Raw genomic sequence first — 57671 nt, forward strand, 5'->3', positions numbered from 1 at the left:
GTTACTCGGTTTTTACTTAGCCCACTAGGTTACAAACCTCGCACCACGATTAAATAAGCACCTAGATTGAACAAATTTTAATCTTGAAAGGTCAACAGGCCTCAATAGAGTGTATTTTAATTGCCTTTACATATAACCAAGCTTGAAAAAACTGCATTATTAGTGTGCTTTATTCTTAGTGCTATTGCATTTTTGGCTCCTCAACTACTTACTGATCATTTGCAACCGCTCATAAATAGCGCCTTAAGCTTTTTAGGGGCGCCGTTTTTTTTGTTAGTCAATTTTTTACTACTTGCCGTCATTGTTATTGCCATAAGCCCGCTTGGTAGGCGAAAAGTAGGCGGGGACGCTGCCCGTGTCGAATTTGGCTTGTTTGGTTGGCTGTCTATGCTTTTTGCGGCAGGAATGGGATCGGGGCTCATTTTTTGGGGTGTAGCAGAACCTGCACTTCACTCAGTTAATCCTGTACTAAAACAAAGTTTATATGAAAACACTCAAACGAGTGGCTTGGCGCTTACACTTGTAAATTGGGGAGCACATGCATGGGCGCTATATGCGGTGTTTGGCTTAGTTTTAGGAGGGCTTAGTACTAAAAGTGGTGAGGCTGGCGATATAGCCGCGCCCGTTCTTAATGTAACCAAAGGGGTTATAAATAGCGGTTGGCAATTTAAGTTGAGCTTTAGTATTAAACTTATAGCCATATTCGCAATATTTTTTGGCGTCGTGGGGACTATTGCAAACTCAACGTTATTGCTTCGTAAAGGGTTGGAATTAAAGCTAGGCATTGAGTCAGTATTGCTTTCGGGTTTAATTATAATTAGTTTAATTGTGGTTTTGTATACGGTTTCTGCAAAGCTAGGCCTGAAAAAGGGGGTGCAAGCGCTGAGTAAGTTTAATGTGCTCTTAGCTTTTGGCATGATTATATGGTTAATGTTTTATGTGCCAATAAAACCAATTATTGATATAGCGATAGGGGGGACTTGGGATTACATTCAGCTCATTACTACTGGTACTTGGCAATTAGAAAGCGTACTTAAAAACCCTGAATGGGCTAATGGTTGGACTTATAATTACTATTTTTGGTGGCTAGCATGGGGGCCATTCGTGGGTGTGTTTTTAGCTAAAATAAGCCAAGGTAGACCTGTGTGGCAATACATTATAGGTGTAGTGTTTGTGCCTACCTTAGTAACCATAATATGGTTTAGTGTTTTTTCGGGGTCGGCTATATCGTGGGATCAAACGCATAGTGCAGGTATTTTAGCGGCTATTAAAGCCGATTACACCCAAGGGTTATTTGTATTTTTTGAACAACTAGGGTGGCAAGGAAGTATTTTAATTTGGTCAAGCTTGCTGCTTTTGCTCATTTTTGTAGCTACATCGGCAGACTCAGCAATACTAATAATAAAGGAGTTAAGTTCTTCCAATAAAAATGCGCATACTAATAACACCGTAAATTTATATGGTTGGTCATTTGCTTTAGGCTTATGTGCTTTTATATTACTTGTTCAAAATAATGAGCCACTCAATAGAAGTGTTGCCATTATTGGTGCGCTTCCCTTTTTGGTTATTTTTATCTTGCAGCTGGTGGGTTTTATTAAAGAGTTTATAAGTGAATTTAAGCACTAGCGCTTACATATTTTTACAATGCTATTTATAAAATTGTATATAATTTAGGTAATTTTATTGCAAGGGTTAATAATGCGTATTTTATTAATTATTCTATTTTCAAATCTATTAATTGGATGCACTGCTGCGGGTATTATTTTAGATGGGGCAGCACGTTCTCAACCTGGCCCAGTAAACGCAGGGCCTGTCGTAAAAGACGAAGAGGGTTTTAGCTTTACTAAGCTTGGTGCTCAAGTTGATATGGCTATAGTTAAATTTGTAAAAGGTGAGGGCAATAACAATACGGTACAAGTTTGCAGGCAAGTTAGTAAAGTATTGAAAGAGTGTGTAGAAGTAGAGAAATTTGATCTACACACTAATGAGGTTACGCAGTTAAAAACTGACTATGAAATGATAAGTGTTGGTCAATAAAGCTGCTTATAAAAAAGTAACTATGATCATAGCCTGCTTGCATTTCAATACTAAGCGGATAGCCTTTATTTTTAGCAACAGCCGCTAAGTTTTGTGGCTTAAGTTGCTCCTCTAAAAACCCATCGGCATCGCCCTGTGTTACAAGCATAGGGAGAAAATCAGCCTGCTGCGCTTTTTTCATCAACTCGCACGAATCGTATTGACCCCAAAGCGCTTTGTCGGTGCCTAAGTAACCCGTAAATGCTTTCACGCCCCACGGGCAGTCAATTGGATTAACAATAGGGCTAAAGGCCGATGCGCTAATATACGCTTTAGGGTTTTTAAGTGCGACCATTAAAGCACCGTGGCCGCCCATAGAGTGACCACTAATAGCTTTAGTGCTTGTTACCGGGAAGTGTTGCTCAATAAGCATAGGTAGTTCATCAACTACATAGTCATACATATTAAAATGTGTATTGAACGGTGCTTGCGTTGCGTTTACGTAAAAACCCGCGCCTTGGCCAAAGTCGTAGTTATCGTCATCAGGAACATTATCACCACGTGGGCTTGTATCAGGCGCTACAATAGCAATACCCAGCTCAGCTGCTTTTTTAAATGCGCCGGCTTTTTGCATAAAGTTTTCGTCTGTACAGGTTAAACCCGATAGCCAATAAAGCACTGGCACTTTATTAGTTTCGCTTGCGCCTGGGGGTAAAAATACCGAAAAACGCATTGTGCAATGGGTACTGGTTGCAGTGTGGGTATATTGTTTGTGCCAACCACCTGCTACTTTTGTACTTGAGATATTTTCTAACATAAAAATCCTTAAAAGCCGCAAACAATTAAGTAATACGGCTTTTTAATCCATAAGTTACCAATAGCGTATTAGTAGTGAATTACTGTACGAATACTTTTACCTTCGTGCATTAAATCAAACGCATCGTTAATTTCTTCAAGGCTCATTGTATGGGTAATAAAGTCGTTAAGCGCAAATTCGCCAGCCATGTAACGCTCAACGATTTCAGGTAATTGCGAACGGCCTTTAACGCCACCAAATGCGCTACCACGCCATACACGCCCTGTTACAAGCTGGAAAGGTCGGGTTGAAATTTCTTGGCCAGCACCGGCCACACCAATAATAACCGACTCACCCCAACCTTTATGACAACACTCAAGTGCTGAGCGCATTACATCAACGTTACCAATACACTCAAACGAATAATCAACGCCGCCATCGGTCATATCAACAATTACTTCTTGAATTGGTTTGTCGAAATCTTTTGGATTAATTAAATCGGTTGCGCCAAGTTTTGTTGCAAGGTCAAATTTGCTGGTATTGATATCAACACCAATAATGCGACCAGCGCCTGCCATTTTTGCACCAATAATGGCCGATAAACCAATGCCACCTAAGCCAAAAATAGCCACGGTATCGCCTGGTTTTACGTTTGCAGTGTTTGTTACCGCGCCCATGCCTGTAGTTACACCACAGCCTAATAAACAAATCTCTTCGAGCGACGCTTCTTTATTTACTTTTGCAAGTGAAATTTCTGGCAGTACGGTGTACTCAGAAAAAGTAGACGTGCCCATGTAGTGATAAATTGGTTGGCCGTCTTTAAAAAAGCGTGTAGTGCCATCTGGCATTAGGCCTTTACCTTGTGTTTCGCGCACTGCTGAACACAGGTTAGTTTTGCCTGAGGTACACATTTTACATTCACCACATTCAGCAGTGTATAAAGGAATAACGTGATCGCCTACTTCAACACTGGTTACGCCTTCGCCCACTGCATACACAACGCCTGCACCTTCGTGGCCTAAAATTGCAGGGAAGATACCTTCCGGGTCTTCACCTGATAAAGTAAATGCATCAGTGTGACAAACACCTGTTGCAGTAATTTTTACCATTACTTCGCCTTTTTTGGGCATCATCACATCAACTTCTTCAACGCTTAACGGTTGGTTTGGACCCCATGCAATAGCTGCTTTTGATTTTATAAATTCAGACATATGCTTATCCTTTGTAGTGGTTTTAAATAACAATTGTAGACCCAAAGTGTTTGGGTGATGGCTCTATTGTATTTGTTTCTCAAATAATGATAATCTCTGATTTATTAAAACACTTTTACAGTATGGTAATAATGGCACGTTGGGATGGCATAGACGAGTTTATAGCCGTGGGTGAAGAGGGCAGTTTTACAGCAGCGGCTAATGTACTGGGGTTGTCGGTTGCTCATATAAGTCGCCATGTAACGGCGTTGGAGCAGCGTTTAAATACCCAACTACTCACCCGTACCACCCGAAAAGTGGTATTAACCAAAGAGGGTGAAGCCTTTTTACATCAAACTAAGCAGTTACAACATGCTATGGACGATGCAACGCAAAGCTTAGCTACGCAGCAAACAACGCCAAAAGGGAAAATTAAATTAACAGCACCAGTTATGTATGGTGAAACTTTTATTATGCCTATTGTGCACAATTTTATGGACGCTCACCCTGAGGTTGAAGTTATTGCTACACTTTCTAACGAGCAAGAGAACCTACTCGAAGGCGGGTTTGATTTAGCCATTCGGTTAGGGCATTTAAAAGATTCAAGCCACAGAGCACGGCGTTTAAGTGCTAGGCGCTTTATAATGTGTGCCTCCCCCGATTATTTATCCCGAGTAGGTGAGCCTCATACCCTAGGTGAGCTAACACAACATCAATGTTTAATTGGTAACAGTAGTTACTGGCGAGTAAACGAAAACGGCCGTGATAAACACATTAAAATTGCAGGGCGCTTGCGCTGCAATAGTGGATGGGCGTTAGTTGATGGCGCAAAAAAAGGCTTAGGAATAGTCCAGCTACCTAATTATTACATTGAAAATGAGCTACGAACGGGTGAGCTTGTGCCCGTATTAACCCCTTATCAGCCGGAACAAGAAGGTGTGTGGGGAATTTACCCGCCGCGTCAGTTTGTTGCCACTAACGTAAGAGTATTACTCGATTATTTAGTGGCTGGACTTGAATAAAGCGCGCTTAAAATATAGCCAAGTGTAAGATTTATAAATTATTTCTTACATTTATGGTCATATTCAATTCATCTTAGTTCGTGCTAATATAGCCGCACACTTTTAGCATAAATGTTTTAAATAATATGTTTCAACCGGTTAGCTTATTTATAGGGCTCAGATATAGCCGCTCCTCTAAAGGAAATGCGTTTATATCGTTTATTTCATTTTTTTCTATTGCCGGGATAGCCATAGGGCTTATGGCCTTATTCACTGTAAGCAGTGTAATGAATGGCTTTGAAAACAGTTTAAAAACTAATATGTTAGGGCTCATTCCTCACGTAGAAATACAAGCTAATAAACACACCAGCGCGCAAATGAATGCGTTAAAAGCTGATTTAGAGCGCTCAGATTACGTAGATCACGTAAGCCTATACCGCCATGGCGAAGCCATTTTGCAAACCAATAAAGACTTACACGGCGTATTACTGCAAGGCTTGTATGGCGATAACGGCTCGTTATATAAAATTACCGATAAAGTTGTTCAGGGCAATTGGCAAAACGTTTTAAATGATAGCTACAGCATAGCTATTAGCCGCTATTTAAGCCGTAAACTTGGTGTTGGTATGGGAGAAAAATTGCGCGTAATTATGCCTAATGCCTCTACATACACGCCACTTGGGCGCGTACCTAGTCAGCGGTTATTTAAAATAGCCGCAATATACGAAACCGGCTCAGAAATAGATATGGGCCTTGCATTTACCAGCGGTGCATCTTTACAGCGGGTATTAAAGCTTAACAAAAATACCGCGCCTAACTTAAGTGTGTCGTTGCATGAACCCTTTGAATTAGCGCAATTTACAAAGGACAGCCAACTTATTTTACGTGATTATCAAGTAAGTGACTGGCGCAGTAGCCAAGGCACGCTATTTGCCGCGGTTGCCATGGAAAAACGTATTATGTCTATGTTGTTAGGACTGATTGTATTAGTGGCTGTATTTAATATTGTCTCAGCATTGACAATGATGGTGAGTGAAAAACAAGGGGAAGTGGCAATATTACAAACCTTAGGTTTAACGCCTTCACAAGTACAAAAAGTGTTTATGGTGCAAGGCTTGTATAACGGCGTTATTGGCACCGCGATAGGTTCACTTTTAGGTGTATTGTTTAGCTTATATATTAATGAGCTACTCGCTGCTGTAGGGCTAAACCTACTCGCAGGTGTAGAGCTTCCGGTAAAGTTTGATGTGTTAAGCCTCGTTATTATTGCGCTTAGCAGTATTACAATGAGCTTTTTAGCCACTTTATATCCTGCGCGCAAAGCCGCAAAAGTAAAACCAGCAGAGGTATTGCGTTATGAATGATTTAGTTATTAGCTGTCAAAACTTAAGTAAAGTTTATCAAGATGGCCAAAACCAAGTAGAAGTATTAAAAGGGGTAGACCTATCACTTAACCAAGGAGATATGCTGGCTATAGTGGGCAGCTCGGGCTCAGGGAAAAGTACCTTACTGCATATTTTAGGCACCCTTGATACGGCTACATCGGGTAGCGCTAAAATAAAAAATCAAGACGTTGCTAAATTATCGCGAACAGATCAAGCGGCGTTTAGAAATAAAAACTTGGGCTTTATTTATCAGTTTCACCATTTATTAATGGAATTTAGTGCAGTTGAAAACGTGGCTATGCCGCTGTTAATTAAAGGGCTCAACGCTAACGAAGCGAAAGAGCAAGCGCTTGAAATGCTCGATAAAGTAGGTTTAGCGCATCGTAGTGAGCATAAACCATCGGCACTGTCAGGTGGAGAGCGCCAACGTGTTGCTATTGCCCGAGCGCTGGTGACTAAACCCGCATTAGTGTTAGCTGACGAGCCTACTGGTAACCTTGATAAGCAAAATGCAATTAAAATTTACGATTTAATTAATGAGCTTAATAAAAGCTTAAATACTAGTTTTGTAGTGGTCACTCACGACTTAGAGCTTGCAGACAAGCTAGGTAAAATTGCGTATTTAGATGATGGGAAACTTGCCATTAAAGAGTCGCACCATGTTGCTTAGTTTATTTTTAAGTGAACGTTTTAGAGCGTATTCTGGCCATAAAGACGAAAAAAACGCATTTGTAAGCTTTATTGCCAAAGCCTCTACTGTTGGTATTTTATTAGGGGTGGCGGTGTTAATTGTTGCGCTTTCGGTTATTAATGGCTTTGAGCAGCAACTTGTGCATCGTTTATTAAGTGTGGTACCGCAAGTTGAATACGTAGCACCAAGCAGGCCAATTGCCAATTGGGCTGAAAAAGTTGAACGGTTAGAGCACCAGCCACATGTTACTGGTGCTGCGCCGTTTATAGCGGTAAATGGTATGGCGCAATTTAAAAGCCAGCTAAAAGCGGTAGAAGTACGCGGCGTTGAACCAAGCTATGAAGGAAATGTATCGGCCATAAACCAATTTACCCAAGGTACACTGGTTAGTCAGCTGCGCACGGATGATGTAATTTTAGGCCAGCAAATTGTTAAGCAGTTAGGCGCTAATATAGGCGACAATATTACTTTACTCATTCCTAAAATTAGTGAGCAAGGTAAGTCATTATTAGCCCCTAAACGCGTAACGTTAACACTTGCGGGCATTATAGAAATGGGTGGCCCAATAGATAGCACCGCTGCGTTTATTCATTTAAATAAAGCACAAAGCGTTTTAGGTTACGATAATAGCCAAGTAACTGGGCTTAGGTTAAGTGTTGATGACGTATTTGAGGCGCATCAAATTGCACTGCGAGTTGGTCAAACTATTAGTGATTATGTGTATGTGTCTAGTTGGTTTAGAACGCAAGGTAGCTTGTATCAAGATATACAAATGGTACGTACCATTGTTTATATAGTGGTATTTTTAATTATAGCGGTAGCCAGTTTTAATATTGTGTCATCCTTGGTAATGGAAGTTCGCGAAAAGCAAGGCAACATAGCTATTTTAAAAACCATGGGCGCTAAAGACAGTACTATTTTAGCTACATTTGTCATGCAAGGTTTAACGCAAGCTTTTGTTGGGGTACTACTTGGTACATTAGTCGGGGTTGTACTTGCGCTTAATATAAGTGAGCTGTTTACATGGGTGAGTCATTTATTCGGTGCTAACCCACTCGAAGGCGTTTATTTTATTGAGTTTTTACCCAGTAAATTAGTACTCAGTGATATAGGTATAACAGTGATAGTTACCTTTATTTTAGCTGTACTTGCTACTATTTACCCCGCGTGGCAAGCAACGCGAGTCGACCCTGCAAAAGTGTTGGGTAATTAACAACTTTTTATAGCGTAAATATCAATAGGGCAGCGTGTCTTAAGCTGCTAAACTGCGCGCTCATTTAACGTGGGCGCTCTAATTTAGCCTTGCTCTCTACTCAGGAAATTACTTTGACAAATAACGATATGTTACGCCGTGTTCGCTATACCTTTAATTTAACCGATACTGCCATGGTCGGTATTTTTGCCGCCGCAGAGGCAACAGTTACCATTGAGCAAGTTGTTGCATGGTTAACAAAAGAGGGCGAGCAAGGGTTTGTTAAAATGTCAGACACTGAGTTTGCTACGTTTTTAAATGGCTTTATTAATACTAAGCGTGGCAAGCGTGAAGGCCCACAGCCTGTGCCAGAGGCTAAGTTAACCAATAATATTATTTTTATGAAACTGCGTATTGCGCTAAACATGAAAGCAGAAGATGTTATAGCAACACTTGCACAGGTTGACTTTGAATTAAGTAAGCATGAGCTGAGTGCGTTTTCTCGCAAAGTAGAAAACAAACATTACCGTGTGTGTAATGACCAAATTTACGTTTGTTTTTAACAGGTGTTCAGCAGCAATACCGCCCAACAGAGTAAATAAATTATTTAACGCTAAAAGCTCAGCAATTGCTGAGCTTTTTTGTAGTTAATATTTGCGGCTAAGAAAAGGCCTTATCAGTAAGTAATTGCTGCATTTGCTCTCGCATTTTAAACTTTTGCAGTTTGCCTGTTACTGTCATTGGGTAACTCTCTACAAAGCGAATATAACGGGGCATTTTAAAATAGGCGAGTTTGTCTTTTAAAAAGGCACGTATTGCTTGCTCATCAAGAGTTGCATCTTCTTTTGGTTGGATCCACGCGCACACTTCTTCACCGTACTTTTCATCACTAATACCAAATATAGCGGCATCTTGAACACCTGGATAAGTGTAAAGAACCTCTTCAATTTCGCGTGGGTAAATGTTTTCGCCACCTCGAATAATCATGTCTTTAATACGGCCGACAATAGTAACAAATCCTTCGCTGTCCATTACCCCCAAATCACCAGAGTGCAACCAACCTTCATCATCTATAGTGGCTTGTGTTTTTTCTTCGTCATTCCAATAGCAGCGCATTATACCGGCGCCTTTACTACAAACCTCACCGGGTACACCTACTTTTTGAATGTTACCCAATTCGTCAATAATTTTAACTTCAGTGTGAGCAAGGGCGCGGCCAACGGTTGTTACTTGACGCTCTATAGATGAGTCGGTTTCGGTTATATTATTGATTGGGCTGCATTCTGTTTGCCCATACGCAATTAAAACCTGATGCATATTCATTTGTGTTTGTACTTTACGCATGACTTGCTCAGGGCACGTAGAACCTGCCATAACACCGGTGCGCAACGTGCTAAGGTTATAGTTAGTAAAATTAGGCAGCTCTAGCTGGCTAATAAACATAGTAGGTACACCGTGCAGCGCCGTGCAGCCTTCTTGCTGTACTACATCAAGCGTGGTTTTTGCATCAAATGCATCGCTAGGGTATATAGCTGCGGCGCCTTTAGTTACACACAAAAGACTGCCAAGCACCATACCAAAACAATGATACAGCGGCACAGGAATACATAGTTTATCTTGTGCTGTAAAATGCATAGCATCAGCGACAAAAAGTGCATTATTAAGTATGTTTTTATGCGTCAGTGTCGCACCTTTAGGGTTGCCCGTGGTGCCGGAGGTAAATTGAATATTTATGTCCTGTTCGGCACTTAAATTTGCAGCAATAGCGTTGAGCTCTAGCTTATGAGCTGGCGTGGCCATATTCATAATATCTGAAAAAGAAAACATACCAGGGCTTGTTTCATCACCAATCCGTATTACATTTTTAAGGCTAGGTAAAGCGTGAGATGACAGTTTCCCATTTTCACACTGCTTAAGTTCTGGCGCTAAACTATTTAACATATCTATATAGTTACTGCCCTTAAATTGCGAAGCGGTAATGAGTGTTGAGCACTCAACACTGTTTAATGCAAATTGAAGTTCGTTAGGCCGATAGGCTGGGTTGATGCACACCATAATGGCACCTATCTTGGCGCTCGCAAATTGGGTTAAACACCACTCAATGTTATTGGGTGACCATATTCCGACCCGATCTCCTGGCTTAATACCTATGGCTAATAGCCCCATAGCAAGTTGATTAACTTCTTTTTGAAACGCTCTGTACGTTAAGTGTACATTTTGATGGCTAACAACGACAGCAAGCGAATCAGGGTGTTTGTCGACAATAAAGTCAAAGTATTCGCCAATTGTTTTATCCGTAAGCGGCGTACTTTGCGCACCTTTAAAATAGCTTTTTGTGAGCGGTAATGTGTTTATTTGTTCTACTTCTTTTACCGAGCGCGATGGTGTAATCATGTGCTTCTCCGTATTAATGTATGTCAGTTACTTATACCAATTCGTGATGATGAGTAAGTATTTTTTTACGTAGCCTCTAATAGCTGCGTAGAAAATTAAAATAGTTAAGCGAATTGTTATGAGCTGTAGTTAAAATAAACACATATTGTCGACAAAGAAAGAGGGGGTAGACTAATGTACTAAGCGTTAAGAGAAGTTAAATGAAAATGTTTTATAGAAGGGCTATAAAAAGCTAGGTTTTATGCAGGCATAAAAAAACGCCACTAAAAGGCGTTTTTATAATTTGTTTTAGTCGCTTAAAGGCTTATAGCTCATCACTGCGGTAGGTTTTTTTCATAATGTATACATAGGCATTAACAAAAGCGTTTTCTTGGTACTTTTTAAGGCCCGTGTCTTCAAACGCAATAGGAATTGGGTTGCGTTTGAGCTGCTCTTTAATTTCGGTCGTTGAGAACACGCGAACATCTAACTCTTCGATTAATTGAATCGCTGTTTCCATTTTAAAGCCCTTTGCACTGCCTGCAAATTTACCTTTAGGTTGGCGCTCACGAATGGCAACAGAATCAATTTGATAATCTTGCATTAGTTTTGCAAAATCAAATTGAAATTTACGCATTATTTCAGTGTCGTTACCGTTACCTAAGGTAAAGCGTGTTTGGCGCACATCGCGAATATCAAATACGTCGTTATCTTTACTTAAAATACAAAGTAGTACATCGCTACCGGTAATTTCTACACCACATGTTCTCATTGCTGTTCTCTAATATAACTTAATTGTTAGGTATTATACCCAACATCTAATAAATTGCGAGAGCGAGGCTTTGCGTGTGAATTTTAATAATCAATAAACTCAAGTTGTCACATCCTTAATTTAAATTAGCGAGCGAAAAACAAAAAAATGACTATTTTAGGTAAAATTTCAAGTAATGAGCGTGCTTTAAACTTGTAATTGATACTCTATCACGCGACAATATCTTTTTTGTAGTTGAGCAGACTCAGCATCTACATTAGTCATTTGTGGCGAAAAATAGTCAATGCTTATTCGTAAAAGCGTTGTCGAGTCATTCTCATTTAATTTATTTAAAAATACACGTGATACATTGTAGGTGTCACCACTGTATGTAAGGATTTATAATGCCAGTTATTACTCTTCCTGACGGCAGTCAGCGTAGTTTTGAAAACCCTGTAAGTACTCTTGATGTAGCTAACGATATTGGCCCTGGTCTTGCTAAAGCAACCATTGCTGGACGCGTTAACGGCGAGCGTGTTGATGCGTGCGATATGATAAACGAAGATTCGCGCCTTGAGATCATCACCGCAAAAGACGACGACGGCTTAGAAATTATTCGTCACTCGTGTGCTCACTTAATCGGTCACGCAGTTAAGCAGCTTTTCCCTGACGCTAAAATGGCTATTGGTCCAACTATCGATAACGGTTTTTACTACGATATTGATATGGAACACTCTTTGTCTCAAGAAGACTTAGACGCCATTGAAAAGCGTATGTTACAACTTGCAAAAACAAACTACGACGTAGTGAAAAAAAATGTAAGCTGGCAAGAAGCACGCGATACGTTTGAAGCGCGTGGCGAAACGTACAAAATGGAAATTTTGGACGAAAACATCGCAAAAGATGACAGACCAGGATTATACCATCACGAAGAGTACGTAGACATGTGTCGTGGTCCACACGTACCAAACATGAAATTCTGCCAAAACTTCAAAATAATGAAAGTGGCTGGTGCATACTGGCGTGGCGACTCTGAAAACAAAATGCTACAGCGTATTTACGGCACAGCGTGGGGCGACAAAAAGCAACTCAAAGCGTATCTTAAACGTTTAGAAGAGGCTGAAAAACGCGATCACCGCCGTATTGGTAAAGCCCTTGATTTATGGCACTGGCAAGAAGAAGCGCCAGGTATGGTATTTTGGCATAACGATGGTTGGAGCATTTACCGCGAGCTTGAAGAGTTTGTTCGTGAAAAACTGCGTGAATACGGCTACGAAGAAGTTAAAGGTCCAATGATGATGGACCGCTCTTTGTGGGAAAAATCAGGTCACTGGGAAAAATACTCAGACGCCATGTTTACCACAGAGTCTGAAAAACGCGAATACGCTATAAAACCAATGAACTGCCCAGGTCACGTACAGATTTTTAACCAAGGTTTAAAATCGTACCGTGATTTACCACTGCGTATGGCTGAGTTTGGTTGTTGTCACCGTAACGAACCATCAGGTGCTTTACACGGCTTAATGCGTGTACGTGGCTTTACACAAGATGATGCTCACGTGTTCTGTACAGAAGAGCAAGTAATGGACGAAGTGTCAGCGTGTATTAAGATGGTTTATGATACCTATGAGACATTCGGTTTTGACAAAATTGTAGTGAAGCTTTCTACGCGCCCTGAAAAACGCATCGGCGACGATGAAATTTGGGACAAAGCAGAGGTTGCATTAGCCGATGCACTTAAAGCAAACGACATTGAATTTGATTACCTACCAGGTGAAGGTGCCTTTTACGGACCTAAAATTGAATTTACTTTGTACGATTGTTTAGACAGAGCGTGGCAATGTGGTACAGTGCAACTCGACTTTGCATTACCGGGTCGTTTAGGCGCTACTTATGTAGCTGAAAACAACGAGCGACGTACGCCAGTTATGATACACCGTGCTATTTTAGGCTCAATTGAGCGCTTTATCGGTATTTTAACTGAAGAATACGCTGGTTTATTCCCAACGTGGCTTGCGCCAAAGCAAGTGGTAATTATGAACATTACCGATAAACAAGCAGATTACGTGAACGAAATTGTACAAAAATTAAATAAACTTGGAATTAGAGCCGCTGCTGACTTGAGAAATGAGAAGATTGGCTTTAAAATCCGAGAACATACACTTAAGCGTATTCCTTACTTACTGGTTGTCGGCGATAAAGAAGTTGAACAACAGGAAGTAGCAGTACGTACCCGCACAGGTGAAGACCTAGGCAAATTTAATGTTGATGATTTTGTAGCTAAAATTAGCGAAGAAATTAAAAATCGACAGTAAAAATCGAGCGTGTAGGGCAATCACAAACAGCCAACTACACGCTTATATTATTGATATTCTTGGAGGAACGTACCATTAGAGGCGGCAAGAAAGGGCAACAAACAGCTCAAAAAAATCGTATTAACGAAGAAATTACAGCTCAAGAAGTTCGTTTAATCGACATCGAAGGCGAACAAGCTGGAATTCAGTCATTAAAAGACGCACAAGCTATGGCTGATGCAGCGGGTGTTGATCTTGTAGAGATTAGCCCAAACGCTGAGCCGCCTGTTTGTAAGGTTATGGACTACGGTAAGTTCATCTTTGAAAAAAGCAAAGAACTAAAAGAGCAGAAGAAGAAGCAAAAGCAAATCCAGATTAAAGAAATCAAATTCCGTCCTGGTACGGATGAAGGTGACTATCAGGTTAAGCTGCGCAACTTACGCAAGTTCTTAGAAGCTGGCGATAAAGCTAAGATCACTATCCGCTTCCGTGGCCGCGAAATGGCTCACCAAGAAATTGGTATCGAATTATTAAACCGTGTTAAGGCTGATTTAGAAGAACTTGCAGTAGTTGAGTCTTTCCCAAATCGTGTTGAAGGCCGTCAAATGGTTATGATGATGGCGCCTGTTGCTAAAAAGTAATTTTTAAGCGATAATGCGCACCGAATTTAGCCCAGGTACCCAAGTAATATGTAAATATTCACCTGTGCTAACCGGTTTTAAAGTAAAATTGCGGCATTTATGCTGGGTTTTCACCGGAATATGGCAGTAAGTTAGGCCTAAAAGTGGAGCTATAGAAATATATCTCACGCCTGCTTACTAATTTTTAAGCAATACATTTGGAGTTATTGCAATGGCTTATAAGCTAAAAAGTCACAGAGGCGCTGCTAAGCGTTTCAAGAAAACTGCTTCTGGCGGTTTCAAGCGTAAACAAGCGCATCTTCGTCACATTCTGACTAAGAAAACTTCTAAGCGTAAGTTACACCTACGTCCTAAGATGATGGTTCATAAAAATGACCATGGTCTAGTTTCACGTATGTTACCATTCGCTTAATAGGGGTTTTTAGAAATGGCAAGAGTTAAACGCGGCGTTGTCGCACGTGCACGTCACAAAAAAGTTTTAAAGCAAGCTAAAGGTTACTACGGAGCACGTTCACGTGTTTACCGCGTAGCTTTCCAGGCAGTTACTAAAGCGGGTCAATACGCTTACCGTGACCGTCGTGCTAAGAAACGTACTTTCCGTCAATTATGGATTGCACGTATCAATGCAGCTTCACGTCAAAATGGTCTGTCTTACAGCCGTTTTATCAATGGTCTTAAAAAGACTTCTGTAGAAATCGATCGTAAGATCCTTGCAGATATCGCTGTTTACGACCAAGTTGCATTTGCAGCGCTTGTTGAAAAAGCAAAAGAAGGCCTAGCGGCAGCTTAAGCTTTTTTAAATAAGTATTAAAGAGGAGCCTTAGGCTCCTTTTTTTGTGCCTACAATTTTAGACTCACCTAATAATATCTCCCACCAATAGTACTTTATTGTTTTGAGGGCTAAATGTGTCGCTATCTGCGTTAAAAAAGTCTCGTTTAGAACAATTAAATAGCAAAATTTTTTGTTTCGCTAGCAACACATATCTCCATCTTCAAAATAGATCACCTAATAAAGTGTACGGGTATCAGCGGGCTTTCTTTTTTGTTGAATCACCGCACTTTTATAATATCACTATGTTTACTTGGTATAATTTATTTTATTAAAGCGTTTGTTAGAGAAAACTATGTTTGCAAGTCTGTTATTTTTATCTGCAATTGCGGCAGATAACAGTCATTTACCGCCTCTTATTCCTTGGCAAGGTAATAGCGTTTCGTTATTACAGCAACAAGGCCCGTTAACCACTGATTTTGAGTTGTCTCAGGGTAAAGCTTCGCCAAATTATGCCGACACAATGGCGTTTGTAGATAGATTAGTTGCTGCAAACCCCACACAGTTTCAATCTCAAACAATAGGGTACAGTAATAGCAAACGAGCTATTAAAATGTTGGTTGCCAGTGAGCAAGGGTTCTTTGAAGCAGGGCAGATGGCTAACAGCACTAAGCCAACTATTCTTATCCAAGCCGGTATTCATGCAGGCGAGATAGATGGTAAAGACGCTATGTTTATGTTGCTGCGCGATATTGCAACAGGTAAGCGCCGTGATATTTTAAAAAAGGTAAACATACTTTTTATTCCTATCTTAAACGTAGATGGCCATGAGCGTAGCAGTGCATTTAATCGTATAAATCAGCGCGGCCCTGCAAAAATGGGCTTTAGAACCAATGCAAATAATCTAAACCTTAATCGCGATTTCACTAAGTTAGATACACCCGAGGTAAGAAGTGTTTTAAAGGTTATTAATGATTATAACCCCAACTTGTACATTGATGTGCATGTTACCGATGGCGCAGATTATCAATACGATGTTACCTATGGTTATAATCCCGTTTTTGCCAGTGAATCGCCCGCGATATCGGATGCTTTAGATCAGTATATAAAGCCGGTTATTAACGAAACATTACAAAAGCAAGGACATATACCTGGGCCATTAGTGTTTGTTATGGATAAACGCGACTTTAAAAAAGGCCTTGCAGGTTGGGTGGCTACACCGAGATTTTCAAACGGGTGGGGCGATTTAAAGTCATTACCAACAATTTTAGTTGAAAACCATTCTTTAAAACCTTATCAACAACGCGTATTAGGCACCTATGTATTTTTAGATGGGGCGATAAACGCGCTTTCTCAGTACAGCCATGAGCTTGCTAACGCCGTAAAAAAAGAGCAAGAATTTGTACCTGATAAACTAATTGTTAAACGATCTTATGCAAAACAAGCAGACACAATTAGTGAGTTTAAAGGGGTAGAGTACACTTCAAGTGTAAGTGCGCTTTCGGGGCAAACTGAAGTTAAATATTTGGGAAAAGCCTATACCTACACTGACTTACCGATTTATTGGCAAAAACAGGTTGAACGAGTTGTTGATGTACCACAAGCATTTTTTGTACCGCCCGTGTATAGCGATATAATAGAAAAGCTTAAGTTACATGGGGTGTCAGTAAATAAACTTAAAGGCGCGAATACACAACCATTAAAGCTTGCTAAGGTGTTGGATTATTCGTTTGATAAAGCCCCGTTTGAAGGGCGTTTTAGAGTCTCAGCAAGTTTTGATTATGTGCCTGCAATAAATGTAGATTTAGACGGTTGGTATCAAGTAAACACGCAACAAAAGGCAGGGGAATTAGCGGTTCATTTATTACACCCGGAAGCTCCTGATTCATTTTTTGCGTGGGGTGAGTTTAATACGATTTTTCAACGCACAGAGTACATGGAAAATTACGCGTTAATCCCATACGCACGGAAAATGCTTAAAGACAACCCAAAACTTGCCCTTGAGTTTGATAAAAAACTTAAAGATAAAGCATTTGCGCACGATGCCAATGCACGTTTGAACTGGTTATATTCACATACTCCATTTTATGATGAAGCGTATTTAAAATACCCAATTTTAATGTCGTATGAGCAAGTAGCCGTTATCCCCGATCAAAAAGATAAAGAAATTTAATATGCGCGTTATTACGATACCCGTGACTCCTTTTTCCCAAAATTGCAGAATAATCAGCTGTACAGAAACAAAGCAAGCAGTGGTAATTGACCCAGGTGGCGACACACAAAAAATTATAGCCACGCTTAATGAACACAAATTAGTATTGAGCGCTATTTGGCTTACGCATGGGCATTTAGACCATGTAGGTGCAGCTGATGAATTACGCGCACATTACAATGTACAAATTATTGGCCCGCAAAAAGATGAGTCATTTTGGTTTGAAAACCTGCCTATGCAAGCACAAATGTTTGGTTTTCCTGCTATTAAAGCTTTTTACCCTGATATTTGGCTTAATCATAATGATGTATTAACGCTTGGCAAACTTAGCTTTAGTGTTAAGCATTGCCCGGGGCACACACCTGGTCACATTGTGTTTTATGAACCTGATCAGCAATGCGTTATTGTTGGCGATGTTATTTTTAAAGGGGCTATAGGGCGTACAGATTTCCCTAAAGGCAACACAGAGCAGCTGATTGAGTCTATTAAAAGCCATATTTTAACGCTTGAAGATCACACGCGTATTTTAGCCGGCCATGGTGAAGATTCGACTGTAGGCCACGAAAAACGCACTAATCCATTTATAAGTGGCCAATTTGGTTAATTAAAATCCATGAAAATGTAAAATTATTGCAGACGGAATTTTAAATTGGCTGTATAATTTAACCAGTTTATTAGATAAATAAGAAATAAAATGTCTCTAAATCACGTAGATCGCCAAATTTTGGCACTTTTACAACAGGACGCAAGTCTTTCAACTGCTGAAATTGCAGACAAAGTAGGCTTATCTCAATCACCTTGTTGGCGACGAATTGCTAAGCTTGAACAAGATGGCTACATCAAAAGTAAAGTGGCGCTTTTAGATGAGAAAAAGCTTGGTTTTGACATGCTTGTATACGCACATGTGCGCTTATCAAACCATGGCAAGAAAAACTTAGCTGAGTTTGAAAAGCTAATTATGAGCTATGACGAAGTGACAGAATGTTACACAATGGCCGGTACTATGGACTTTATGCTGCGTATAATCTCACAAGGTATAGAAGGCTATGAGCACTTTGTACGTGACAATTTACTCAGCTTAGAATACGTTCAAGAGGTACACTCTAACGTAACCATGACATGTGTAAAACGCAGTACATCTCTTCCTCTATAAAATAAACGACACAAAGTTAAGCTATACTAACAAAGCTAATAACGCTGTGTGCGAATTGTTAAATGAGCGCTAATTTGGTAACATTTAGCGCTTTTTCGATCCTAACCAAATAACCCCCTGAGGAACTCAATGTTTAACTTACTCAGCAAAGCGCCTAGCTCTGCTAAAAACGATATTTTATCTGGCTTAACTGTAGCACTTGCTCTCGTTCCAGAAGCTGTTGCGTTTGCTTTTGTAGCAAATGTCGAACCTTTAGTTGGTCTCTATGCCGCGTTTATCGTTGGTTTAATTACGGCTATTTTTGGTGGCCGCCCAGGTATGATTTCGGGCGCTACCGGTGCATTAGCGGTTGTAATGGTAAGTTTGGTACTCGATCACGGTGTTGAGTACTTATTTGCCACAGTGCTCTTGATGGGGATACTGCAAATACTCGCGGGGGTATTTAAGCTTGGTAAATTTATACGCATGGTTCCGCATCCGGTTATGCTTGGCTTTGTAAATGGATTAGCGATAGTTATATTTTTAGCACAACTTGGCCAGTTTAAAGTACCCGATGGTGCAGGCGGCCAGCAATGGATGACGGGCGAAGCCCTTTACATCATGTTGGGTTTAGTGGCGTTAACTATGGCTATTATTCACTTTTTACCAAAACTAACTACTGCGGTGCCTTCTTCTTTAGTGGCTATTGTAACTGTAACCGCGTTAGTAATAGGCCTTGATTTAGACTCACGCACTGTACTTGATTTTCTAAAAGGGATGACAGGTAATGAATCGGCGACTATTGCCGGCGGCTTGCCAGAGTTTCATATACCAATGGTTCCATTTACCTTAGACACTTTTTATATCATTTTTCCGTATGCATTAATTTTAGCGGCTATTGGCTTAATTGAGTCGTTGTTAACGCTGAGCCTAATTGATGAAATTACCGAAACCCGTGGTCACTCAAATAAAGAGTGTATTGGCCAAGGTGCTGCCAATGTAACGTGTGGCTTTTTTGGCGCTATGGGGGGTTGTGCCATGATTGGGCAATCGATGATTAACATTAATTCGGGCGGACGCTCGCGCTTGTCGGGTATAAGTGCAGCATTAATGCTACTTGCTTTTATTATATTCGCATCTAGCTTAATAGAAATGATCCCATTGGCTGCGCTTGTCGGTGTTATGTTTATGGTTGTGCTTGGTACGTTTGAATGGGCAAGCTTTAAAATGATGAAGCGCGTACCACTGTCTGATGCCTTTGTGATTGTATTAGTATCTGGTGTGACCGTAGTAACCGATTTAGCCATTGCGGTGTGTGTTGGTGTTATTGTTTCTGCCTTAGTTTTTGCTTGGCAACATGCAAAACATATTTACACAACCAACTACATTGACGAGCAAGGTGCTAAAGTGTATGAGCTTCATGGCCCGTTATTTTTCGGCTCAGTGAAAAACTTCTCTGAGTTATTTGATGTTAAAAATGACCCTAAAGATGTAATTATTGAGTTTAAACACAGTCGCGTTGCCGATCACAGTGCTATAGAAGCCATAGACAGCCTAGCTGATAAATACACAAAAGCAGGTAAGCAGCTTCACTTACGCCACCTAAGTAAAGATTGTAAGCAGTTGTTACATAAAGCACGTGATTTAGTCGAGGTTAACGTAATTGAAGACCCAACTTATAAAGTAGCCTCAGATAAGCTTGCCTAGTTTACAAGCTAGCTTTGTACATACGAGCTGATTGAATCGGCATTTTAAAAGCGAAAGGTTAAAGCCTTTCGCTTTTTTATTGGCTTAACTTTGCGGTAAGCCTCTTAAAAATTAAGATAGTTGGTACTGCTAACACTTTGTAATAATCGATATAATAACCAAACCAGTGGTTAAATTAGCTAACGTAAATTTAACTTATTGGCTAACTTATACGGAGTTGTATTTTATTTTGAATTGGCAATCTTTAGTTGATAACAGGCAACGCTTTTTTTGGCTATTGCAAATTGCAGGCTGGATTGGTTATGCGCTTGTAAATTATATCGGCTCTAAAGTATTTGAAATGCGTGACATTTATGTGTTCGTTATATTATTAAATGCCTATGCAGGCTGTTTAATGACAGTCCCACTTCGTTATATTTACAGAAAAACTTGGAATGCATCACCGTGGATATTAATGGTGGTTGTATTTGGTGCCTCGTACATTACAGGTACGTTATGGGCAATTGTACAAAAATTTAATTTGTGGGAAATATACCGCCACGGTTACCGCCCAGAAGATTGGTTTTACTATTTACAGCATGGCTTAGACTCTGTTTACATAATTTTGTGTTGGAGTGGCTTATACTTTGGCATAAAGTATTATCAGCTATTACAAAGTGAGCGACAAAAAGCGCTTAAAGCCACTACAATGGCCCATGAAGCGCAATTAAAAATGCTCAGATATCAACTTAACCCGCATTTTTTATTTAATACGCTTAATGCTATTTCTACATTAGTTTTGGTAAAAGAAAATAAAGATGCTAACTTAATGGTGGCAAGGTTGAGTGATTTTTTGCGTTATACGCTAAATACTGATCCCATTAAAAAAGTGCCTTTAGAGCAAGAGCTACACGCATTAATGCTGTATTTAGAAATAGAGCGGGTCAGATTTGATGAACGCTTAAAAGTAAATGTAGATGTAAGCGAGCAAGCAAAAGAGGCCCTTGTGCCGAGCTTAATTTTGCAACCGATAATAGAAAACGCAATTAAATACGCTATTGCGCATATGTCACAAGGCGGTGTGATAGACATAAAAGCACAGGTTTTTGCCAACGAGCTACTACTTGAAGTAGGTGATAATGGCCCCGGTACCGAACTAATAAACGGACAACTTGTAAATGCACAAGGGGTAGGGGTAGCAAATACCAAAGACAGATTAAAAACGCTCTATGAAAATAATTATTCGTTTGTATTATCACATAATACGCCAAGTGGATTGAAAGTTAATCTGCGAGTACCGTTTGAGAAGGCTGTGAAGAAATGACTAAAATTAAAACCATCATTGTTGATGATGAACCATTAGCAAGAAAGGGCTTAGCAGTAAGACTTGAAGAATATACAGATATAGAAGTAGTTAAACTGTGTAGTTCTGGCTCTGATGCAATAGAAGCATGTAAAGAGCACCCAGTAGACTTAGTTTTTTTAGATATACAAATGCCAGGAATGAATGGCTTTGAAGTTGCCCGTGCCTTAAGCGAAAGCACTAAAGCGTTACCCGCAATTGTGTTTGTTACTGCGTTTGATCAATTTGCAGTAAAGGCCTTTGAAATACATGCTTTGGATTACATTTTAAAACCCGTTGACGATAACAGACTAAAACAGGCGGTAGAAAAAGTGCATAGTTACTTAAAAACACAGCAAGACAACGCCCATAAGAAAAAACTAGCGAGTTTTGTTGCCGGTATTACGGGTAATAATTGTGAAGAAATACTTAAAAAATTGGCCACCGGCGATACCCTAACCGACAAACGTTACCCAGAATCATTAGCTGTAAAAGAGCAGGGGGAAATTATTCGCGTGCCGGTTGCGACAATTCAGTGGGTTGATGCCGCGGGCGATTATATGTGTTTACATTGCCAAGACGGGCAAACACATATATTGCGCAAAACAATGAAAGAGCTTGAGCAAGAGCTCGATCCACATTTGTTTGTTCGCGTTCATCGCAGTGCCATTGTAAATACTAAACAAATAAGCAAGCTGGTGACACAAGTAAGTGGTGAGTATTTATTAGTGCTTGAAAACGGACAAGAGCTTAAAGTAAGCCGAAGCTACCGCGATAAAGTAAAAGCAGCGCTGGCCAGCTAGTTTACTATTTTACAGGCACAAAAAATGCGAGCTTAGCTCGCATTTTTTATATAAGGCAGAAACTATGCAACAGTTACAATTTTCATTGTGTTGGTTGCGCCCACAGTTTCCATTGAGTCACCGTGAGTAATAATGACTGTCTCACCTGATTTCAAAGAGCCTTGTGCTACAAGTGTATCAAGGGCAGCTTTTACCATGCCGTCTTTTTCAGTTTTAGTCGAGTCAAAAAACACAGGGTAAACACCACGATAAAGCGCTGTTTGACCTAGCGTACTAGCATGACGTGACAGCGAGTAAATAGGTAAACCAGAGCTGATACGCGACATAAGTTTAGCGGTGCTGCCTGACTCTGTTAAGGTAACAATTGCTTTAACCGAATCTAAATGGTTTGCAGCGTACATAGCCGAAAGCGCGATAGATTCTGCATTGTTAGAAAAACGGCTGTCTAAACGGTGCTTAGATACATGAGTCTCTTTTTGCGATTCAGCGCCTAAACAAACACGGGCCATTGTGGCTACTGTTTCTTCAGGGTAATCACCGGCAGCGGTTTCTGCTGAAAGCATAACTGCATCTGTGCCATCAAGTACGGCATTTGCTACATCCATAACCTCTGCGCGTGTTGGCATTGGGTTATCGATCATCGATTCCATCATTTGTGTTGCGGTTACAACAGTACGGTTTAATGAACGAGCACGACGTATAATGAGTTTTTGTTTACCCATCAGTGCAGCATCGCCAATTTCAACACCTAAGTCACCACGGGCAACCATAACAGCGTCTGATGCTAATACAATATCATCTACTGCTTCTTGTGTTTCTACGGCTTCAGCACGTTCAATTTTTGCAAGTAACTGTGCTTTAGAGCCAGCCGCTTCAGCTAAAGAGCGTACGTAACGCATATCATCGCCACTGCGTGGGAATGATACTGCAATGTAATCAACATCTATTTCAGCGGCTGTGATTAAATCTTCTTTGTCTTTTTCTGTAAATGCAGGGGCTGTTAAACCACCACCTAAACGGTTAATACCTTTATTATTTGATAAAACGCCACCTACAGTTACTGAGCAGTGCACTAAGTGACCGTCAACTTGTTCAACAGTAAGTTGAATAAGGCCATCATTTAACAGCAACAAATCCCCAGGGCTTACATCTTGTGGTAATTCTTTGTAATCAATACCGACTGCGTTAACATCGCCTTCACCTTTTTCCATTTTTGCATCTAAGGTGAACTTAGCGCCTACTTCAAGGTTTACTTTACCTTCTTTAAACGTTGAAACACGAATTTTAGGGCCTTGAAGGTCTGCAAGAATAGCTACATGTTTACCTAATTTTGTGGCTATCTCGCGTACAGCTTGTGCACGGTCTTTGTGATCTTGTGCAACACCATGTGAGAAGTTTAAACGTACTACATTAGCGCCAGCGCGAATAATTTTTTCTAAGTTGTTATCTCGATCTGTTGCAGGCCCAAGTGTAGCGACTATTTTTGTGCGTCTTAGCATCAAATTCTCCTGTGTGCTTAGATGTATAAGCAGGTTGACGGTTATTTTGTGACTTCAAAATACTTATAACTTATGTACAAACATTTTTAGTTATAGGCAAACTAGTTAGTATTGCCACTATTTTATACAAAACGAATATGTCATCATTATGACACCGGTGTCAAAATAGGTCAATGATCTTAAATTTAAAATGCGTAGAGTATTTGTAACCGCCAAGCCCTTATATTTGATACAATTGCAGTGCTTTTTATTAGCGTAATAAAAAAGCATGCTGTATTAGCTCAACGTTCGCATTTTATGGCGGTATGAGTATAATGCACGCGGTATTATTTTATGAATTACTGAGTTTACTAACCAAATAGTTGTTACCGAGGAGGACACTAAATGCAAGTTGCATTAGTCGGGTTAGGCGTTATGGGCAAAAACCTTGCCTTAAACATGATTGAAAAAGGCATAACATTAGTCGCATATGATAAAAATCCACATGCGGGTGAAGAGTTATTAAGTTGTGCTAAATCGCAAGGCATGGCCGATAAACTTCATATTGTTTCTGATTTAGGAGACATGGTAAGGCGTTTAGAAGCACCTCGCTCTATTTTATTATTAGTGCCTGCGGGCGAACTAGTTGATGCTGTATGTAATGAGCTTGTTGAAGCTGGCGTACAGTGTAACGATATGATTGTAGATTGTGGTAACAGTAACTACAAAGACGGCATTAACCGTAAACTTAAGTATCAAAACAAATTTGAATTTGCCACCATGGGTATTTCTGGCGGTGCCGAAGGCGCACGCCATGGTCCTGCAATGATGGCAAGTGGCTCAGAAGGCGGTTGGGAGCGAATTGAACCGTGGTTTGAAAAAGTAGCAGCTAGTTACAATGGCGAGTCGTGTTTTGCCCGCGTGGGTCAATCAGCCAGTGGTCACTTTGTAAAAATGGTTCATAACGGCATTGAGTATGCAATCATGCAGCTTATTGCAGAAGTGTATCAATTACTGCGTATTGGCACCGGTCGCTCACCTAAAGAAGTGGCTGAAATTTTTGATGACTGGTCTACCGGCCACTTAAACAGCTATTTACTTGCTATTTCTAGTCATATTTTGTCTCTTGAAAATACCAAACAAAAACCGCTGGTTGATTTAATTGATAACAAAGTAGGTGCAAAAGGCACAGGCCTTTGGACTGCACAAAATGCACTTGAATTAGGTATTGCTGTTCCCTCATTGGTTGCTGCGGTGCAAGCTCGTCACTTAACCAATGTATGTGACACTACCGCTGCGCAAGAGATGACGTATGCTGCTAAAGCGACCAACAAAGTTGATGTCGACCTTGAAGAGCTAAAAGATGCATTCACATTGGCGAGTTTATTAGCGTATCGCCAAGGTTTAGCATTAATAAAAGGGGCGTCTCGCACTCACCAGTGGAAAGTTGATTTGTCTAAAACTCTGCAAACATGGCGTGCTGGTTGTATTATTCGTGCTGATTATTTAGATAGCGTTGCTCAAGGTGTTGAATACATTGATACACTTGAAAACGAATCCAATGCGCTACGTAAAGTAACTGGGCAAGCAATCATGACCGGTTTAGCGTTCCCTGTACTTGCATCCACTCAAACGTATTTAGCAACATTAACTACACCAAGTAATGGGCACTTAGTGCAAGCTCAGCGTGATTACTTTGGTGAGCATGGTATTAAAACTCACTCAGGTGAAGTGTGTCACTTAACCGATTTAGTGAGCATAGACGCAAAAGTAAGATAATTACCGCGTTTATAAAATAATAAAGGCACGCTGTTCAGCGTGCCTTTTGCGTTTTGGTAACACAAATTAGCGGCTTAATTCACCGCGTAAATTGTCTTGCATTAAATGGCGAATCGTTTCAATTTCTAGGTTTTGGCTAAACAAATAATGCAGCTTTGTTAAACACGCCTCTAGTGTCATGTCGTAGCCACTTATTACACCAATATTTAATAGCGCGTTACCCGTAGCATAGCCGCCCATATTTACATGGCCTTTTAAACACTGCGTTAAATTAACAATAACCATGCCGCGTTTACTTGCCTCACTTAGTACGTCTAAAAAGTCAGGGTCTTGTGGAGCATTACCTACGCCAAAGCTAAGCAATACCAGTGCTTTTATATTGTCATTCACCAAACTTTTAACCACGTCTTTGCTAATGCCAGGGTATAAATAAAGGACCCCAATGGGTTGGGGTGTAATGGTGGTTACCTGTAGTTCGTTTTCTACATAAGGACTAAGTTGACCTTTAATTAGCTGAATATTTATACCAGATAACGCTAAAGGCTCTAGATTAGGCGATGCAAACGCATTAAAGCCATCAGCATGAGCTTTAGTGGCTCGGTTACCTCTAAATAATTGGTTATTAAAAAATAAGCTTACTTCAGCTATCGGGTAATTAGCCGCTAAAAACATGGCGTTTAATAAGTTTACTTGCCCATCAGAGCGTAATTGCGATAAAGGAATTTGCGAGCCTGTAACAATAACGGGTTTAGTTAAGTTTTCGAACATGAACGACAGGGCTGAGGCTGTATAAGCCATTGTGTCGGTGCCATGCAGTACCACAAAACCATCGTAATCGTGGTATTTGCTTTTAATGTCATCAGCTATAAGTTGCCAGTGCGCCGGTGACATATCTGAGGAATCGATTAATGGGCAGTATTCGTGAATATCAAAAAGAGGCATTTCTTCACGGTTAAATTCTGCGTTATTGACCACTGTTTCTGTTAAAAAACCCTCAGCAGGAATGTATCCTCGGCTCGATTTTTTCATCCCTATGGTGCCGCCAGTGTATGCGATATAAATGCGTTTACGTTTCATAAAAAAGCCCAGTAAAAAAACTGGGCTTAGTATAACGTTAAGTTGTTTTAAATACAGCTGCTTATGTAAATACGTGCACTTTTATTGTGCAACGCTACACACTAAACAACGTGCATATACACCTTGCGGATCGTTATAATCTTTAAGATCAGCTACTTCACTACTTAGACGCTTTATCACCGTATTAATGTTCGCTTGTGTGGCTAACACAGAGGTAGTATTTGTATTTAAACCAAGCATAGATTTAACCGATGCACTGCCAAAAATATCTTGCAGCATTTTTTCTTGTGGGCTTAGGTCTTGCTTAATCGTTTTCACTTCGTAGTGATTTAGTTTTGCAAGTGCTGCAGCGGCATCAATTGCATCTTGTTTATCGCCAAGCTTATCAACTAGGCCAAGCTCTTGTGCTTGTGAAGCTATCCATACACGCCCCTGTGCAATTTTATCAACTTGCTCTGGTGTCATATTGCGCGCATCAGCTACCACTTCTAAAAAGCGGCCATACGCTTCTTCGACACTCATTTGAATAACTTGCGCCATTTTTTCATTAAGAGGGCGAGTAATAGAAAATCCAGCCATTTCTGTTGTGGCAACACCATCTGAGTACACACCAATTTCAGATAACGTATCTTCAAAAGTCATGAAGGTGCCAAACACGCCTATAGAGCCGGTGATGGTGCTTGGAGCGGCCCAAATTTCGTTAGCTGCTGAGGCAATCCAATAACCACCAGATGCGGCGACTGAGCTCATTGATGCTATAACGGGTTTACCTGCGGCTTTAAGTGCTAATACTTCAGCGCGAATAACCTCAGAGGCAAACATGCTGCCGCCACCCGAATCAATACGTAAAACAACGGCTTTTACTTTATCATCAAGGCGTGCTTTACGAAGTAATGCTGCGGTAGAGTCACCGCCAATTTCACCTGCTTTGCGCTCACCGTCAACTATGGTGCCTTTTGCAACAACCACAGCTACTTTTTCTGTAATTGGGTTATCAAATTCAATAGGGGGCTTAACTAAGCTTAAGTACTCACGAAAAGACACTTGCTTAAATGTTTTACCGTCTTCTTGTGCGCCAACTAAATCAATGAGTTGTTGGCGAATCTGCTGAGTTGTTTTAAGCGAATCGACCCATTGATGGTCGAGGGCATATTTACCTGCATCGCCATTTGCAGCCTTCATTTTAGCAAGGTAAGCATCCATGGTTTCGTCAAAGTTAGATTCATCAAAAGGGCGCACTGCAGCAACATCTTGCTTATATTCGCTCCATAACGCTCCAAGCCAAACACGGTTAGCTTCTTTAGCTGCATCAGACATATCGTTACGAATAAACGGCTCTACTGCCGACTTAAATGTGCCAACACGGAATATATGCTGTGTTACTTTAAGTTTTTCGAGTGCTTCTTTAAAGTAAAGTGGATACATTCCATAGCCTTCAATGGCTACCGAACCATATGGATGCATTGCAATTTCATCGGCGTGAGAGGCAATATAATATTGCGATTGAGTGTAATAGTAGCCTGATGCAATCACTTTTTTACCCGCTTGCTTAAAGGCATCTAACGATTTAGTAATACGCTTTAACTTGTTTAAGTGAGCTTTAGGCATTTCCTGTAAATCAAGTAATATAACGCTGATGCGCTCATCTTGAGTGGCTTCATCAATTACTTTGACTACATCATCAAGCAAAATTTCGCTAGGTGCTTCTGAACTTGATGTTGCATCGTTAATGGCTGCTTCAACTGGGTCTATGTATGTTTTTTCTTCTACGATAGGCCCATTAAGATTAAGCCTAAGTACAGAGCCATCTTCTACAATTATTGTATCGTCATCATTTGAAAGTGACATAAAAAACACAACAACCAGTAATAAAAACAAAATGTTAAGTATTAAACGACGAGAAAAGTTGATTCCAGCCCAAATACCTTTAAATACCTTTGCTATCAAAATAGCTCCTTAATTTGGTACAGCTAATACATTAGTTCCATCTTAGCCTAGAATAAAAATAATTTTAACTGCTAAATCGTAACGAAGTGTTTATAAGGTTACATAAATATACGTTTTTAATAGTATTTTTAATTAAATGCAGGCACATATTGCTAATTACTTGCCATTAAAGCAGAATTAGCTAATGTATACAGGTTAGACCAGTTAACGGGGCACAGGATGTTAGAACAACAATTAGAATTTAAACACACACAATTACGAAACCGCTTAGTAATGGGCTCAATGCATACAGGCCTTGAAGAAGGGTGGCATAACCGAAAAAGATTAAGTGCCTTTTATGAGGCGCGCGCTAAAGGTGGCACGGCCATGATCATTACGGGCGGGTATAGCCCTAACTTGCGTGGCAAATTAACGCCTATTTCTTCATCATTTAATAGTTATTATGATGTATTTAAACACCGTGCATACACAGGCGCCGTTCACAAACATGGTGGAAAAATATGTTTGCAGCTTTTACACGCTGGTCGATACGCTTATCACCCGTTTAACCAAGCACCTAGTGCTATTCAAGCGCCTATAAATCCGTATAAGCCTAAACAAATGTCGTTAAGCTCAATTAAAAAAACGATAAAAGACTTTGCTCACTCTGCTTATATGGCAGAAAAAGCGGGTTACGATGGTGTGGAAATAATGGGCTCTGAAGGTTACTTAATTAACGAGTTTATGGCGCCACACACCAATAAGCGAGATGACGAGTTCGGCGGCAGCCTAGAAAATAGAATGCGATTAGCGCTTGAAATAGTGAAAGCCGTTAGAGCGAAAGTATCTGATACGTTTTTAATTATTTTTAGATTATCTGTTATGGATCTTATCCCGAATGGCTCAACCCCTGATGAGGTGACTATTCAGGCTAAAGCACTTGAGCAAGCTGGTGTTGATATTTTTAATACCGGCATTGGGTGGCATGAAGCACGCGTGCCGACAATTGCCAGTATGGTGCCACCAGGCGCATTTAAAGAAGCGTCAAAACGATTAAAGTCAGTGGTAAATGTACCTGTTATAGCTGTAAACCGTATCAATACACCGGATATAGCCAATCAAATTCTAAACGATGAAGAAGCCGATTTAATTTCAATGGCACGTCCTTTATTGGCCGATCCTGAATTTTTTAACAAATACCAAAATCAGCAAACTAAACAAATAAATATTTGTATTGGCTGTAACCAAGGCTGTTTAGATCACGTATTCAAAAATAAACGTGCAACCTGTTTAGTCAACCCACAAGCTGCTTTTGAACTGGATTACCCTCTAGATAAAGCTTCTAAAGCTAAAAATGTATTGGTGGTTGGTGCGGGTCCTGCTGGGCTTTCGGCAAGTTGTTATTTGGCTCAAAAAGGGCACACAGTAACGCTTATCGATCAAAAAACACAAATGGGTGGCCAATTCAATTTAGCCATGCAAATACCTGGTAAAGAAGACTTCAACCATACGCTAAGCTATTTTACCAATGAACTTGAAAGGCTTAACGTAAATGTTGAGCTTGGAAAAGCCTACGATGATTCAATGTTGCAAAAATACGATGACATCGTATTTGCTACAGGTGTTCGCCCCCGTGAAGCATCAATTAAGTGCAGTGATGATAAACGCGTATTTGCCTATGATGAAGTGATTCGCGGTGAAGTAGAGCTTGGTAAATCAATCGCCATTTTAGGCGCCGGCGGTATTGGCTTTGATATGGTTGCTTTTTTAAGCGAGCACAAATCGCAAACTATTCCTGAGTTTAAAAAACAGTGGGGTATTGAGTGCGAGGCACAGCCACATAAAGACGAGCGACAGTTATATATGCTAAAACGCAGTGCAGGGCGCTTTGGTAGCGGACTAGGTAAAACCACAGGTTGGATACATCGTCAGGTTGCTAAGCAGCATGGTGTTAAACAAATTGCTGATTGCCAATACCATAGTTTTGATAAAAACGGCCTTACAATTACTGTTGCAGGTGAAAAACAAGTATTACCTGTCGATACGGTTATTGCGTGTATAGGCCAGGTTTCTAATAGTGAAGTGCTTGAGCAACATCGCGAAAATGCAAAAGTACATGTTATTGGTGGCGCAAAATTAGCTGCAGCAATTGATGCCAAGCGTGCAATTTTTGAGGCGCTTCAAGTGGCCAGAGCTATTTAACAGTGTTAATAAAATGAAATAATTTACCGTGGTCTCGGGTCTGGTAAGTATAGAGTTCATAACTAAATATACTGACAAAGCAGGCCACACATGAGTAAATTATTTTTTTTGTATAATAAAATCATGGGTAATCTATCCTATGCCGACGGATTACCCGCATTACTTTTTCGTTTAATCTTAGCTCCTGTAATGATTATTGCGGGCTTTAATAAATTAGCCTTAAGTGGAGAAACCGACGGCTTTTTTAGCTATTTTCTTGCTGATGCAAGTGTTGTGCAATGGTTTGGAAATAGTGAATGGGGCTTAGGGTTACCCTTCCCTGATTTACTGGCTTTTTTGGCTGGGTGGAGTGAATTTTTAGGCGGTTGGTTTTTATTATTTGGCTTATTTACTCGCCTAGTAAGCATTCCGCTCATGTTTACAATGGTTGTGGCAGCAACAACTGTGCATTGGCATAATGGTTGGTTTGCTATAGCGCCATCAAACCCTACGACCAGCTCGGCTCAAGTACTTGATTGGTTAGCGATACCAGGGGCAAAAGAAAGCCTTGAAAACTCACTAGAAGTACAAGAGCGTATAAGTAAAATTAGGGACATAGTTGAAGAGCACGGATTTACAGATTACTTATATGAAAAAGGTAAACCTTCCATAATAAATAACGGTATCGAATTTTCTGCTATTTATTTTGCCATGTTACTTGGCTTGTTTTTTGTAGGTGGCGGTCGCTACGTCAGTGTTGATTATTGGCTAAGGCGCGCAGTAGTAAAACAGTAGCAAGCAAATTGGTTTAAAAAGGGCGTATAAATATTTTTTATACGCCCTTTTTGTTTGTAACGCGTGTTAAGTGTATAGCGCCTCTTTCGTATTTAAACAGGGGGATCTGAATATCATTTAGTACAGTAAGGGCGCTTTAATACGAAGGGGGTAAGTATGATTTTAATAAAATTGATAATTAAGCAGAGTTTATTTTTTAAAGGCATAAATGGTACTCTAACGTTTTGAATTATGAGAGTACGCTATGGATGCTATTGAGCTTTTACTAACCCGCCAATCTGACGCTAAATTAACTGCCCCAGGGCCAAATTCAGAGCAGCTCGATATTATAAAGCAAGCTGCATTACGGGTGCCTGATCACGGATGTATAGCACCTTGGGAGTTTATTGTAGTGCAGGGCGATGCTCGCCAAAAGCTTGGAGAAATATACTATCAAAGTGCCGTTGCTGAGCAGCAAGAAGAAAAAGTGATTAAACGCGCAAAAGAGCTTGTTCTGCGCGCACCAATGATCATCATTGCTATTGCAAAGTATCAAGCTCATCCAAAAGTGCCGCGTATTGAGCAAGTACAAAGCGCCGGTTGCAGTGTACTTGCAATGCAGCAAGCCGCTTTTGCACAAGGTTTGGGTGGTGTATGGCGAACAGGCTATTTTGCCCAAAGCACTGCTGTAAAAAATGCCCTCAATTTAGACGAACAAGATGAAATTGTAGGGTATTTGTATCTTGGTACTCCAGAGGTTGAGTGCAAAAAGCCAGCTAAACATAAACCAGAGGACTACTTCACCGATTTGTAATTAATATTGAACTAGTGCAGTTTTGCGCAGTCATATAGCATTAAGGTTGCTGCTGTTAAGCTCGCCCTTTTTGATTTAGCTGTGAGAAGCGCACGGAAGCAATATTAGGTTAACTTTTTCTTCTTCAGTTTGTTTTTTAATCGGTTGTTTTTTGCTAAAGTATGGAAAGTCTTAATAAAAATAACGATAAAGAAGACGAAAACGATGGGAAATTTATTTTTACAAGAAAAAGAGAATTGGCTGGCATGGTCAATTTGGGGAATCGTAGGTGCTTTTGTTACACTGTACGTTGCAATGAGTACTAATACTGCACATTTTATTGCAGGCTCTGCCATGGGAATGCTTGTTTTATTGACATGGTGGATGCAGCAGACTAAACGATTCGATTTTGGCCGGGCATTTAAAATTTGTTTTTATGTGTTGTTGCTAAGTGTATTGCCTGCGTTTTTATTTGTGGTTGTACCAAGTGATGATTTAAACCGTTTTGATTTAATATTTCAAAGCGTTACATTTTTAGCGCTTAGCTTATTACTGTGTTTGATTTGCTCGTGGATTGCACGTAGACCAAAGCAATACTACTAATAGACCAATGAGCAACCTAGGTTTTTAGTTGTTTTTGGTGTTTTTTTGAAGCAAATGCCTTTTTTAGCTAATTATTTATATTTAGCTCTTTACAAGTTGCTCAATACCCCCTATTATTCGCGCCGTACGGAGAGATGGCAGAGTGGTCGAATGCACCGGTCTTGAAAACCGGCATAGGTTTGTAGCCTATCTAGGGTTCAAATCCCTATCTCTCCACCATTATCTAAAAAAACCGCCTTATGGGCGGTTTTTTGCTTTGTGGAGTTTAATAAATGTTAAAAGAAGTAGACCTGACTACATCGCAACGCTTAGTAAAGCATGTATTACTGTGGATTGTATTTGGTTACTGTTATCAAAGCGCGATTAATTTATTAATAAAAATGGCAGCAGATGCGCAACCAGACGCAACGCTTATCACTGCCTTTGCATATGGTATTGGCTTTAATGTTTTAACTGCGCACCTTATTACTAAGTACGATACGCATTGGCCTGTAATTGGCGCCGCTTTTATTGCTTTAGTAGGTTTAGTATTAGTGCCGCTAGTGTTGTTTGGCAGTGGCGGTTTAATAGCATGGCCACTGCTTGTTGGATTTTTATTCAGTTTACCCCTTTGTAGCTACATAGTTGGCAAAATTAAGGTAAAACACAGTAAAAACTAGCCCCAAACCGGTTTTATTTTATGTTAGCATGTACGCGTCTTTTAACTAACAAAACGTGAAAAACACATTATGTCAGATAATTTTACTACAGATGCTGAAAAAGCAAGTTACGGTATTGGCTTACAAATGGGTGAGCAACTTAAGTCTAACCCTTTTGAAGGCTTAAACCTAAATTCAGTATTTGAAGGCATGAAAGATGCGTACGCTGGTAGCGCTTTTCAAGTTGAGATCCCTGAGATTCAAGCTGCATTTGAAAAAATTAACGAAGAGATCCAAGCGCGTCGTGAAGAAGAAGCAAAAGTACTTTCTGCTGAAGGTATCGCATTCTTAGAAGAAAACGCTAAGCGTCCTGAAATCACTGTTACAGAGTCTGGTTTACAATACGAAGTATTAGCAACGGGTGAAGGCGAAAAGCCAACAGCTGAGTCTACAGTACGTGTTGACTACCACGGTACACTAATTAACGGAACTGTTTTTGATAGCTCTTACGAGCGCGGTCAGCCTGCTGAATTCCCAGTGGGTGGCGTAATCAAAGGTTGGACTGAAGCATTACAAATGATGCCTGTAGGCACTAAATGGCGTATCTACGTTCCTCATGAGCTTGCTTATGGTGAACGTGGCGCAGGTGCTGCAATTGCACCTTTCTCAACGCTTATATTTGACGTTGAGCTACACGAAATCCTTTCTTAATTTAGTAATTAAGTCAGTATTTAAAAAGCCGTGGTGTTAGACCACGGCTTTTTTGTAATACGAAGTTTAATACCAATTCTCAGTTCTTTACCAGTGTAGCCCAAACAGTTTGAAGAAGTAGGCTATGATGAGGACAGATAGCCGTGTTGCTAGCTAGGCAACAATACGCTGTTTGGTTACTTTAAAATGAATTTTTTAACCTCAATAGCGCACCATTTAATACTTAGATTTATTTATTACTGCGATGGTATTAAATCTTCGTCTCACGCTTACTGCTTTATAAACATCAATTAAATAGCCTAGTTAATTAAATGAAGTGGCATAAAAAAACCGCATATAAAATGCGGTTTTAAAACTAACTAAATAAATGCCAAAGCTTTATTAAAAGTAACCTCTAATACCAAAGCGGAAGTTTCTGCCTGGTAGTGGAGCTTTATCTTTTATAAACGAGCTATGAACAAAGCCAAGTTCGTCGGTAATGTTATCTACATTTAAGTACAGCTGCGTATCAATAGCGCCTAAACTTAATTGATAATTAGCTTGTGCATCAACAATTGTGTAGCCATCTGTTTTGGTCTCGAAGGCGCTTATATCGTCTTGCTCAAAGTAGTGCGTACCGGTGAGCGTTAGTTGTAAATCGCCCAAGTTGTATTGTAATTCAGAGCCTAGTTTATTAGCAGGGATGCGTGGTAAATTCCCCGCATCATCTTTAAGCTTAGCGCGAGTTGAATCACCAAAAACTTTAATCATCGCACTTGGGTCTATTTGGTAGTGCACGTCAAACTCAATACCATATAGCTCAGCATCTTTACTGGCAAATTGATAAACAGCAACCGCATCATCGTGTGCACCAATCGCTGATTCTAACCCATCTTCTTCGTCGTAAACTAAGCCTGTATTTTGTTGGTAATAAAAGTTTTTAATATCGTTATAGAAAAAGTTTACTGTGTAGCCAAAATCACCGCTAAAGCGTCTAAAGCTTAAATCAAGGTTAGTCGATTTTTCTTGCTTAATGTCTTCTGGCTCAAAGTGTACCTCGTTATCTTCAATATGATAGCCAAGGCCTACTTCATAAGTACCTGTGGCAATGTGTAAACCATTAGATAAAAGTTCAGCAGAAAGAGGAGCACGCTCAGAGTGAGATAAGCTAAGCGCTACACTTTGCCCAGGTGTGTATTGCCAAATGGCGCCGACTGAGGCGCTTACATTAGTAAAGCTTTCGCTGTATGCAATACTTTCTTCTTCACCTTCATCATGATCTTCCTCTTCTTCATCATGGCTGTGGTCGTGCTCTGTTTCTGTAATTGTGCTTGTAATCTCATAGTCTTCAATACGTGCACCAAGCTCTACAGTTACATCTCCAAATTCACGCTCTTCTAGTAGATAGAGTGCATGAGTAGTGGTAACACTAGCAGGAGTAAAGGCCTCTTCACCAATAGCGTCGTAATCAGACTCGCTATAATGATAGCCAATCATACCGTGCCATTGAGCTAATTTATGCTCTACGTTTAAGCGCGCTTCGGTTGTTTCGTTTTTAAAGGTAGTGCCAATTTCACCGTCTTCAATTTCACTGTGTGAGTAATCAGTGTAGCCAACACGAAGGTTAATATTCTCAACCCAGTTATTATCCAGCGCATAACTAATCAGGCCTTGCCAACGATCTTGCTCAAGATGAGCATAAACAGACTCTTCTTCTTCCTCTGCGTGATCGTCGTGTTCTTCTTCGGTTTCACCTTCATGGTCATGGTCATGATGCTCATGCCCAGGGATACCGTAATCGGTTTCAATGCTACCGTAAGAAAAGCCAACCGTTAAATGATCGCCCACATAACTAGTACCCACATTGAATGTATCACTATCTATAAAGGTGTTTTCTACAGTGTTTGCTGTTTCAACGTCACCATCTTCATCTGTAATACTAAAGGTCGGTGTTTCATAGTCATCACCACTGCGTTTGGTACCATCAAAATGAAAGTTAAATCCATCATTACCTGTTTCTAGTTTTGCAGCCACCGTATTTGAATTAGATACCGTGTCGTGGCTGTATTCAGCAGCGCCGGATAAATCATCTAAATTGCTCGTTGGTATACGGTTATCAACTACATTTACTACACCACCAATTGCACCTGAGCCATAAAGTAGGGTGCTTGGTCCGCGCAATACTTCAATTTGTTCAGCCGCTAAGCTGTCGCTTGAAGTCGCATGGTCTGGACCAATACGCGATGCATCGCTAGCATCTAAACCGTTTTGGGTAATCTTAACGCGAGGGCCATCTAAACCACGGATAATAGGGCTTGACGATACCGGACCAAAGTAACTGGCATTTACACCTGGTAAGCCTTTTAGCGTTTCACCAAGGGTAGGTTTTGATTTGTTTTTAAGCTCATCACCTGATAAAACGCTGACTGGAGAAATCATCTCTAGGCTGTTTTTATGCAGTGCAGAGGCATATACAACAACGGTTTCTACCGAGGTAGGGGTAAGTGAAACCGTCACATTGTTTGAGTTTTCATTTACGGCAATACGCGAGTCTATAAAGTTGTCTTTACTTACGTGTAATTGGCTTTGAGAGTCTACATCAATAGAAAATTCGCCCTGTGCGTTGGTTTTTACACCTTGGTCTTTACCATGTACGTGTACAGCTGCATTTTCAATAGGTTGGTTTTTATCATCTGTTATTTTACCGGTAACGGTAGCAGCAAGTGCTGAATGAGAACATAAAACAGAAAAAACTGCAGAAGAAATTAATGTTAACTTTGTCATTATCTTAAAGGTTCGCGGTTACTATGTTGTGATATAATATAACACCGCGTATTTGACATATCAACAATGTTATACTATAGCTTAATTTTTTTCGATGAATAAACACGCGAATAAGATAAGCTGTTTTAAGAGCGGCTATCGAGCATAATTATATCGAGTTTACGCTGCGCTTTAGGCTGGTTATTTATATCCTTAGGCTCTATCATTTCGCATTCATCACGTATCATTTCAGAAACCAAGCTGGGGTATTGGCGGCAATCTTCTGGTCTATCTAGGTAAATGCTACAGGTATACATTGTTTTATGGGAGGGCGCTTTTTTAGGCGCTATTTCTAAAAAGGGGCAAACGGTAAGCCTTAATTGCGTATGTGGATCGAACCAAATTTCATCATCTTTAACATATTGATAAATCTCTGGGTTAAACAGTGCCCACATCTCAATTTCTTGTACAGTTGCGCTTAAATCACCACCCCCGTATTTAATACAACATTTGCCACATTGGTTGCACTCTTTCATTTTTAGCCAGTATATTAAGTATTTATAAGTTTCTCAGTGTATCACTGTAACTAACGTGGGCTACTTTTTATATATAATTTTAAAACCACACTTTTAATTACAACCGGTTATCTATTATTAATGTATCATTACACCTAGATAATTAGCCGTTCTTATAAGATCAGGACGCCTATAAATAGTATTTTTGCTAAATTAAATAGTTAGTTTAGCGGCCAGTTAAGGATAGTTCTTGATGATGAACACCAAAGTATATAAAGCAGTACATGATTTAGCAGAACAGTTGATGGAGGCTGCAAATAGAAACGACCGCAAAAGATTTGAATTATTATATTCTAGGCTTAAAACGATTTGTGAAGAAAACGAGAATACCTCAAAAGATCACCCTGTACAGTGGGAAACCTTAGCTGACTTTACCGAAGAGCTTGAAGACGCTCTCACTACATACGAAAAAGCGCTAGAAAAGTCGATTGCAATAAATAATAAAGATCATATGGCATCGATAGCTTATTCAATGGCCACTTTACAAATAGAGCTAGGTAAAAAAGATGAGGCGATTAATAGCCTTAAAAGTGCCAAGGTAAGTGCTAATAAAATTGAAGATAAAGAACTCAAAGCAGAAATACACGAGCTGCTCGAGTCACTTATTGAAGAAGATTAAAACTTAAACTTGTAGTCATCAGTGAATGTTGGAGTAAGGATGTGCTGAAAAAAATAGAACATTGGATTGATAAAACTAACACTTATTACACATCACAAAGGGTATGCTGCAGTCAATTTAAGAATGAATTTTCTGACTTTTACCCTTTAGATTTTTTGAGTAACTCTTTTTATGTTGTGGTTGATAAAATCCCAAAGCCAGACTTTGATGAATTACGTTCTATGGGGTTGAGCGATTTTATTGACATGGCCGCTGCAGGCATAACCTATAAAAACACCTATTATGTTCTGCCGCACATGCAAGATAATCTTCGTGTACATTTTCATGAATTAGTTCACGTAGCACAGTGAGGTGAGCTTGGCTCAATAGCATTTATGCAGCGTTACTTGAGTGAGATTCAGCAGCTTGGTTATCACAATGCACCACTTGAGTTGATGGCTTATGAACTCGATGCACATTTTACCCATGCGGGCGAGGGAATTAACATCCCAAGGCATGTTAATTCCCTGTAGCTAAACAGCTTTAAAAGGATTTTATATGATTCGCTATTATCTATATTTATTGTCGGTTATATCCTCAACCTGTGGTGCAAACACTTTTACCGAAGATATAAGCGCTGCTTTAATTGAAAGAACAACTCACTCGGTTATTTATAATGGTGCATATTATTCAATTACATACCCAGGGGGAGATGTGCCAAGTAACATTGGGGTATGTACTGATGTTATTATCAGAAGCTACAGAAAGTTAGGTGTAGATTTACAAAAATTAGTACATGAAGATATAAAAAATAACTTTGCGCTTTACCCCTCTAAACGAATCTGGGGGCTGACTAAACCGGATAAAAATATCGACCACCGAAGAGTGCCTAACTTACAAATTTACTTTAAAAGACACGGTTTAAATTTAGCAATATCTGGTGATCCTAATGACTACAAAGCGGGTGATATAATAACTTGGATGTTACCGGGGAATCTTCCTCATATTGGCATGGTCGTTAATGAGTACTCTACACAAACCGGCAATCCTTTAATTGTACATAATATTGGGCGAGGTCCTGAAAAAACCGATATGCTCTTTGATTATAAAATCACAGGGCACTATCGGTTCGAACCAAAGCAGATTCATAAGACGCAGTAATAACCATCTGCAATAGTACGTAATTAGGCGCATTGGTATAACTTTATTTTAAGTTTATGCTTATATTGCCATTGGGTTTACAGCAGCACAGCAGTATTTCTCCGTCACGTACAAACGCTAAAGGTTCTTCGTTATATTGCACTTGGCCAGAGACTAACGTGGCTCTGCACGCGCCGCAATAGCCTTCGCGGCACTGATAGGCTACGTCTATTTTTTGGTTTTCTAAGCAATGTAAAACAGAAGGGCAGCCAGTGCTAAATTCAATACACTGGCTGTTATCTGCAAGCGTTATACTTGCAGTGGGTTTGTCACTCATTATAAATCAAAGTCACCAAATTCTGAGGCATCTACTTGAGAGTCGATTTGACCTACAAGGTATGAGCTAATTTCAGCTTCTTGCGGCGCAACTTGCACGTTGTCAGACACAAGCCAAGAGTTGATCCATGGAATAGGGTTGCTGTTGTTTTCAAACTGCGCTGGTAAGCCAATTGCTGTCATACGTGCATTAGTGATGTATTCAACATATTGACACAAGATGTGTTTATTTAAGCCAATCATTGAGCCATCTTTGAACAGGTATTCGGCCCATTCTTTTTCTTGCTCTGCTGCTTCTACAAACATTTTAATGGCTTCTTCACGGCACTGCGCAGCGACAATCGCCATTTCAGGGTCGTCTTTACCATCTTGCATAATGTTCAAAATATGCTGTGTACCCGAAAGGTGTAGCGCTTCATCACGAGCGATTAGCTTGATGATTTTAGCATTACCTTCCATTAATTCACGTTCTGCAAAGGCAAATGAGCAGGCAAAACTAACATAAAAACGAATAGCTTCAAGAATATTTACCGACATCATCGCAAGGTAAAGTTTCTTTTTCAGGTCAAATAAACTAATCACAACGGTTTGACCGTTAATGTCGTGCTTGCCTTCCCCATACAGGTTATAAAGCGACACGCCATTAATTAAATCGTCGTAGTAGGTGGTTACCGCATCAGCACGTTCGCTGATTTTTTCGTTACTTACAATGTCATCAAAAATTAGTTCTGGTGACTGTGTTACGTTACGAATAATGTGGGTATAAGAGCGACTGTGAATAGTTTCACTAAATGCCCAGGTTTCTATCCATGTTTCTAGTTCAGGAATAGACACAATAGGAAGTAGGGCAACATTTGGTGAGCGGCCTTGTACACTATCAAGCAGCGTTTGGTATTTTAAGTTACTTAAAAATATGTGCTTTTCGTGCTCTGGTAACGCTTGAAAATCTAAACGGTCTTTACTTACGTCTACTTCTTCTGGACGCCAAAAAAACGAAAGTTGCTTTTCAATCAATTTCTCAAAAATAGGGTATTTTTGTTGATCGTAACGCGAAACGTTAACGGTTTGGCCAAAAAACATTGGCTCTTGCATTTGATCATTATGGTTACGACTAAAAGTAGTATAAGACATGTCTATCACTCAAAAACTATCACTAAAACTATCAGGACAAAGCGGGCAAAGAGCCCGCTTTAAGTTTATCTATTAAATTTTACACGCGCCGCCTGCACAATCGTCATCTTCGACTTCTGGCGTATCGTCTTGTGCATCTGATGCACCATCGCGGGTGTTATGGTAATAAAGTGTTTTAACACCCAATTTGTAGGCACCCAGTAAGTCTTTTAATAAGACTTTCATAGGTACTTTACCGCCTTCGTACTTACTTGGATCATAATTTGTATTGGCCGAAATAGTTTGGTCAATAAACTTTTGCATTATGCCCACTAACTGTAAGTAACCATCGTTTGATGGAATATCCCACAGCAGCTCGTAGTTATCTTTTAAGCGTTCGTACTCTGGCACTACTTGTTTTAAAATACCGTCTTTACTTGCTTTAACGCTAATGTGACCACGTGGTGGCTCAATACCGTTAGTCGCGTTAGAGATTTGCGACGATGTTTCTGAAGGCATTAATGCGCTAAGTGTTGAGTTACGCATGCCGTGCTCTTTAATGCTGGCACGTAATGAGTCCCAATCTAAGTGCAGTGGCTCATCACAAATTTTATCTAAGTCACGTTTGTACGTATCCGTTGGCATAATACCTTGAGAGTACGTTGTTTCGTTAAACTTAGGACACGCGCCACGCTCTTTAGCAAGCTCGTTTGATGCTTTCATTAAGTAATATTGAATTGCTTCAAACGTTTTATGAGTCAGTGCATTAGCACTGCCATCTGAGTAGCGTTTACCATTTTTAGCTAAGTAGTAAGCGTAGTTAATTACACCTATTCCTAATGTGCGGCGGCCCATTGTGGCATTACGTGCAGCCGGTACTGGGTAGTCTTGGAAATCAAGTAGATTATCAAGTGCACGTACTGCAAGTTCCGCAAGCTCTTCAAGTTCATCAAGTGACTCAATAGCACCTAAGTTAAATGCCGATAGCGTACAAAGGGCAATTTCGCCTTCTTCGTCGTTTACGTTATTTAACGGCTTAGTTGGCAATGCAATTTCTAAACATAAGTTAGATTGGCGAATTGGCGCAACTTTAGAAATAAACGGGCTGTGAGTGTTACAGTGATCCACGTTTTGTAAATAAATACGACCTGTACTGGCTCGCTCTTGCGCAAACATTGAGAATAGCTCAATCGCTTTGATACGCTTTTTACGAATAGACTCGTCTTGCTCGTATTTTATATATAGTGCGTCAAATTCATCTTGGTCTTCAAAGAATGCATCGTAAAGACCTGGTACGTCTGATGGGCTAAATAACGTGATATAATCGTCTTTAATCAAACGAGAATACATTAGTTTATTAAACTGTACGCCGTAATCTAAGTGACGAACACGGTTATCATCAACACCACGGTTATTTTTAAGTACAAGCAGGTTTTCTACTTCTAAATGCCAAAGCGGATAGAATAAGGTTGCTGCACCGCCACGAACACCACCTTGCGAGCAGCTTTTAACAGCTGTTTGAAAGTGCTTATAAAAAGGGATACAACCAGTGTGGTACGCTTCACCGTTACGAATATGGCTACCTAACGCACGAATACGGCCGGCGTTAATACCAATACCCGCACGTTGTGATACGTATTTAACAATCGCAGATGATGTAGCATTGATTGAATCAAGGCTATCGCCACATTCAATAAGTACACATGAGCTAAATTGCCGAGTAGGGGTACGTACACCCGACATAATGGGTGTAGGCAAAGAGATTTTAAACGTTGATACAGCATCGTAAAAACGCTTGATGTAATCAATACGTGTTTCGCGCGGGTAGTCAGAGAATAAACTCGCAGCCACTAAAATATATAAAAACTGAGCACTTTCGTAAATTTCACCTGTTACGCGGTTTTGTACCAGGTATTTACCTTCAAGTTGCTTTACGGCTGCGTAGCTAAAGTTAAGATCGCGCGAATGATCAAGATACGCATCTAGCTCGTCAAGCTCTTGCTCTGTGTAATCAACAAGTAAGTGAGCATCGTAGCGTTTGTCTTCAACCATTTTTGTAACATGGTCAAATAAACGTGGAGGCTCAAACTGGCCATACGCTTTTTTACGTAAGTGGAATACAGCTAAGCGGGCAGCTAAGTACTGGTAGTCAGGCGACTCTTTTGAAATTTGATCGGCTGCTGCTTTAATGATGGTTTCGTGAATGTCTTTTGTACGAATACCGTCGTAAAATTGAATGTGCGACTTTAATTCAACCTGTGAAACCGATACGTTGTTTAAACCTTCGGCGGCCCATTCAATAACGCGATGGATCTTATCAAGATCTAGCGGCTCTTTACGCCCGTCACGCTTGCTTACAGATAACTGTTGGTTCATAGCTTTGCCTGTATTCCTTGGGAATTGAGTATTTTGACCAATGTTCTATACCTCGCTAAAGCAAGGTACGTATTCATTTATTATAAGTTTCACCGTATGGGCGAATTTAATTGAATAACATTTGGCCACAATATCTGGTGTTGTTCAATTTAGAGATCACAAGATAGTGTGGTCTGAGTTGATTTGCAAGGGACATAATTGCCCCTATTTGTGGATAACTTTGGGATAAAGCAATTGTGTTAGTAGTCACTCACCTTTGAACAATCATTTAAGTTGAAATAGCTAAAAATCAACTAATGATCAGCTAAATTTGCGCATTTTGAAAATAAATTTTGACTGCTTTTTTTATCATCAAGCTTTGCATAAAAACTAACAAAATCACAATATATAGTGTTTAATAACACCAATGGCACTATATATGGTTGAAAGCATCAATAGGGCTGCGCCAATTAAAGTCGGCTTCCCAGCGCAACGCCTCCTCAATACTTGGTATATAGCCCCAAAGCGCTGTAGCGGTATGCATACCTGCAGCTTTACCCGCTTGTATATCACGTTGTGCATCACCTACGTATAAACAACGCTTAGGATCAACGTTCATCAGTTTTGCACAGTGTAATAAGGGTAAAGGAGACGGTTTCGCTTCGGTAAGCGTATCGCCACTGATCACCACATGTGCATTTTTGAATGCGGGGATAGCTGCCACTAAAGGATCGGTTAAAAACCCAGGTTTATTGGTCATTATCCCCCATTTTATAGCTTGGTTCTCAAGGGCTATGAGTAATGATTCTATGCCTTCAAAACAGTGTGTGTGCTTAGCTAGGTTTTGGCTATAGTAACTCACTAGCTGTTTTATCCGCTGTGCTTGAGGTTGCGTGGCCCATTGTTCTTTAAAGCCGAGCTCAAGTAATGCACCTGCGCCATTAGAAGCAGCTTTTCGGTACGCCTCAGGTGCAACTTGGGCAACACCTTCACTTTTAAGTACAGCATTCAATGCTGCACCTAAATCATCAGCTGTATCAAGTAAAGTGCCATCTAAATCAAATAAAAAAGCATCGTACTCAAAAGGAGTTACTGGAGTAGAAGAGCTAGCCATTACGCTAACTTCTCAAAGTGAAGTATATAATTAACACTTACATCTGTATTTAATGAATATTGCTTAGAAAGCGGGTTATAGCTAAGACCTGCACTGGCGCGTACTTTTAAGCCAGCTTGCTCAGCCCATGCAATAAGTTGTGCAGGTTTGATAAATTTGTTGTGGTCGTGTGTGCCTTCTGGCACCATTTTCAGTAGCTTTTCAGCACCTACAATAGCAAACAAGTATGCTTTAGGTGTTTTATTAAGAGTTGAGAAAAACACATCAGCCCCAGGCTTGGCAAGCTTTGCTACTGCATGAATAATAGAAGCAGGGTCAGGTACGTGCTCCAGCATCTCCATGCAAGTTATTACATCAAAGCGAGCAGGGAACTGGTTTGCAAACTCCTCTGCAGGTACTTTTATATAGTCAACATTTACACCCGTTTCTAGGCTGTGTAGTTTGGCTACGGTGAGTGGCTCTTGGCCCATGTCTATACCGGTTACGTTTGCCCCCATGCGCGCCATGCTTTCACTAAGTATACCGCCACCACAACCTACATCGAGTGTTTCTTTTTCAAATAAACCTTGGCTTTTGTTAGCTACAAAGTCTAATCGTAATGGGTTAATTTCGTGAAGAGGTTTAAACTCTCCGTCTTGGTCCCACCATCGCTCAGCAATGGCTTCAAATTTTGCTATTTCTGCGTTATCTACATTTTGATGTTCGGTCATAAAATACTTCCTCGTCAATCTGAGGCCATTATATAGGCCTAAATTGATAAATCGCAAAGTTTTGCGCCTGTAAATTAAAATTAATTGTGATAGCATGGTCGCTTAGAAATAATAACAAATACTCTTGGCACCCAATACCGGGTTGCAAAGAGCTGATACTGAAGGAATGTGATATCAAATGACTGATCTCGCCAATGAAATTCTGCCAGTCAATATTGAAGACGAGTTAAAAAACTCCTACCTAGATTATGCAATGAGTGTAATCGTAGGACGTGCATTACCAGACGTACGTGATGGTTTAAAACCTGTTCACCGCCGCGTTTTGTTTGCAATGAACGAGCTTAGTAATGACTGGAATAAGCCTTACAAAAAATCGGCCCGTGTGGTCGGTGATGTAATTGGTAAATACCACCCACACGGCGACAGTGCAGTTTATGACACCATCGTGCGTATGGCACAGCCATTCTCACTACGTTATATGCTTGTAGATGGCCAAGGTAACTTCGGTTCGGTTGATGGTGATTCAGCAGCGGCAATGCGTTATACAGAAGTACGTATGGCAAAAATGTCGCATGAGTTATTAGCCGATCTTGAAAAAGAAACGGTTGATTTCGTTCCAAACTACGACGGTACCGAACAAATTCCTGACGTTTTACCGACCAAAGTGCCTAACTTACTGGTAAACGGTTCATCGGGTATTGCGGTAGGTATGGCTACAAATATTCCTCCACATAACCTAACTGAAGTGGTGAATGGCTGTTTAGCGCTTATTCAAAATCCTGATTTAACGATTCATGAATTAATGGATTACATTCCAGGTCCTGACTTCCCAACGGCTGCCATTATTAATGGTAAAAAAGGCATTGAAGATGCCTACTTAACAGGCCGTGGTAAAGTGTACATGCGAGCACGTGCCGACATCGAAACCGATGAAAAAACAGGCCGCGAAACTATTATCGTGCACGAAATCCCTTATCAGGTTAATAAAGCCCGCTTAATTGAAAAGATTGCTGAGCTTGTTAAAGATAAAAAAATTGAAGGCATTAGCGCACTACGTGATGAATCAGATAAAGACGGTATGCGTATCGTTATTGAGATTAAGCGTGGCGATGTTGGTGAAGTTATTCTAAACAACTTATATGCACAAACTCAGTTACAAACTGTGTTTGGTATGAATATGGTTGCATTAATTAACAACCAACCTAAGTGTTTCAACCTAAAAGAAATGCTTGAAGAGTTTGTTATTCACCGCCGTGAAGTGGTTACACGCCGTACCGTATTTGATTTACGTAAAGCCCGTGACCGTGCTCATACCCTTGAAGGTTTAGCAATTGCGCTTGCCAACATTGACCCTATTATTGAGCTTATTCGTAAATCACCAACCCCAGCTGAGGCTAAAGTTGCTTTGACGGCACGTCCGTGGGATTTGGGTAATGTAAAAGCTATGCTTGAAAAAGCAGGGGAAGACAACGTAGCTCGTCCAGATTGGCTAGCAAGTGAGCTTGGTATTCGAGATGGTCAGTACTATATTTCTGAGCAACAAGCGCAAGCGATTCTTGATTTACGTTTACACAAACTAACCGGCCTTGAGCATGAAAAAATCTTAGCAGAGTACCAATCGCTGTTAGATTTAATTGCTGAGTTACTCCATATTTTAAGCAGCCCTGAGCGTTTAATGGAAGTTATCCGTGATGAGTTAGTTGAAATTAAAGAGCAGTATGGTGATGAGCGCCGTACAGAAATTAACGCGGCCGCGCACGACATTAGCCTTGAAGATTTAATCAACGAAGAAGATGTTGTTGTGACCTTGTCGCACGAAGGTTACGTTAAGTATCAGGCATTGTCTGATTATGAGGCGCAGCGCCGTGGTGGTAAAGGTAAGTCAGCAACGAAGATGAAAGATGAAGATTTCATTGAACGTCTTTTAGTTGCGAATACCCACGATACCATTTTATGTTTCTCTACTGCGGGTCGTTTGTACTGGCTTAAAGTATACCAGTTACCACTGGCAAGTCGCGCCGCACGCGGTAAGCCAATTGTTAACTTACTGCCACTTGAAGATGATGAGCGTATTACTGCTATTCTACCTGTACGCGAGTACGAAGAAGATAAGTACATCTTTATGGCAACTGCATTTGGTACCGTGAAGAAAACACCACTAACGGCATACAGCCGCCAACGCGCAAGCGGTATTATTGCTGTAAACCTTAACGAAGGCGATAGCCTAATTGGGGTTGATATTACCGATGGTAGCAATGAAATTATGTTGTTTACTGATGCTGGTAAAGTGGTACGCTTTAAAGAAGCCGAAGAGTCTACTGTTGTTGATGAAAACGGCAACCCGGTACTTGATGAAGAAGGCAACCCTGAGGTTCGTTTCAAAGGTGTTCGCCCTATGGGTCGTACTGCTACCGGTGTTCGTGGTATTAAGATGGCTGACGACCAACGCGTAGTGTCATTAATTGTGCCTAAGTCTGACGGTGCTATTTTAACTGTGACTGAAAATGGTTACGGTAAACGTACTCAACTTGAAGATTACCCATCGAAGAGCCGTGCAACACAAGGTGTTGTATCTATTAAGGTGAGTGAGCGTAATGGCGCAGTAGTTGGCGCTGTACAAGTTGACGACAACGATGAAATAATGATTATTTCTAATCGTGGTACGCTAGTACGTACCCGCGTTAACGAAGTATCGACGGTTGGACGTAACACCCAAGGCGTTATTTTGATCAGAACTATTGACGAAGAGCAAGTAGTTGGTTTACAACGTATCGAAGAGATTGAAGTTACAGACAGTGACTTAGTTGATATTGAAGACGTTGAAACGGTTGATACAGTAAATGAAGAAGCAACGGATGATAATCCACCTTCTGAATAACTGAAATTGAAAAAGCGGCTAAGGCCGCTTTTTTTAATCATGTTGAAAAAAATTAATAATCCTTTTTTGTTTATCAAAGAAGTTTAAATTACTGGAATGAGGCAAAGGTAATGAGTAAATATAATTTTTGTGCGGGGCCAGCTATGCTTCCGCAAGCTGTTATGCAAAAAGCACAAAAAGAATTTTTAGACTGGCAAGATTTAGGCGTATCTGTGATGGAAATAAGCCATCGCAGTAAAGATTTTTTAGCGCTTACTGCTAAATGCGAAGCCAGCCTTCGTCGTTTAATGAATATTAGCGATGAATTTGAAGTGTTGTTTATGCATGGTGGGGGGCGCGGTCAATTTAGCGCTGTGCCATTAAATTTGCATCAGCATGGTAAAGCGGCGGTTTATTGCGAGAACGGCGTGTGGTCTAAAAGTGCGACTGACGAAGCTAATAAATTTACTCAAACTCACTCAATCAATGTCAGAAATGACGCTAACGGGCTGTTTTCTATAAAAGATGTGGCACAGTGGGACTTACCTGAAGAGGCATCTTATATTCATTACTGCCCAAATGAAACGGTAGACGGATTAGAAATTTTTGATGTGCCTAGTCACCCAACGGCGCCAATTATTGCTGATATGTCGTCAACAATTTTGTCGCGTGAAATTGACGTAAACAAGTTTGATTTAATTTATGCCGGTGCACAAAAAAATATAGGTCCATCAGGTATAGCTATCGTTATTGTGCGCAAAACATTACTTGAGCGTGAGGGTTTGGCTAAACCAGGTATTTTAGATTACGCACTTGAAGCAAAACAAGGCAGCATGTTTAATACACCGCCTACCTTTGCATGGTATTTAGCAGCCGAAGTATTTGAATGGCTAGAACAAAACGGTGGCGTTAAGGCAATGGAAGCACACAATATTGCTAAAGCTAAGCTGCTTTATGATTTTATTGATGAATCGCCTTTTTATACCAATAAAGTAGCCGCGCATTGCCGATCTCGCATGAATGTACCCTTTTGGCTAAATGATGAAAGCTTAAACGAAAAGTTTGTAATGCAATCTAAAGAGGCCGGCTTACTTGCCCTAGAAGGACACAGAATAGTAGGGGGTATGCGTGCAAGTATTTATAACGCAATGCCACTTGAAGGTGTTCAAGCCTTGGTTGACTTTATGGCGGCATTTGCAAAGGAGCACAGCTAATGGAACAACTTCGTTTAGAGCCTATTTCTCGTGTAAATGGTAGCGTTACCTTACCAGGGTCTAAAAGCCTATCAAACCGAATTTTATTGTTAGCAGCGCTGGCTCAAGGGACTACCGTTGTAGAAAACCTGCTAGACAGTGATGATATTCGTCATATGTTGGGTGCATTAAATCTACTAGGTGTTAACGTAACGCTTAATGATGACCGCACTGTGGCAACTGTTGAAGGGGTTGGCGGTATATTTAAAACTCCAAGTGAACCTTTATTTTTAGGAAATGCCGGTACTGCGTATCGTCCTTTAACCGCGGTACTTGCTGCTGTATCTGGCGAGTATGAGCTAATAGGTGAGCCGCGCATGGAAGAGCGCCCAATAGGGCACCTAGTCGATGCGCTACAAGCACTTGGCGGCGATATTACCTACACTAAACATAAAGACTACCCGCCACTAAAAATAATTGGTGGGCAAATTAAAGGCGGTACTGTTGAAATTGATGGCAGTATTTCTAGCCAATTTTTAACTGCATTGCTAATGGCTGCCCCTTTATTTAGTGGTGATACGCAAATTACCATTAAGGGTACTTTGGTCTCTAAGCCATACATTGATATTACATTAGATGTAATGGCACGTTTTGGCGTGACCGTTGAGCACAGCAATTACACAACATTTAAAGTGAAAGGCGGCCAACAATACCAATCACTCGAGCGTATTATGGTTGAAGGTGACGCATCATCAGCGTCTTACTTTGTTGCGGCAGCGGCTATTGCCGGTGGCGAAATTGAAATTAAAGGGGTTGGCGCTAAATCAGTACAGGGTGATATTGGTTTTGCAAAAGTGATGGAACAAGTTGGCGCCCAGATTGATTGGTATGACGAACGCCTAGTTGTGCGTAAAGGTGAATTAAAAGGCGTAGATATTGACGCTAATGCGATACCCGATGCAGCAATGACACTTGCCACTGTTGCGTTATTTGCCAAGGGTCCTACCGCTATTCGTAATATATATAATTGGCGTGTAAAAGAAACTGATCGTTTATATGCAATGGCTACTGAACTTCGTAAAGTGGGAGCAGAGGTTATAGAAGGCGATGACTTTATCGAAATTACACCGCCAAATTCGTTTAATGATGTTGCTATTGATACGTATGATGATCACCGAATTGCAATGTGTTTTGCAATGGTTGCCGTAGGCGGAAAGCCTATTACTATCAACGACCCTAAGTGCACATATAAAACTTTTCCAACCTTTTTCAAGGTTTTAGCATCAGTGAGTGAGTAGAGCTTTTATAAATAATTATAAAAAGTTACACACTAAAGCGGATCTATTTGTAGAAGTGACGTATAATATCGCGGTTTTATTTAGGTGTGCATTGCAGGAGGTTCTAAATGCAGGCGTTATTAATGCCCGTAATCACCGTTGATGGCCCAAGTGGTTCAGGTAAAGGAACTGTTTGTCGCTTGTTAGCCGACAAATTGGGGTGGGATGTATTGGATAGCGGCGCAATTTACCGTGTATTATCCCTTGCCGCACTTCATCACCAAATAGCATTAGACAACGAAGAAGCGCTCGTCCCGCTTGCTGCAAACTTAGATGTGCAGTTTTTGGTTGATAGCCAAACTAATGCTGGAAAAGTTATTTTAGAAGGCGAAGATGTAACCTCGACAATTCGTAATGAAGAGGTTGGGGCTGCTGCTTCAAAAGTGGCTGCATTACCCCGTGTACGTGAAGCGTTACTTCGACGCCAGCGTGCGTTTAAAACCGAGCGGGGCTTAATTGCTGATGGCCGAGATATGGGCACCGTGGTTTTTCAAGGCGCTCCATTAAAAATATATTTAACCGCCAGTGCACAAGAACGCGCGCGCAGACGTTATGTTGAGTTGAATGAGCGTGGCCTTGATGTTACACTAAGTGGTCTATTACAGGACATTCAAGCTCGTGATGAGCGCGATATGAATCGTACCGTTGCGCCGCTTGTTCCTGCTGATGATGCAATTGAAATAGACACAAGCGAGCTTAATGCTCAGCAAGTGTTTGATAAAGTTATAACTTTAGTAGATATTGCTATTTCAGAAGGTAAGCTTCCCAAGCGAAGCTAAACACATTTTATGCACCAGCAGGACGCCAGTGCTATTTTAACAACCCCATGCAGCATGGTTGCTTATTGGTATTAATATATGAGACGTATATTCGTATGTCAGAAAATTTTGCGCAGTTATTTGAAGAAAGCTTAAAGGGTTTTGAAGCAGAGCAAGGCTCTATTGTTAAAGGTACAGTAATCTCAATCGAGAATAACATTGTACTTGTAGATGCTGGTCTTAAATCAGAAAGTGCTATCCCTGCAGAGCAGTTCAAAAATGCTGCTGGTGAACTAGAAGTTGCTGTAGGCGACGAAGTAGATGTTGCACTAGATGCAATCGAAGACGGTTTCGGTGAAACTATCCTTTCTCGTGAGAAAGCGAAGCGTCACGAAGCGTGGATCCGTCTTGAGAAAGCATGTGAAGAGCAAGAGACTGTTACTGGTGTTATCAACGGTAAAGTTAAAGGCGGTTTCACAGTTGAAGTTGATTCAATCCGTGCTTTCCTACCTGGTTCACTTGTTGATGTTCGTCCAGTACGTGACACAACTCACCTTGAAGGCAAAGAGCTTGAATTTAAAGTAATCAAGCTTGACCAAAAACGTAACAACGTTGTTGTTTCACGTCGTGCAGTTATCGAATCTGAAAACTCACAAGAGCGTGAAGAGCTTCTTGCTAACCTTGTTGAAGGTCAAGAAGTTAAAGGTATCGTTAAGAACCTTACTGACTACGGTGCATTCGTTGACCTTGGTGGTGTTGATGGTCTACTACACATCACTGATATGGCGTGGAAGCGTGTTAAGCACCCTTCAGAAATCGTTAATGTTGGCGACGAAATCGCAGTTAAAGTTCTTAAATTCGACAAAGATAAAACTCGTGTATCTCTAGGCCTTAAACAGCTTGGCGAAGATCCATGGGCAGCTATCGCTGGTCGTTACCCAGAAGGTTCTAAGCTTTCTGGTCGTGTAACTAACCTTACTGATTACGGTTGCTTCGTAGAAATCGAAGAAGGCGTTGAAGGTCTAGTTCACGTTTCTGAAATGGATTGGACTAACAAGAACATCCACCCTTCAAAAGTTGTTTCACTAGGTGACACTGTTGAAGTTATGGTTCTTGAAATCGACGAAGAACGTCGTCGTATTTCTCTTGGTCTTAAGCAATGTATTGCTAATCCTTGGCAGGAATTTGCTCGTCTACAAAACAAAGGCGACCAAGTTACTGGTAAGATCAAATCAATCACTGACTTCGGTATCTTTATCGGTCTTGACGGTGGTATTGATGGTCTTGTACACCTTTCAGACATTTCTTGGAACACGCCAGGCGAAGAAGCTGTACGTGAATTCAAGAAAGGCGACGAAATCACTGCTATCGTATTGCAAGTTGACCCAGAGCGTGAACGTATCTCTCTAGGTGTTAAGCAAATCGAAGCTGACCCGTTCAATAACTACCTTGATGCAAACAAAAAAGGTGCTATTGTTAAAGGTAAAGTGACTGAAGTTGATGCGAAAGGCGCAACTGTAGAGCTTATCGAAGGCGTTGAAGGTTACATCCGTGTAGCTGATATCGCTCAAGAGCGCGTTGAAGATGCAACGACTGTTGTTTCTGTAGGCGACGAAATCGAAGCTAAATACGTTGGCGTTGATCGTAAGAACCGCACTTTAAGCTTATCTGTTAAAGCTCTTTTCGAAGCAGAAGAGAAAGAAGTACTAGAGAAGCTTAAGAAAGAAGAGCCAGTGTTTGAAAACGCAATGGCAGCTGCTTTCGCAAATGCACAAAAAGACTAATTACTAATTAGTTTTTAATTGGAAGGGCAGTTTTGCCCTTCTACTATTCTCTTTAAGGAAACGCTATGACTAAGTCAGAACTGATAGAAACACTTGCCGAACAGCACGCACACGTTCCAGTGAAAGATGTTGAAAATGCAGTAAAAGAAATTCTTGAACAAATGGCCGGCTCATTATCTACTTCAGATCGTATTGAGATCAGAGGTTTTGGTAGTTTCTCTTTGCATTACCGCGCTCCTCGCACAGGTCGTAATCCTAAGACTGGCGATACAGTAGAGCTTGATGGTAAGCATGTACCTCATTTTAAACCAGGCAAAGAATTACGCGACCGCGTAAACGAGAGTATTGCCTAGTTAACCAGTTGGAGTAGTTACTTGTTTAAGGTATTAAAAATTATTCTGGTTGTACTATGCCTATTTTGCGCATTTTTATTGGGTTCTCAAAATCCACAATTAGTACAAATCAATTATATTATTGCCAGTAATACCTTGCCACTCGCTGTAATAATAAGTATCTGCTTTATACTGGGTGTAATAATAGGGTGTTTTATTAGCTTTAAATTGTTTTCTAAATTAAAGTGGCAAAATTACCGCTTAAAAAAACAATTAGCGCCAGAAAAAAATAATAGTAAGCTTATTGCTAATAAAGACACCTAATCATGATTGAGCTTTTGTTTTTACTACTGCCTGTTGCTGCCGGTTATGGCTGGATTATGGGCAAAAATAGTGCGAAAAACCAAGCTCATCAACTCAATCGCCAAATCACTTCAGAATACAGTAAAGGCTTAAAGTTTTTACTAGACAGAGAAGAAGATCAGGGCTTAGAGCATCTAATCAATCTATTAGAGGTCGCTGCTGATTCTGTCGACCACTACTCAACCCTTGCTACCATGTTTCGCCGAAGAGGCGAGCTTGACCGCGCAATAAAAATTCACGAACTCCTTTTAAAACACCCAAGTTTAAATGAGCAACAAGCTGCCACTAGCCGTTTAGAATTAGCCGAAGATTATATTATGGCCGGCTTATTAGACGGTGCAGAAGAACATTTAGTGTGGCTTGTTAAAGCCGGGCATGAACAAGCGCTTGACCCTATTATTACTCTTTATTCGCAAACTCGAGAGTGGGAAAAGGGCATTAATATGTTCGAAGCCCACAGTGAGTTATTTGTTAAAGAGCAGCATTTTAAAGCCATTGCTAATTTTTACAGCGAAGCGGCGCTAAGCGAAAATAAACCGCAATTAATGAGCAAAGCCATTAGTTTAAATTACAAAGCGGTTCGCCCTTTATACGAATTGGGGTTATCGGCTTACACAAGCGAAGACTACGTAAAAGCTATTTACTATTGGCGTGAATTAGTCTGCCAATTTACATTGTTTGCGCCTTTGTTTATTGACCAGCTTGCACATAGTTATAAGCAGTTAAATTTAACGCATCAATTTCATGATTTATTATGTGACTTGCTCGACAAAGGTGGGGTACTAATAAAAATAAAACATTGCCAAGCATTGTTAGAGCAGGGAAATACCAAACAGGCATTTGAGTTTTTAACTGACAGCTTAAAACGTCAGCCGACAATTAGAGGTTTTAGCTTTTTATTACAGCTAATGGCTGATAAAAATCCAAATACCAAAGAGGTACTTGATGAAATTGATAAGCTAGTTACGTCATATATAGCTACAAAACCAGACTTTCAATGCCAACATTGTGGTTTTACAAGCCACACCATTTATTGGAACTGCCCATCTTGTAAACATTGGGAAACCATTGTACCAAGTAGAGGCCTAGACGGATTTTAATAACCCCCAACTATTTATAACTTTACTGCCATTCATTAGGATAGTTATGTCTTTAGAAGATACAAAAAAAGTTCTCATTGCCCTAGATTACGATTCACAAGAGGCGGCTCTTAATTTTGTAAAAAAACTCTCACCAGAGTCGTGTCGCTTAAAAGTAGGCAAAGAAATGTTTACTTATTTCGGGCCTGCATTCGTTAAACAATTAATCGATTTAGGCTTTGACGTATTCTTAGATTTAAAATTTCATGATATCCCTAACACAGTGGCAAAAGCGGTTACCGCTGCGGCTAATATGGGCGTTTGGATGGTAAACGTTCATGCATCAGGTGGTTTTGAAATGATGAATAAAGCAAAGCTGGCACTTGAAAAGTTTGGCGATAAAGCACCTTTATTAATTGCAGTAACAGTGCTAACCAGCATGGATGAAACTGAGTTAAAGCGACTGGGCGTTGAAAAATCAGCGCAAGAGCAAGTTATCCATTTAGCACAATTAACAAAAGAAGCAGGGCTTGATGGGGTGGTATGCTCAGCTCAAGAAGCTAAAGTGTTAAAAGAGCACTTTGGTAGCGAATTTAAGTTAATTACCCCAGGCATTCGCCCTGCGGGAAGTGATCTAGGCGACCAAAAGCGGATTATGACACCTAAGCAAGCTATTGAAGCCGGTAGCGATTACTTAGTGATTGGTAGACCAATCACACAATCATCAAATCCAGTACAAACTTTGAATGATGTTAACAGCTCGCTAATTTAAATTAACAAAAAGCAATTATTTAGTGCTAAACCCCTTTTATGAATACATTTTTATGCTACATTAGTACTAAGAGTGCAGTAAGGGGTTTATTTTGAAGTTAATTTTGGGATCTATATTAATCGTTGTTGCGGGTTTTTCAGTAAATAAATATGTTTTTTCGAGTAAGGCATATGATGGTGTCGCGGCGATTACTGATCTCGTCGCAAATTACCCCGTAGATTTATTTGAGTTTAGACAAACCATGCATGGCTATGCACACCACTTATGCTATAAAAATGAAGAGCGCTTAACGCGCCAAAACGTGACTACCTCGGAATGTATTTCGAATCACGATAGCAAACAAAGTGAATGTGAAAATAAAGTATTTAGGTTGGCACCGCTCAGCTTAGAAACCAAAGCTGAGATACTTGATTATTCTAAGCAATATACAGAATGTACGTTACCGTATAAGCGTATTATGGGTTAATGCCTATTAGCGATCCCCTAATTATTTTAAGCGGAGAAAGCTTAGTTTTAGCTTTGTTTAATAAATTTCACTCACTACAACGTGAAGGCAAAGAGCAGGGCAATATAAGTGCCGTTAGTGGTAGTGGCTAACTCACGTTTTTTATTCATCAAAACGTTTTATCACCTATCAACAATCATTTAATTAGACTATTTAGAAAAAATTTAACTATAAGCGCCAACATAATGTTAGCGCTTATAAAAAGTGTACGACTATTTTAAGCGAATAGATTTTGCTTCTATATCAATCAAGCCTTGCTTAAATAAACCACCAATGGCTTTTTTGTAGTTAGCTTTACTGGTTGAAAATACTTTTTTGATAAGCTCAGGATCAGATTTATCACCAATGGCTAGTATGCCGCCTTCGTTTTTAAGTTTTTCCATTATTTTATCACCAAGCTCACTTACTTTACCCATGCCTGGCTTTTCAAGGATGACGTCTATTTTTCCGTCTTCACGTACTTTTTGAATAAAGCCTTTAAGCTTTTGCCCTACAAATAAGTTTTTAAACACCATGTTGTAAAAAACAACACCAAAGTGAGACTCTTCAATAAGCACTTTGTAGCCAATATCTGTTTTACCAGCCACTATTAAATCAACTTCTTGAAGGTGAGTGTATTGAGGTTCATCTTTTGATAAAAAGCGATTAAAGTTACTTGATGCGCAAATACGTTGGCTCGCGTTATCCAAGTACAAGCGAACTAAATAGGAATGACCTTCTTGCATACGTGGCTTTTGCTCGTTAAAAGGCGCTAAAACATCTTTTTCGAGACCCCAATCTAAAAAAGCACCAATGCTATTTATTTCTTTAACACGAAGTAATGCATATTCACCAACTTGGGCGTGAGGTTTTTTTACTGTTGCTGTAGGTAAGTTTGCGTTATCTAAAAAAATAAAAACGCTTATGCTATCTCCAGCTTCGAGTTCATCTTTAATTTCATGTTTGGGTAAAAACACTTCCCCTAAATTGTGGCCATCAAGGTAAGCACCTTCATTGCTCACTTCTTTAACAAATAAGGTTTGTGTTGTTCCTAGGTAACTCATAATTATTCCTGCTCAGGCTTTTTTTTACGGCGCATTGGTGAATTGCCATCAATGTTCAATGGGGCTTTTATAGGTGCAGCTGGTTTTTTAGGTTTTGCCTTGCGTTTAACTTGCGGCTTTTTGACCTGTGCAACTTTTTTAGTTTTTACAGCGGCTGTTGCAGGCTTTTTCTCTTTTATACCTTTAAATTTAGCTTTAAGGCCATCAACGCTTGCAAAAACCAGTTCGTCGTTCAAAAACGACTTAATTGCTAAGTAACTTGCCCAGTCTTTAGGACCTACTAGCGATAGTGCATTACCTTTAAATCCCGCACGGCCTGTACGACCTATACGGTGTACATACTCTTCAGCGTGTTTTGGTAAATCAAAGTTGATTACATGCGTTACACTTAATAAATCGAGTCCACGTGAAGCGACGTCAGTGGTGATCAAAATTTTAAAGTTTTCGCGGCTAAACGAATCCATGATCTCAAGGCGTTTGCTCTGCGTTAAATCGCCAGCTAAAGCCACCGATTTAAAACCTTTTGCATTTAATGCTTCACTCAAACGGCCGGTATCGGCGCGTGTTGCTGTAAAAATAATACATTGGCCAACATTGTCCTGCTTTAAAAAATGCTCAAGTAACGCTTCTTTATGATCAAGGTGATCGGCTAAATAGAGTGTTTGTTTAATATCACTGTGTTGCTCGTTTGCGGCGCTCAAAGTAATTTGCTTTGGTTTTTTTAATAAATTACG

The 57671-nt window shown here is 40.3% G+C and carries 52 protein-coding genes, 1 tRNA gene and 1 pseudogene (1 of these 54 running past the window's edge); 38 read left to right on the forward strand and 16 right to left on the reverse strand.

Translation table 11 applies throughout. The features are described from left to right. Positions 1 to 162 precede the first annotated feature (162 nt). On the forward strand, positions 163 to 1626 hold the full coding sequence (locus tag CWC16_RS13115) for a BCCT family transporter (protein ID WP_249929255.1): 1464 nt from the start codon (positions 163 to 165) through the stop codon (positions 1624 to 1626). A gap of 72 nt (positions 1627 to 1698) precedes the next feature. After that, positions 1699 to 2037 (forward strand): hypothetical protein, encoded by a 339-nt coding sequence (locus tag CWC16_RS13120; protein WP_138541844.1) that lies wholly within the window; start codon positions 1699 to 1701, stop codon positions 2035 to 2037. Here the strand turns inward: CWC16_RS13120 and fghA are convergent. Together fghA and CWC16_RS13130 are read right to left on the reverse strand one after the other, a co-directional pair. Next, on the reverse strand, positions 1991 to 2833 hold the full coding sequence (gene fghA, locus CWC16_RS13125; RefSeq protein ID WP_138541845.1) for an S-formylglutathione hydrolase: 843 nt from the start codon (positions 2831 to 2833) through the stop codon (positions 1991 to 1993). The two genes, CWC16_RS13120 and fghA, sit on opposite strands and share 47 nt — an antisense overlap. Before the next feature lie 68 nt (positions 2834 to 2901). After that, positions 2902 to 4023: an S-(hydroxymethyl)glutathione dehydrogenase/class III alcohol dehydrogenase gene (locus tag CWC16_RS13130; RefSeq protein ID WP_055016445.1), complete on the reverse strand. Its 1122-nt coding sequence runs from the start codon at positions 4021 to 4023 to the stop codon at positions 2902 to 2904. A 131-nt stretch (positions 4024 to 4154) separates the two neighbouring features. Here CWC16_RS13130 and CWC16_RS13135 point away from each other — a divergent pair, with 131 nt between their 5' ends. From CWC16_RS13135 to CWC16_RS13155, 5 genes and pseudogenes are all read left to right on the forward strand, one after another. Continuing rightward, complete coding sequence (locus CWC16_RS13135; protein WP_171037660.1) at positions 4155 to 5024, forward strand: LysR family transcriptional regulator; 870 nt, start codon at positions 4155 to 4157, stop codon at positions 5022 to 5024. Positions 5025 to 5149: 125 nt separating this feature from the next. Continuing rightward, positions 5150 to 6367: a lipoprotein-releasing ABC transporter permease subunit gene (locus CWC16_RS13140; protein WP_138541847.1), complete on the forward strand. Its 1218-nt coding sequence runs from the start codon at positions 5150 to 5152 to the stop codon at positions 6365 to 6367. After that, entirely contained in the window at positions 6360 to 7058 is a 699-nt protein-coding gene (gene lolD / locus CWC16_RS13145; RefSeq protein WP_138541848.1) for a lipoprotein-releasing ABC transporter ATP-binding protein LolD, read from the forward strand. Before CWC16_RS13140 ends, lolD begins: the two co-directional genes overlap by 8 nt. After that, positions 7048 to 8292, forward strand: coding sequence for a lipoprotein-releasing ABC transporter permease subunit (locus CWC16_RS13150; RefSeq protein WP_138541849.1), 1245 nt, complete (start codon positions 7048 to 7050; stop codon positions 8290 to 8292). Before lolD ends, CWC16_RS13150 begins: the two co-directional genes overlap by 11 nt. Positions 8293 to 8405: 113 nt before the next feature. Beyond that, positions 8406 to 8869, forward strand: a pseudogene (locus tag CWC16_RS13155) (YehS family protein). 62 nt (positions 8870 to 8931) lie between these two features. On the opposite strand, the gene CWC16_RS13160 reads toward CWC16_RS13155, so the two are convergent. Continuing rightward, complete coding sequence (locus CWC16_RS13160) at positions 8932 to 10665, reverse strand: AMP-binding protein (protein ID WP_138541850.1); 1734 nt, start codon at positions 10663 to 10665, stop codon at positions 8932 to 8934. A 304-nt stretch (positions 10666 to 10969) separates the two neighbouring features. Continuing rightward, complete coding sequence (locus tag CWC16_RS13165; RefSeq protein WP_004587837.1) at positions 10970 to 11416, reverse strand: DUF3010 family protein; 447 nt, start codon at positions 11414 to 11416, stop codon at positions 10970 to 10972. A 383-nt stretch (positions 11417 to 11799) separates the two neighbouring features. On the opposite strand from CWC16_RS13165, the gene thrS reads away from it, so the two are divergent. The 10 genes from thrS (at position 11800) to CWC16_RS13215 (ending at position 22274) form a co-directional block, all read left to right on the forward strand. Then, positions 11800 to 13710: a threonine--tRNA ligase gene (thrS, locus tag CWC16_RS13170; RefSeq protein WP_138541851.1), complete on the forward strand. Its 1911-nt coding sequence runs from the start codon at positions 11800 to 11802 to the stop codon at positions 13708 to 13710. 59 nt (positions 13711 to 13769) lie between these two features. After that, a complete protein-coding gene (infC, locus tag CWC16_RS13175; protein ID WP_024034072.1) occupies positions 13770 to 14330 on the forward strand; it encodes a translation initiation factor IF-3 in 561 nt (186 codons plus the stop codon). A 211-nt stretch (positions 14331 to 14541) separates the two neighbouring features. Next, complete coding sequence (rpmI, locus tag CWC16_RS13180; protein WP_004587840.1) at positions 14542 to 14742, forward strand: 50S ribosomal protein L35; 201 nt, start codon at positions 14542 to 14544, stop codon at positions 14740 to 14742. 15 nt (positions 14743 to 14757) lie between these two features. Continuing rightward, positions 14758 to 15120 (forward strand): 50S ribosomal protein L20, encoded by a 363-nt coding sequence (gene rplT / locus CWC16_RS13185; protein WP_004587841.1) that lies wholly within the window; start codon positions 14758 to 14760, stop codon positions 15118 to 15120. Positions 15121 to 15454: 334 nt separating this feature from the next. Next, positions 15455 to 17272 carry a M14 family metallopeptidase gene (locus tag CWC16_RS13190; RefSeq protein ID WP_138541852.1) on the forward strand — a complete coding sequence of 606 codons (1818 nt, stop codon included), beginning with the start codon at positions 15455 to 15457 and terminating at the stop codon, positions 17270 to 17272. 1 nt (position 17273) lies between these two features. Continuing rightward, positions 17274 to 17915: an MBL fold metallo-hydrolase gene (locus CWC16_RS13195; protein ID WP_138541853.1), complete on the forward strand. Its 642-nt coding sequence runs from the start codon at positions 17274 to 17276 to the stop codon at positions 17913 to 17915. A gap of 90 nt (positions 17916 to 18005) precedes the next feature. Beyond that, entirely contained in the window at positions 18006 to 18464 is a 459-nt protein-coding gene (locus CWC16_RS13200) for an Lrp/AsnC family transcriptional regulator (RefSeq protein WP_002960703.1), read from the forward strand. Positions 18465 to 18593: 129 nt separating this feature from the next. Then, complete coding sequence (locus CWC16_RS13205; protein ID WP_138541854.1) at positions 18594 to 20150, forward strand: SulP family inorganic anion transporter; 1557 nt, start codon at positions 18594 to 18596, stop codon at positions 20148 to 20150. Positions 20151 to 20379: 229 nt separating this feature from the next. Continuing rightward, a complete protein-coding gene (locus CWC16_RS13210; protein WP_138541855.1) occupies positions 20380 to 21453 on the forward strand; it encodes a sensor histidine kinase in 1074 nt (357 codons plus the stop codon). Further along, positions 21450 to 22274 carry a LytR/AlgR family response regulator transcription factor gene (locus tag CWC16_RS13215; RefSeq protein ID WP_055016454.1) on the forward strand — a complete coding sequence of 275 codons (825 nt, stop codon included), beginning with the start codon at positions 21450 to 21452 and terminating at the stop codon, positions 22272 to 22274. Before CWC16_RS13210 ends, CWC16_RS13215 begins: the two co-directional genes overlap by 4 nt. A gap of 62 nt (positions 22275 to 22336) precedes the next feature. Here CWC16_RS13215 and pyk read toward each other — a convergent pair whose 3' ends face one another. After that, a complete protein-coding gene (gene pyk, locus CWC16_RS13220) occupies positions 22337 to 23773 on the reverse strand; it encodes a pyruvate kinase (RefSeq protein ID WP_055018643.1) in 1437 nt (478 codons plus the stop codon). 384 nt (positions 23774 to 24157) lie between these two features. Here pyk and gnd point away from each other — a divergent pair, with 384 nt between their 5' ends. Next, entirely contained in the window at positions 24158 to 25531 is a 1374-nt protein-coding gene (gene gnd, locus CWC16_RS13225) for an NADP-dependent phosphogluconate dehydrogenase (RefSeq protein WP_138541856.1), read from the forward strand. 66 nt (positions 25532 to 25597) lie between these two features. Here gnd and ansA read toward each other — a convergent pair whose 3' ends face one another. After that, the gene (ansA, locus tag CWC16_RS13230) at positions 25598 to 26608 is read right to left on the reverse strand and encodes an asparaginase (protein WP_024034079.1); all 1011 of its coding nucleotides are present in this window, start codon (positions 26606 to 26608) and stop codon (positions 25598 to 25600) included. 81 nt (positions 26609 to 26689) lie between these two features. Next, a complete protein-coding gene (gene sppA / locus CWC16_RS13235; RefSeq protein WP_138541857.1) occupies positions 26690 to 28555 on the reverse strand; it encodes a signal peptide peptidase SppA in 1866 nt (621 codons plus the stop codon). A 219-nt stretch (positions 28556 to 28774) separates the two neighbouring features. On the opposite strand from sppA, the gene CWC16_RS13240 reads away from it, so the two are divergent. The 7 genes from CWC16_RS13240 (at position 28775) to bamJ (ending at position 34234) form a co-directional block, all read left to right on the forward strand. Further along, a complete protein-coding gene (locus CWC16_RS13240; protein WP_138541858.1) occupies positions 28775 to 30736 on the forward strand; it encodes an oxidoreductase in 1962 nt (653 codons plus the stop codon). 90 nt (positions 30737 to 30826) lie between these two features. Further along, the gene (locus tag CWC16_RS13245; RefSeq protein WP_138541859.1) at positions 30827 to 31510 is read left to right on the forward strand and encodes an HvfX family Cu-binding RiPP maturation protein; all 684 of its coding nucleotides are present in this window, start codon (positions 30827 to 30829) and stop codon (positions 31508 to 31510) included. A gap of 244 nt (positions 31511 to 31754) precedes the next feature. Next, complete coding sequence (locus CWC16_RS13250; RefSeq protein ID WP_138541860.1) at positions 31755 to 32303, forward strand: NAD(P)H nitroreductase; 549 nt, start codon at positions 31755 to 31757, stop codon at positions 32301 to 32303. A gap of 204 nt (positions 32304 to 32507) precedes the next feature. Continuing rightward, positions 32508 to 32885 (forward strand): hypothetical protein, encoded by a 378-nt coding sequence (locus CWC16_RS13255; protein ID WP_055016461.1) that lies wholly within the window; start codon positions 32508 to 32510, stop codon positions 32883 to 32885. A gap of 128 nt (positions 32886 to 33013) precedes the next feature. Then, a tRNA-Ser gene (locus CWC16_RS13260) sits at positions 33014 to 33104 on the forward strand. 53 nt (positions 33105 to 33157) lie between these two features. After that, positions 33158 to 33544: a hypothetical protein gene (locus CWC16_RS13265; protein WP_138541861.1), complete on the forward strand. Its 387-nt coding sequence runs from the start codon at positions 33158 to 33160 to the stop codon at positions 33542 to 33544. A 69-nt stretch (positions 33545 to 33613) separates the two neighbouring features. After that, on the forward strand, positions 33614 to 34234 hold the full coding sequence (gene bamJ / locus CWC16_RS13270) for a BamJ family beta-barrel-assembly machinery protein (protein WP_055018421.1): 621 nt from the start codon (positions 33614 to 33616) through the stop codon (positions 34232 to 34234). Between the two features lie 381 nt (positions 34235 to 34615). Here bamJ and CWC16_RS13275 read toward each other — a convergent pair whose 3' ends face one another. Together CWC16_RS13275 and CWC16_RS13280 are read right to left on the reverse strand one after the other, a co-directional pair. Then, on the reverse strand, positions 34616 to 36997 hold the full coding sequence (locus CWC16_RS13275; RefSeq protein ID WP_138541862.1) for a TonB-dependent receptor: 2382 nt from the start codon (positions 36995 to 36997) through the stop codon (positions 34616 to 34618). A gap of 125 nt (positions 36998 to 37122) precedes the next feature. Beyond that, positions 37123 to 37512, reverse strand: coding sequence for a YkgJ family cysteine cluster protein (locus CWC16_RS13280; RefSeq protein ID WP_138541863.1), 390 nt, complete (start codon positions 37510 to 37512; stop codon positions 37123 to 37125). A 232-nt stretch (positions 37513 to 37744) separates the two neighbouring features. On the opposite strand from CWC16_RS13280, the gene CWC16_RS13285 reads away from it, so the two are divergent. The 3 genes from CWC16_RS13285 (at position 37745) to CWC16_RS13295 (ending at position 39310) form a co-directional block, all read left to right on the forward strand. Next, on the forward strand, positions 37745 to 38170 hold the full coding sequence (locus tag CWC16_RS13285; RefSeq protein ID WP_138541864.1) for a tetratricopeptide repeat protein: 426 nt from the start codon (positions 37745 to 37747) through the stop codon (positions 38168 to 38170). Positions 38171 to 38325: 155 nt separating this feature from the next. Further along, a complete protein-coding gene (locus CWC16_RS20415; RefSeq protein ID WP_502705076.1) occupies positions 38326 to 38520 on the forward strand; it encodes a hypothetical protein in 195 nt (64 codons plus the stop codon). A gap of 187 nt (positions 38521 to 38707) precedes the next feature. Next, positions 38708 to 39310: a DUF1287 domain-containing protein gene (locus CWC16_RS13295; protein ID WP_138541865.1), complete on the forward strand. Its 603-nt coding sequence runs from the start codon at positions 38708 to 38710 to the stop codon at positions 39308 to 39310. 43 nt (positions 39311 to 39353) lie between these two features. Here the strand turns inward: CWC16_RS13295 and yfaE are convergent, their stop codons facing one another. The 5 genes from yfaE to ubiG form a co-directional block, all read right to left on the reverse strand. Beyond that, positions 39354 to 39626, reverse strand: a complete 273-nt coding sequence (yfaE, locus tag CWC16_RS13300; RefSeq protein ID WP_138541866.1) for a class I ribonucleotide reductase maintenance protein YfaE — start codon at positions 39624 to 39626, stop codon at positions 39354 to 39356. Further along, on the reverse strand, positions 39626 to 40756 hold the full coding sequence (gene nrdB, locus CWC16_RS13305; RefSeq protein ID WP_055016064.1) for a class Ia ribonucleoside-diphosphate reductase subunit beta: 1131 nt from the start codon (positions 40754 to 40756) through the stop codon (positions 39626 to 39628). Before nrdB ends, yfaE begins: the two co-directional genes overlap by 1 nt. Before the next feature lie 72 nt (positions 40757 to 40828). Next, the gene (gene nrdA / locus CWC16_RS13310; protein WP_055018416.1) at positions 40829 to 43111 is read right to left on the reverse strand and encodes a class 1a ribonucleoside-diphosphate reductase subunit alpha; all 2283 of its coding nucleotides are present in this window, start codon (positions 43109 to 43111) and stop codon (positions 40829 to 40831) included. A 412-nt stretch (positions 43112 to 43523) separates the two neighbouring features. Next, positions 43524 to 44204, reverse strand: coding sequence for an HAD family hydrolase (locus CWC16_RS13315; RefSeq protein ID WP_138541867.1), 681 nt, complete (start codon positions 44202 to 44204; stop codon positions 43524 to 43526). Further along, positions 44204 to 44914, reverse strand: a complete 711-nt coding sequence (gene ubiG / locus CWC16_RS13320; protein WP_138541868.1) for a bifunctional 2-polyprenyl-6-hydroxyphenol methylase/3-demethylubiquinol 3-O-methyltransferase UbiG — start codon at positions 44912 to 44914, stop codon at positions 44204 to 44206. Before ubiG ends, CWC16_RS13315 begins: the two co-directional genes overlap by 1 nt. A 178-nt stretch (positions 44915 to 45092) precedes the next feature. Here ubiG and gyrA point away from each other — a divergent pair, with 178 nt between their 5' ends. The 10 genes from gyrA to CWC16_RS13370 all read left to right on the forward strand — a co-directional run bounded on the left by gyrA (position 45093) and on the right by CWC16_RS13370 (position 55855). After that, positions 45093 to 47792 (forward strand): DNA topoisomerase (ATP-hydrolyzing) subunit A, encoded by a 2700-nt coding sequence (gene gyrA / locus CWC16_RS13325; protein ID WP_138541869.1) that lies wholly within the window; start codon positions 45093 to 45095, stop codon positions 47790 to 47792. Between the two features lie 110 nt (positions 47793 to 47902). Beyond that, the gene (gene serC / locus CWC16_RS13330; RefSeq protein WP_138541870.1) at positions 47903 to 48985 is read left to right on the forward strand and encodes a 3-phosphoserine/phosphohydroxythreonine transaminase; all 1083 of its coding nucleotides are present in this window, start codon (positions 47903 to 47905) and stop codon (positions 48983 to 48985) included. Beyond that, a complete protein-coding gene (gene aroA, locus CWC16_RS13335) occupies positions 48985 to 50262 on the forward strand; it encodes a 3-phosphoshikimate 1-carboxyvinyltransferase (protein ID WP_138541871.1) in 1278 nt (425 codons plus the stop codon). The genes serC and aroA overlap by 1 nt, the downstream gene beginning before the upstream one ends. Positions 50263 to 50369: 107 nt before the next feature. Beyond that, the gene (cmk, locus tag CWC16_RS13340) at positions 50370 to 51080 is read left to right on the forward strand and encodes a (d)CMP kinase (RefSeq protein WP_138541872.1); all 711 of its coding nucleotides are present in this window, start codon (positions 50370 to 50372) and stop codon (positions 51078 to 51080) included. 95 nt (positions 51081 to 51175) lie between these two features. Further along, positions 51176 to 52843 (forward strand): 30S ribosomal protein S1, encoded by a 1668-nt coding sequence (rpsA, locus tag CWC16_RS13345; protein ID WP_055016073.1) that lies wholly within the window; start codon positions 51176 to 51178, stop codon positions 52841 to 52843. A gap of 65 nt (positions 52844 to 52908) precedes the next feature. Continuing rightward, entirely contained in the window at positions 52909 to 53196 is a 288-nt protein-coding gene (ihfB, locus tag CWC16_RS13350; protein WP_004587872.1) for an integration host factor subunit beta, read from the forward strand. A gap of 21 nt (positions 53197 to 53217) precedes the next feature. Then, positions 53218 to 53499, forward strand: coding sequence for a lipopolysaccharide assembly protein LapA domain-containing protein (locus tag CWC16_RS13355; protein WP_004587873.1), 282 nt, complete (start codon positions 53218 to 53220; stop codon positions 53497 to 53499). 2 nt (positions 53500 to 53501) lie between these two features. Next, entirely contained in the window at positions 53502 to 54638 is a 1137-nt protein-coding gene (gene lapB / locus CWC16_RS13360; RefSeq protein ID WP_138541873.1) for a lipopolysaccharide assembly protein LapB, read from the forward strand. 46 nt (positions 54639 to 54684) lie between these two features. Continuing rightward, positions 54685 to 55389, forward strand: coding sequence for an orotidine-5'-phosphate decarboxylase (gene pyrF, locus CWC16_RS13365; RefSeq protein WP_055016055.1), 705 nt, complete (start codon positions 54685 to 54687; stop codon positions 55387 to 55389). Between the two features lie 91 nt (positions 55390 to 55480). Then, positions 55481 to 55855 (forward strand): hypothetical protein, encoded by a 375-nt coding sequence (locus CWC16_RS13370; RefSeq protein WP_138541874.1) that lies wholly within the window; start codon positions 55481 to 55483, stop codon positions 55853 to 55855. Between the two features lie 251 nt (positions 55856 to 56106). On the opposite strand, the gene CWC16_RS13375 is transcribed toward CWC16_RS13370, so the two are convergent. Both CWC16_RS13375 and CWC16_RS13380 read right to left on the reverse strand, forming a co-directional pair. Beyond that, positions 56107 to 56937: a CvfB family protein gene (locus CWC16_RS13375; protein ID WP_138541875.1), complete on the reverse strand. Its 831-nt coding sequence runs from the start codon at positions 56935 to 56937 to the stop codon at positions 56107 to 56109. A gap of 2 nt (positions 56938 to 56939) precedes the next feature. Then, positions 56940 to 57671 carry the 3' portion of a DEAD/DEAH box helicase gene (locus tag CWC16_RS13380; RefSeq protein WP_138541876.1) on the reverse strand. The gene runs 594 nt beyond the window's last position, so 732 of the gene's 1326 nt are visible here — the last part of the coding sequence; its start codon lies beyond the right edge, outside the window — the gene reads right to left on this strand; it ends in the stop codon at positions 56940 to 56942.

This window comes from Pseudoalteromonas sp. S3776 (assembly GCF_005886915.1).
Classification (GTDB): domain Bacteria; phylum Pseudomonadota; class Gammaproteobacteria; order Enterobacterales; family Alteromonadaceae; genus Pseudoalteromonas.

Excerpts from the sequence above, each read along its gene's own strand:
- CWC16_RS13275 (WP_138541862.1), bottom strand. The coding sequence starts at position 36,997 with ATGACAAAGTTAACATTAATTTCTTCTGCAGTTTTTTCTGTTTTATGT.
- CWC16_RS13245 (WP_138541859.1), top strand. The coding sequence starts at position 30,827 with ATGAGTAAATTATTTTTTTTGTATAATAAAATCATGGGTAATCTATCC.
- aroA (WP_138541871.1), top strand. The coding sequence starts at position 48,985 with ATGGAACAACTTCGTTTAGAGCCTATTTCTCGTGTAAATGGTAGCGTT.
- lapB (WP_138541873.1), top strand. The coding sequence starts at position 53,502 with ATGATTGAGCTTTTGTTTTTACTACTGCCTGTTGCTGCCGGTTATGGC.
- nrdB (WP_055016064.1), bottom strand. The coding sequence starts at position 40,756 with ATGTCTTATACTACTTTTAGTCGTAACCATAATGATCAAATGCAAGAG.
- pyrF (WP_055016055.1), top strand. The coding sequence starts at position 54,685 with ATGTCTTTAGAAGATACAAAAAAAGTTCTCATTGCCCTAGATTACGAT.
- gnd (WP_138541856.1), top strand. The coding sequence starts at position 24,158 with ATGCAAGTTGCATTAGTCGGGTTAGGCGTTATGGGCAAAAACCTTGCC.
- CWC16_RS13140 (WP_138541847.1), top strand. The coding sequence starts at position 5,150 with ATGTTTCAACCGGTTAGCTTATTTATAGGGCTCAGATATAGCCGCTCC.
- CWC16_RS13160 (WP_138541850.1), bottom strand. The coding sequence starts at position 10,665 with ATGATTACACCATCGCGCTCGGTAAAAGAAGTAGAACAAATAAACACA.
- ubiG (WP_138541868.1), bottom strand. The coding sequence starts at position 44,914 with ATGACCGAACATCAAAATGTAGATAACGCAGAAATAGCAAAATTTGAA.
- CWC16_RS13120 (WP_138541844.1), top strand. The coding sequence starts at position 1,699 with ATGCGTATTTTATTAATTATTCTATTTTCAAATCTATTAATTGGATGC.
- CWC16_RS13295 (WP_138541865.1), top strand. The coding sequence starts at position 38,708 with ATGATTCGCTATTATCTATATTTATTGTCGGTTATATCCTCAACCTGT.
- CWC16_RS13215 (WP_055016454.1), top strand. The coding sequence starts at position 21,450 with ATGACTAAAATTAAAACCATCATTGTTGATGATGAACCATTAGCAAGA.
- cmk (WP_138541872.1), top strand. The coding sequence starts at position 50,370 with ATGCAGGCGTTATTAATGCCCGTAATCACCGTTGATGGCCCAAGTGGT.
- CWC16_RS13315 (WP_138541867.1), bottom strand. The coding sequence starts at position 44,204 with ATGGCTAGCTCTTCTACTCCAGTAACTCCTTTTGAGTACGATGCTTTT.
- CWC16_RS13265 (WP_138541861.1), top strand. The coding sequence starts at position 33,158 with ATGTTAAAAGAAGTAGACCTGACTACATCGCAACGCTTAGTAAAGCAT.
- rpsA (WP_055016073.1), top strand. The coding sequence starts at position 51,176 with ATGTCAGAAAATTTTGCGCAGTTATTTGAAGAAAGCTTAAAGGGTTTT.
- CWC16_RS13375 (WP_138541875.1), bottom strand. The coding sequence starts at position 56,937 with ATGAGTTACCTAGGAACAACACAAACCTTATTTGTTAAAGAAGTGAGC.
- pyk (WP_055018643.1), bottom strand. The coding sequence starts at position 23,773 with ATGCTAAGACGCACAAAAATAGTCGCTACACTTGGGCCTGCAACAGAT.
- CWC16_RS13250 (WP_138541860.1), top strand. The coding sequence starts at position 31,755 with ATGGATGCTATTGAGCTTTTACTAACCCGCCAATCTGACGCTAAATTA.
- bamJ (WP_055018421.1), top strand. The coding sequence starts at position 33,614 with ATGTCAGATAATTTTACTACAGATGCTGAAAAAGCAAGTTACGGTATT.
- CWC16_RS13200 (WP_002960703.1), top strand. The coding sequence starts at position 18,006 with ATGTCTCTAAATCACGTAGATCGCCAAATTTTGGCACTTTTACAACAG.
- CWC16_RS13285 (WP_138541864.1), top strand. The coding sequence starts at position 37,745 with ATGATGAACACCAAAGTATATAAAGCAGTACATGATTTAGCAGAACAG.
- CWC16_RS13195 (WP_138541853.1), top strand. The coding sequence starts at position 17,274 with ATGCGCGTTATTACGATACCCGTGACTCCTTTTTCCCAAAATTGCAGA.
- nrdA (WP_055018416.1), bottom strand. The coding sequence starts at position 43,111 with ATGAACCAACAGTTATCTGTAAGCAAGCGTGACGGGCGTAAAGAGCCG.
- serC (WP_138541870.1), top strand. The coding sequence starts at position 47,903 with ATGAGTAAATATAATTTTTGTGCGGGGCCAGCTATGCTTCCGCAAGCT.
- ihfB (WP_004587872.1), top strand. The coding sequence starts at position 52,909 with ATGACTAAGTCAGAACTGATAGAAACACTTGCCGAACAGCACGCACAC.
- CWC16_RS13165 (WP_004587837.1), bottom strand. The coding sequence starts at position 11,416 with ATGAGAACATGTGGTGTAGAAATTACCGGTAGCGATGTACTACTTTGT.
- ansA (WP_024034079.1), bottom strand. The coding sequence starts at position 26,608 with ATGAAACGTAAACGCATTTATATCGCATACACTGGCGGCACCATAGGG.
- lolD (WP_138541848.1), top strand. The coding sequence starts at position 6,360 with ATGAATGATTTAGTTATTAGCTGTCAAAACTTAAGTAAAGTTTATCAA.
- CWC16_RS13240 (WP_138541858.1), top strand. The coding sequence starts at position 28,775 with ATGTTAGAACAACAATTAGAATTTAAACACACACAATTACGAAACCGC.
- CWC16_RS13205 (WP_138541854.1), top strand. The coding sequence starts at position 18,594 with ATGTTTAACTTACTCAGCAAAGCGCCTAGCTCTGCTAAAAACGATATT.
- fghA (WP_138541845.1), bottom strand. The coding sequence starts at position 2,833 with ATGTTAGAAAATATCTCAAGTACAAAAGTAGCAGGTGGTTGGCACAAA.
- CWC16_RS13280 (WP_138541863.1), bottom strand. The coding sequence starts at position 37,512 with ATGAAAGAGTGCAACCAATGTGGCAAATGTTGTATTAAATACGGGGGT.
- CWC16_RS13130 (WP_055016445.1), bottom strand. The coding sequence starts at position 4,023 with ATGTCTGAATTTATAAAATCAAAAGCAGCTATTGCATGGGGTCCAAAC.
- rpmI (WP_004587840.1), top strand. The coding sequence starts at position 14,542 with ATGGCTTATAAGCTAAAAAGTCACAGAGGCGCTGCTAAGCGTTTCAAG.
- yfaE (WP_138541866.1), bottom strand. The coding sequence starts at position 39,626 with ATGAGTGACAAACCCACTGCAAGTATAACGCTTGCAGATAACAGCCAG.
- rplT (WP_004587841.1), top strand. The coding sequence starts at position 14,758 with ATGGCAAGAGTTAAACGCGGCGTTGTCGCACGTGCACGTCACAAAAAA.
- CWC16_RS13150 (WP_138541849.1), top strand. The coding sequence starts at position 7,048 with ATGTTGCTTAGTTTATTTTTAAGTGAACGTTTTAGAGCGTATTCTGGC.
- CWC16_RS13135 (WP_171037660.1), top strand. The coding sequence starts at position 4,155 with ATGGCACGTTGGGATGGCATAGACGAGTTTATAGCCGTGGGTGAAGAG.
- thrS (WP_138541851.1), top strand. The coding sequence starts at position 11,800 with ATGCCAGTTATTACTCTTCCTGACGGCAGTCAGCGTAGTTTTGAAAAC.
- CWC16_RS13190 (WP_138541852.1), top strand. The coding sequence starts at position 15,455 with ATGTTTGCAAGTCTGTTATTTTTATCTGCAATTGCGGCAGATAACAGT.
- CWC16_RS13255 (WP_055016461.1), top strand. The coding sequence starts at position 32,508 with ATGGGAAATTTATTTTTACAAGAAAAAGAGAATTGGCTGGCATGGTCA.
- gyrA (WP_138541869.1), top strand. The coding sequence starts at position 45,093 with ATGACTGATCTCGCCAATGAAATTCTGCCAGTCAATATTGAAGACGAG.